Raw genomic sequence first — 55,602 nt, 5'->3', positions numbered from 1 at the left:
GCTCTGCGGAAAAGTCCTTTGGCAGGACGCGCGGGATGTTTTCGGGGAAACCGCCGCCGGTGATGTGGGCCAGCGCCTTGATGCCGTGCGTGCCACGGATCGCTTTGAGGACCGACTTCACATAGATGCGGGTCGGCTCGAGCAGCGCCTCTGCCAGCGTCGCCTCATCGTTGAACGGCGCCGGATCGCCCCAGGCAAGACCGCTGACGCCAACGATGCGGCGCACCAGCGAAAAGCCATTCGAATGCAGGCCCGAGGAAGCCAGGCCAAGCAGCACGTCGCCTTCGACGATATCGTCGGTCGGCAGCAACTGGCCGCGTTCGGCAGCACCGACGGCGAAACCGGCCAGGTCGTAATCCTTGTCGTGATACATGCCGGGCATTTCGGCCGTCTCGCCGCCGATCAGCGCGCAGCCGGCCTGTCGGCAGCCGATTGCTATGCCGCCGACGATTGCCGCCCCCTGGTCGGGGTCGAGCTTGCCGGTGGCGAAATAGTCGAGGAAGAACAGTGGCTCGGCGCCCTGCACGACGATGTCGTTGACGCACATGGCGACGAGGTCGATGCCGATCGTGTCGTGCTTGCCGGCATCGATGGCGATCTTCAGCTTGGTGCCGACGCCGTCATTGGCGGCAACCAGCACCGGATCCGTGAAACCCGCCGCCTTGAGGTCGAACAGGCCGCCAAAACCGCCGATCTCGCCATCGGCGCCCGGCCGGCGCGTCGCGCGCACCAGCGGCTTGATCTTCTCGACCATGAGGTTGCCGGCATCGATGTCGACGCCCGCCTCGGCATAGGTGAGCCCGTTCTTGCGCTTGGCCCGGTCGCCCTTGCTCATCGTCGGCGCATCCCTGTTTCCCTCGGCGGCTCTTCGCATGAATGGTTTCGGGGGGCAAGGATGACGACAGGATACCGGGCTTTTGCCCAAGATAAATACGTGGACAGTCGCCCCTTCACCGCTGGGTCCTTGCAGCCACAATCCATCTCCACCATCGATCTGCAGAACAAGCATGGCGGGACATGCCTTTGACCATTCCCAACCTCATCACCATCCTGCGCTTCGTGCTGGTTCCGGCCGTCGTACTGGCGATGCTGAATATGCGCTGGGACTGGGCCTTTGCCGGCTTTCTCGTCGCCGGCATTTCCGACGGCGTTGACGGCTTCATCGCCCGCCGTTTCAACCAGCATTCGAAACTCGGCGCCTATCTCGATCCAATGGCCGACAAGGTGCTTCTGGTCTCGGTGTTCGTGGTCATGGGCTTCATCGGGCAATTGCCGCTGTGGCTGGTGGTGACCATGGTGTCACGCGATGCGCTGATCATCTGCGCCGTGCTTTTGTCCACGGTCATGGCGCATCCGGTCGAGATGAAGCCGCTCTATGTGTCGAAAGGCCAACACCGCCGCCCAGATCGTGCTGGCGCCGTGGTGCTGGGCGAACTTGCCCTTGGCCTCCACCTCGACCCGCTCAGGCCTACGCTCATATTGCTGTCCGGGGTCTTGACCGTGGCTTCGGCCGCGGCCTATCTCGTGGCTTGGCTGAGGCATATGAGCGGCTATGGCGAAGGCTCCACCCCGGGTAGTTGACAAGAATGCCGCGACTGCAGCGCTGGCAGAGGCGGCTGCGTCCCTGGCGTTTCGCCGCCAGATTTTCTTCTGGCTGGGCACGGCAATCTTCCTGGCGCTGTTCCTCTACATTTTTTCCAGCATCCTGTTGCCGTTCGTTGCCGGCATGGTGCTGGCCTATTTCCTCGACCCGGTCGCCGACCGGCTGCAACGCCTCGGCCTCTCCCGGCTGATGGCGACGGTGGTCATCCTGATCGCCTTCATCGTCCTTTTGGTGCTGGCCTTCGTCATCCTGGTTCCGGTTCTGGCCACGCAGATGGCCGATTTCGCCAGCAAGCTTCCGGAATATCTGACCCGGCTGCAGTCGCTGATCACCAGCTTCGATCCGAAATGGCTGGAGCAGAAATTCGGCGTCAATGCCAATGGCCTGCGCGACGGGCTGAATTCGCTGCTCACGTCCGGTTTCGGCCTGCTGAGCACCGTCTTCACCTCGATCTGGAGTTCCGGCGTTGCTCTGGTGTCGGTGGTCAGCCTGTTCGTGGTCACACCGGTCGTCGCTTTCTACATGCTGCTCGACTGGGATCGCATGGTGGCGGTCGTCGACAGCTGGGTGCCGCGCGATTATGTCGGGACGGTGAGGGCGATCTCCAGGGACATCAACACCGCGACGGCCGGCTTCGTGCGCGGCCAGGGCACGCTGTGCCTGGTGCTCGGCGGCATGTATGCCACTGGCCTGACGCTGACCGGGCTGAATTTCGCCATCCTGATCGGGCTCTTCGCCGGGCTGATCTCCTTCATTCCCTATGTCGGCTCGCTGACCGGGCTGGTGCTGGCCGTCGGCGTCGCCTTCGTCCAGTTCTGGCCGGACTGGACCATGATCGTTGCTGTCGCGGTGGTCTTCTTCATCGGTCAGTTCATCGAAGGCAACATCCTGCAGCCCCGGCTGGTCGGAAAAAGCGTCGGCCTGCACCCGGTCTGGCTGATGTTTGCGCTGTTCGCTTTCGGCGCCTTGTTCGGCTTCGTCGGCCTGCTGATTGCCGTTCCTGCTTCGGCGGCGGTTGCCGTGCTGGTGCGCTTTGCCATTGCCCGCTATCTCGAATCGCCGCTCTACAAGGGACACTCCACCGAGCCCGTCCCGCCGCTGCCCGCCGCTCGCGGCGGCGGCCACCGGTCGCCGCGCGGCTGAACGTGACGGATCATAAGACCGAACCGCCGCGCCAACTGCCGCTCGACCTTGGCCACGGCACCGGCTACTCGCGCGACGAACTGGTGGTGTCGGCCACCAACCGCGAGGCGGCAGCCCTTGTCGATCGCTGGCCGGACTGGCCGTCGCCGGTGATCGTGCTCGCTGGCCCGGCCGGTTCCGGCAAGACACATCTGGGCTCGATCTGGCAGGCGCGGGCCAACGCTGTGGCGGTCGATGCCCAGCGCATCGGCAATGCCATCACCGGGCTTGGCGGCAGGCCCGCGCTGATCGACGATGTCGACAAGACAGCCATCGACGAGGCGGGCCTGTTCCATCTCATCAATGAAGTGCGCGGCGCCGGGGCCACCTTGCTGTTGACGGCGCGGCGCTTCCCCGCCGCCTGGAGGGTGAGGTTGCCCGATCTTGCCTCGCGGCTGAAGGCGGCGGCAACCGTCGAGATCCATGAGCCGGACGATTTGCTTCTGGCCGGTGTCATCACCAAACTCTTCGCCGACCGCCAGGTCGAGGTCGAGCCGCATGTCGTGCAATATCTGGTGCGCCGCATCGAGCGCTCGCTGGCCACCGCCATGCGCGTGGTCGAGCGCCTCGACCGCACCGCGCTCGAGCGCAAGACGCCGATCACCAGGGCGCTCGCCGCCGAAACCGTCAGCGCAATGGACGAAGGGCAGGGCGAGTTCGACGTGTAGGCAGTGGAAGGAGAAGACTCCGCTCCTGTCCCATTTCGAGAAGAAACCTCTGGCATCCATCTTGCAACACTGCGTTTGCCGGCTGACCCCGGTCCTGATCGCGTTCCTGATCGGGTTGTAGGCTCGCCGGGAGTGATGATTGGGGTTCTCGCCCGGCGAGCTTACCTTCAGATAGAATCGCCGCAAGGCCTACGATTGCGCGCCAGCTGTCATTCAGACTTCACCAAGCCGCAAGATCTCATCGTCCTGCATTGAAATGGACCATTAGATGGTCTACTTTTTGAATATGGACCAGAGCATGGTCCATAAAGGAGTGGTCAATGCAGGTATCCGTTACAGACGCCAAGGGGCAGCTCACCGAACTGGTGCGTCGTGCCGAGGCTGGGGATGAAATTATCCTGACCCGCCATGGTCATGCAGCCGTGCGCCTTGTTCCCGTGAAGGCTGCCCCTGACAGGAAAGGCCGCCGGGCATTGCTGGAGGCAATGCGAGCATCCGGCGCTGCCAAGGCGAAGGCCGGGCCGGATGCAGCGCGCAGTCAGGATTTCCTCTATGGCGCTGATGGCCTGCCCGAATGATCGTGGTCGATACCTCGGCCCTGATGGCGATCGTTCTTGCCGAACCTCAATCCAGTGCCTGCATTGCGGCGCTGGAAGCCGAAGACGATATTCTGATCTCGGCTGGCACAGTGGCCGAGGCGCTGATCGTGGCGGATAGGCGCAATGTCGGTGAGGAAATGGCCGGCCTGATCGACGGGCTCGGCTTCGAGGTCCCGGCGGTGACACCAGCCTCTGGCCGGCGCATAGCCGAGGCGTATGGGCGATGGGGCAAGGGTATTCATCCGGCCGGGCTCAATTTCGGCGATTGCTTTGCCTATGAAGTGGCAAAGGATCGAGCCTGCCGCTTGCTCTATGTTGGCGACGATTTTTCGAAGACCGATATCGAGAGCGCTCTATAGAGCTACGTTTATGCCCACAACGCCGCAAAATACCGGACCAGCAGATAGACCACCGTATGCGCTGCCACGTAGCACGCGGCGACGACGAGAAAGAACAGCACGCTGGCGGGCCACGAGCGGGGAGGGCCTTGCCTCTTGCTCGGCCGGTTGTTCCAGATCCACAGGGCTGCACAGATAATGGCCCAGACGACGACGAACGGAACCGTGATGCCGATGTAAGCGAAGTAGGCAGGGCCAATCAGCGAAAGCCATGCCTCGAGACCAAGCATCCAGAATCTCCCCTTTGCCCGGAGTTTAATGCATGTCGCTCAAAAGTGGTCCCGGTTTGAGAGAACGACATGCATCAAAACAAAAATCAAAGCGCGTCGCCTGAATCCGTTTCAGCGCGACGCGCTTTTAGACCGGCGATAGAGGTGGAAGCGGGAGGATTATCCCTGCGTCGGATTTTCAGCCAAACCCGCAGAAGGGATGCTGTCGATGATACCGGCGCCTAATGCATGTCGCAAAAAAAGTGGCCCCGGTTTTGAGAGAACGAAATGCATCAAACAAGCACCTTAAGCGCGTCGCGTGAGTCCGTTCAAAGCGACGCGCTTTAGGTCAGATTGGTGCTCCGGCCGCCAACCCGGCCGGAGCAGGTCCAAAGCGATCGGATCAGCCGCAGACCCTGACCTCTTCGACGACCCTGTGGTGATGGCGCCAGTGCCTGACCAGTTCGATATGGCAGCGGTGATGGCGATGGTGGCGCCGCCATTGGCCATCCTGGTTGTCGCTGTAGTCGTCGCCATAGTCGTCGCTATAGTCTTTGTGGCGCTGGTGATGGCGAAGAATCTGTATATCGCCACCGTCGGACGAATATTGATCGTCGTCATCGGACTGGATAGTCAGACTGGCGGCTTGCGCCGGTGCGATCAAAGCCGCCGTTCCGGCGAACGCGATCATCGAGGCGATGAGAAGGGTTTTCATTGTTGGCTCCTTGGTTGAACATACACAACTCTCGGAGCGAACCGGTGTTCCAATGTAGGGTCCGATCGGCGAGCGGCTGCTGCTTGGGCAATGCGTGCCGCCATGCGCTACCGGCGAGGCAGCCATTGGCGATCTTGGGGGGTGACCTTGGGCAAGGACGGGCTTTGTGGGAAAAAATGGTCGGAGTGGAGAGATTCGAACTCCCGACCCTCTGGTCCCAAACCAGATGCGCTACCAGGCTGCGCTACACTCCGAGGCCCTGCGGCGTATAAGGTTCCGAACCCTGTCGCGCAACCCCTAAAACATCAAACGGGGCTTGGCGGTCTGCGCTCCCGCGCAATCCTGGCTGCGATCGCCTTGGCCTGGATGCGGGCATTGGCGAAGCAGCCACGGACGCTTGGCCGCATGCCGGTGAACCACAGGCCCGGCAGTTTCGGGTCGCTGTCGGCGCCGTTGAACAGCGGCACGCCCTTTTCGTCGAGCACGCCGAGCTTGCCCAGCATGGCCTCGAGCCCGGTGCGGTAGCCGGTCGCGGCGATGACGATATCGGGCTGGATCGTCGCACCATCCTCGAAAACGACCGTGTCGCCGGTAAATTCCCGCACGGTTGGCAGCACGATGATCCTGCCGTCCTTGATGGCATCGACGGCGCCGTCATCGGTGGCGATGGCGGTATAATCCGACGCCAGCCGGCTTGCGCCGCCCGAAGGCGTCGGCGGCAGGCCGTAGGCCGTGAGGTCGCCGAAGGCCCATCGCTGCGTCGCCGCCATCACCGCATCGGCGAGCTTGAACGGCAGCCGCGCCAGGATCGGCGAAAACCGGTGGACGGCGATCTGGCCGAGGCGCTTGGGCAGCAGTGCCGGACCGTTGCGCGCCGACAGCCAGATCTGTCCCGTGCCGGCTGCCGCCAGGTGATTGAGCACGTCGAAGCCGGAATTGCCGGCGCCGACGACCAGCACTTTCTTGCCCGCATAGGCCTTGGCGTCGCCGAATGCGGCCGAATGGATGATGCGTCCGGCAAAGGCCTTCATGCCTTTCCAGGCCGGAATGAAGGACTGCCGGTCGCGCCCGGTGGCGATGACGACATGGCGCGCCTGCCGCGGCCCGGCACTGGTCCGCACAAGCCAGTGGTCGCCCTCGAAGCCAATCTCCTCGACCGCGATGCCGAACTCGACCGGCAGCCGGTGCATGGCGTGGAATTCGTTCAAATGGCCGATGATGGTGTTTCGGTGCGGAAAGGCAGGGGTGCCGGCAGGAAAGGAAACGCCCGGCAGCGCCGAAAGGTCGCGATGCGTGTTGAGATGCAGTCGCTCGTGCCGCCCGTGCCATGGCTCGGCCAGCCGGGCTTCCTTTTCCAACACCATCACAGGCACGCCGGTCTTGAGCAGCGCATGGGCTGCGGTCAAGCCGGCTGCCCCGGCGCCGATCACGATCGCGCCGTCGAAAATCGCTTGGCTGTCGGCCTCGGCGTGCAAAATCCCTGCGTCCATGCCTCTTTGTGTCGCCATCATGACCATGACTTTTGATGCTACGCCAGTGTATCCAGTCGATGCCGCTGCCGAAGCGGCCTGGTTGCAGGCCGCTTCGGCCTTGCCGTCGGCAGTGTTGCACAGTATTGACTGAAATAAGGCGGCGCTACCGCCAACGCAGCTACGAGGTGCCCATGTCCGCGCGTATTTTCAGCCCAGCCAAAACCGCGATGCAGTCCGGCAAGGCCAAAACCGGCCATTGGGTGCTGGAATTCGATCCCGCCCAGCGCAAGAAGATCGACCCGCTGATGGGCTACACCACATCGGGCGACATGCTGAGCCAGATCAGGCTGACCTTCGACACCAGGGAAGAAGCGGTGGCCTATGCCGAAAAGCAGGGGCTGGCCTTCCGTGTCGAGGAGCCGAAAGAGACCAAGCGCCGGCAGATTTCCTATGCGGAAAATTTCCGCTATGACCGCAGGATACCCTGGACGCATTGACCGGCGGTCAGCGCCTGGCACATAGACATCAGCCGGCCAAGATATCAAATGCCGGCCAGCGGTCCCGTAGCTCAGCTGGATAGAGCACCGGCCTTCTAAGCCGATGGTCACAGGTTCGAATCCTGTCGGGATCGCCAACAACTTCAAAGAGATAGTGTGGAGGCCTGAGTGGGAATTGAACCCACTACGTCGGTTTTGCAGACCGATGCGTCACCGTCCCGCCCTCAGACCATGGCTCCTTGTGCATTGACCGCGACAGCTAGTCAACTTGGCCGGCCTCTGCTAGCAGGTTCGGACCGCGATCCGGCTGCCACCAGTCGAGATGTTCGGAACGCGGCTCGCGTTCAGGCGTTTGTCGCAGATGGCACCGAAAACCCCGACCATTGCGCGCATCTGGCGCGGCAGGACCTCGCCCGACAGGGCCGACGCCTATGAGCGCTACAATTACGAGGCTGGTATCAAGCCGCTGATCGAGAAAGCGCTTGGCGTGCAGACTTTTCGCGAGGACACGCCGACGCATTCGGAATTCATCACCATCTCCTATTGGGAGAGCGTCGAAGCAATGGCCGCCTTTACCGGCGGCGATCCGCAAAGCATCCACCATCTCGACCGCGACAAGGAGTTCCTGATCGAATTGCCGAAGGGTGTCCAGGTGTTGCGCATCCTTTCCAGCCACGGAATGGTAGGCGGCAGCTGATGTTTGCGGGCTTTGACGCCAGGACCGTTCAAATGAAGAAGACATCGATCTTCGTCAGGGCCGGTGGCTCAGGGCCGCCGCTGCTGCTCCTGCATGGCTTTCCCGAAACGCATGTTATGTGGCGGGACATCGCCGTGGCATTGGCGCCGCACTTCAGCGTGGTTGCCGCCGATCTGAGAGGCTACGGACAAAGCGGCTGTCCGGCTTCCGGAGCCAATCATGCCGCCTATTCCAAACGAGCGATGGCGCGCGACATGGTGCAGGTTATGGACGTTCTCGGTTTCGACCGTTTCATGGTTGCCGGCCACGACCGTGGCGGCCGCGTCGCCTACCGCATGGCGCTCGACCACCGTGAAATCGTATCGAAGGTCGCCGTTCTCGACATCGTCCCCACGGCCTCCGCCTGGGATCGGGTCGATGCCAGGTTGGCGCTGGCCTTCTGGCCGTGGAGCCTGCTCGCCCAGCCGGAACCGCTGCCTGAGCGCCTGTTGTCCGCAGCACCCGACGCAGTTGTCGACAATGCGATCGCCGGCTGGGGCTCGGCTCCAGATGCTTTTCCCGCTGAGGTCAGGGCCGCCTATATCGAGGCGCTGCGTGATCCCGCCCATGCCCACGCCATCTGCGAGGAATATCGCGCCGCCGCAGGCATCGACCGCGAGCACGACGCGCAGGACCAGGCTGACGGCCGTCGCATCAGATGCCCGCTGCTTGCGCTCTGGAGCGGCGAGGGCGGGTTGGAAAACTGGTATGCGGAGGAAGGTGGCCCGTTGGCGATCTGGCGGCAATGGGCTGATAACGTCGGAGGCGGCTCGGTCAAGGGTGGGCATTTCTTCCCGGAAGAGCACCCCGAAGACACGGCTGCAAGGCTGTCGAGATTCTTCGCAAGCTGACTACGGGCCGATTGCTAAATCCGGCCCTGTGTAGTCCTGTGTCGACTATCTCAGATGCCCGAGGGATTGCAGGATCAAAGTGCTCGAAAGACCAAGCAGGGCGATACCGTACAACCGGTCGATCCACACGGCGTTTGGCCCAGCCAGAAGCCTTGCAGCCCGCGCGCCAAGGGCTGCGTAAAACGTCAGCACAAACACATCGGCAAGCGCGGCGATAATGGCCAGGATGCCATACTGGATCGCGATCGGCTCATCCACGCGGACAAAATGCGGCAGGATCGCGGGGAAAAGCAGCCAGGCCGCCGGATTTGTGACCGCCACCAGGAAGCAGCGCCCAATGAGTGCCTTGGCTGAATGGCGTGTTTCGGGAAGGTTAGGGTTGAACGAAGGTCGGGACGCGGTGCGCAGGGTACCGATGGCGACGAAAAGCAGATAGCCCGCGCCGAACATCCTGAGAGCCGAGAGATAGAATTCCGAAGCCAGCAGAAGAGCGCCGAAGCCCAGCGCGACGATGCTGATAAGAACGAAATCAGACAGTACGACGCCGGCCATGCCGAGAAACGCGCGTCGAAAACCGTAGCGGGAGCCGTTGGTGATGGCGAGCACGACGTCCGGTCCCGGAACCGCCATTCCGAGCACCGACACGAAGGCAAATGTCACCAGCGGCAGGTTTCCCATGACGCCGCGTAATGTACCCGGCGCTCACCGTCCGTAACGCCCTTCACACAGCGGCTTGGCTATCGCCGATTGTTGTTGGCCACCTTGGCTCAGTGCCCGCCGCGCATCTTCACCACCACAGTCCGCACCGCCAGCACCAGCACGGTGATGATGATCAGGATCACCGAGAGCGCGGCGATCGCCGGGTCGATGTTGTCGCGCAGGCCCATCCACATCAGCCGCGGCAGCGTGATGGCGTTGACCGAGGTGATGAACAGGGTGACGCCTATCTCTTCCCAGGACAGCACGAAGGACAGCAGCGCGGCGGTGACGATGCCGAACTTGATGTTGGGCATGATGATGCGCGTGGCGCGTTCCCACACGCCGGCGCCAAGGCCGCGCGCGGCAAGGTCGATGCGGCGGTCGAGCTGGCTGAGCGAGACCAGGATCAGCACCGTGGCGAAAGGCACCGTCATCACCGAATGCGCCATGGCGACGCCGAGCCAGGTGTCGTAGCCGAAGAACGAACTCATGCCCGAGATCGACGTCAGCAGGAAGTAGAGCGTGATCGCCGAGACCACCGGCGGCACCACCATCGGCAACAGCACGAAGCCGACAAGGGCGGCGGTAAATCGCGGCTGGAACATCCAGGCGCCAAGGCTGAAGCACAGCGCCAGCACGGTGGAGATGACGCTGCTGACGATGCCGATGCGGATCGACAGCAGGACGGCGTCGAGCCAGCGCGGATCCTCGATCAGTGCGCGGTAGTGGCGCAGCGACAGTTCGCCCGTCGGCATAGCCAGCATGCGGCTTGGCGTCAGCGACACCGGGATGACCGCCAACAGCGGCAGCAGCAGGAACAGCGCCACTAGCACGGCGAGGATCAGGGAGACGGGACCGGGGCGATAGGTCGGCATCAGATCAGTTGCTTCGGTCTGACATAGCGGAACAGCAGCGCCATGAGCGCGCCGACGAACAGCACCAGCACGACGCTGATCGCCGCACCCAGTCCCCAGTCGGGGCTTTGGAATATCCTGAGGTAGATCAGCTCGGCGATCATCACGCTGCGGCCGCCGCCGAGGATCGCCGGCGTGACGAAGAAGCCGAGCGAGAAGACGAACACGATCATCGCCGAACCGATGATGCCGGAGCGCGTCATCGGCACGAACACGGTCCAGAAGGTGCGCATACGGCTGGAGCCGAGCCCGCGCGCCGCGAGCAGCACGCGCTCGTCGAGGCTGCGCATGGCGGAGGCCAGCGGGAACACCGCGAAGGGAATGAGGAAATGCGTCATGCCGACGATGACGCCGAACTCGTTGCGCACCAGCGCCAGCGGCTCGGAGATGAAGCCGATCGATTGCAGCCAGGTGTTGATCAGGCCGCGGTTGGAGAAAAGCGCCACCCAGCCGAAGGCGCGGGTAAGCACCGAGATCCAGAAGGGGACGAGAATGCAGAATTCAGCGATTATGCGCTGTGCCGGGCTGCCGCGCACCCACACCATGGTGATGGCGTATGCCGCCGCCACGGAAACCACGGTGACGATCAGCGCGATGCGCAGCGTGCGGATGAACACAGACTGCACCAGAGCATCGGTGGCGAGCGCGCCATACTGGCCGAGCCCCGGTGTCGGCAAGGTGACGCTCCACTTGACGACGCCGAGGAACGGCCAGGCGTAGGCCAGCACAAGGAACAGGAGCAGCGGCGCCATCAGCACCGCCGCGCCCATCCTGTCGGAGAGGGTGCCTCTCATCGAAGCTCGTGCCCGGCCTGGTCAGGCCGAGATGATCTTGGTGTATTCGTCGAGTGCTGCCCCGTAATTCTTGGCGTACCAGTCCATGTCGAGCGCGATCTGCTTCTTCATGTTTTCGGGATCGACCGGGTTGATGCGCTTCTTGTCGGCGGGGATCAGCGCATCGGCGGCCGGATTGGCCGGACCCTGTCCGAGCTTGTCGAACATCACCAGTTGCTTTTGCGGATCCTGGGCGCTGGCGATGAACTTCATCGCTGCGTCCTTGCCGCCGGGGTTGCCCTTGAGCACGGCCAGCGCGCCGGGCGAAATCAGGCCCTGATCCCAGATGAACTTGATCTTGCCGCCCGAGTCCTGCTCGACCAGCGAGGCGCGGGTCGACCACACGATCGCCATCGAGGCTTCGCCGTTGAGCAGCACGCTCTGGCTCTCGGCGCCGCCGCCCCAGTAAGCCACGACGTTTTCCTTGAAAGCGGCGATCTTGTCATGCGCTCGCTTCAGGTCGAGCGGGTAGAGCGAGGCCGGCGCGATGCCGTCTGCAAGCAGCGCTGCTTCCCAGCTCGACACGCCCCATTTGTAGAGCGAGCGCTTGCCCGGAAACTTCTTCACGTCGAAGAAGTCGGCCATGCCGGTCGGCGCGTCCTTGCCGTATTTCTCCGAGTCATAGGCGATGACGTAGGAGAAGAAATAGGTCGAGGCCGCGTATTCCCAGCCGAAGCCTTCTCGCATCTTCTTCTTGTCGACGACGGCGTAGTCGATCGGCTCGAGCGCACCCTGGGCGCCGAGCGTGATGGCCGAGAACGGGTCGACATCGACGAGATCCCAGGTCGGCGCGCCGCTCTTGAACTGTGCGGCAATCGCGCCTTCGGTCGGGCCCGAACCGTCCATCTTGACGGCGATGCCGGTCTCCTTGGTGAAGGCCTGGCCATAGGCGGCGTCATAAGCGGTGAGGGCATCGCCACCCCAGTTGACCAGCACCAGTTCCTTGGCCTGCGCAAACGCGCCGGTCGAGCGCAGCAGCATCGGCGTGCCGGCCAGCACGAAGGCTGCAAGCTGGGTGAATTGCCGGCGCGAAATCTCGCCGCGCACAGCCCGGGCGGATAGCGCGTCCATGGCTTGTTTTTTGCTTTGGTCTGTCATTTTAGTTCCCCTTTTTCGTTATTGGTTCCGGTGGTTATGGCGCGCTCCAGATTCTTTGCTGGAAGACTTCGCCGTTCTCGTCGTCATCCTCGTCCGGAAGGAGGAAACCCTTTTCCGCCGGCCAGGTCAGCCAGACGGAATTGCCTTTGCTCAGCGCCGCCGCCGCGACCTCGTTCGGCACCGAGACGGTCACCTTGGCGCCCTGGCGCGTCGTCAGATCGAGTTTGGTCGCCGCACCCAGATAGGTCGAGCCGATGGCGGTGGCGGCGATGCCATTCTCGCCGGCGGCGGCTTCGCGCGCGATCGACATATGCTCGGGCCGGATCGCCAGGATCGCATCGCCACGGACTTTCTCGGCCTTGCAGAGCATGTTGACCGCGCGCTCCTCGCAGAGGCCCGTCGAGCCATTGTCGGCGGGCTTGACCCCCTTCAACGGCAGCATGTTGATCTCGCCCAGGAACTCGGCGACGAAGCGGTTGGCCGGCCGGTCATACACCTCGTCCGGTGCACCGACCTGCAGCAATTTGCCATGGTTGAAGATGGCGACGCGCGACGACAGCGCCAGCGCCTCGCTCTGGTCGTGGGTGACGAAGACGAAGGTGGTGCCGGTCTCCTGATGCAGCCGCTTCATCTCGGCCTGCATCTGGCCGCGCAGGCTCTTGTCGAGCGCCGAGAACGGCTCGTCGAGGAGCAGCACGCCGGGTTCGAACACCAAAGCGCGGGCCAACGCCACGCGCTGCTGCTGGCCGCCGGAAAGCTGCGCCGGCAGTTTCGTCTCATGGCCCTTGAGGCCGACGCGCTCGATCATCTCGGCAACGCGGCGCTTGATCTCGGAAGCCGATTTCTTGCGCACCTTGAGCGGGAAGGCGATGTTGGCCTCGACCGACATATGCGGAAACAGCGCATAGCCTTGGAACACCATGCCGGCGGCGCGCTGCTCTGCCGGCCGATCGGTGATGTCGAAACCGTCGCTGAAAAGCTTGCCGGCGGTCGGTTGCACGAAGCCTGCCAGGATCATCAGGAAGGTGGTCTTGCCCGAGCCGGAGGGGCCGAGCAGCGTCAAAAACTCGCCACGGCCGATATTGAGCGTCAGGTCGTCCAGCGCCCGGAACGAGCCGAAGCTCTTGCCGATCCCGATTGCCTTGATCTCTGCGGCCCGGCCGGGTTGCTGCATCCTGCCTCTTCCTTGGTCGTGGCTTGAGCGTAGGGCAGGGCCCCGGCTCACCGCAACCGAATAGTTTTCGCCTGATCGGCAAATTTGATTCACGGATGGGAGGCTAGTACGGGCTGATCCGGTTCTCCGACAGCTTCGACCTCAACCACCCATTGAACGCTTCCAGCACCGGGTGGCTGGCCTTGGCATGTTCCGACACCAGGAAATACGAGCGCGGCGAGGGGATCGCGATATCGAAGGGGCGCACCAGACGGCCTTCGCTGAGCGCGCGGCGGCTGGTCAGTTCGTCGCCCATTGCGATGCCTTGTCCGGCGATCGCCGCGGAGAAGACGAGGTTCATGTCCGAGAAGAAGATACCGCTTTCGGTGTCGGGGTTTTCCACCTTGGACAGCGCCAGCCAGCGCGCCCAGTCCTCGGTGTCGCCGAGATGCAGGAGATTGGCGCGCAGCACGTCGGCCGGTTTTGAAAAGCCGCCGACCTTGTTGAGCAGTGTCGGGCTGCAAAGTGGCGTGAACGAGATTTCGCACAGCAACTCCACCGAGCGGTTCGGCCAGTTGCCGACGCCAAAGGCAATGAAGGCATCGGCGTCTGGATTGCTGACATCGTCCAGCCGCCGCGGCGTCAGGATCGACAGCGCCACGTCCGGATACATCTGCCGGAACTCGCCGATGTGCGTGCATAAAAACAGAGAGGCGAAGCCCGGCGTGCAGGAAACGGCGAACGAACCGCCGACGCCCGTGCCGGCCTGGCGCGTCACCGCATCGCCGAGCACCGTCAGCGCCTTTCTCACATCGGCGGCATAGCGCTGGCCGCGCGGTGTCAGCGCCACGCCCTTGCCGATGCGCTCCAGCAGGTCGAAGCCGAGGTCGCGTTCGAGCAGCCGCAACTGATGGCTGACGGCGCTGCGGGTCAAATGCAGTTCATCGGCTGCGCGCCAGACACTGCCGTGACGGGCAAAACTGTCGAGGGCGCGCAGCGCCTGTGTGGAAGGTATTCGCAAGAGGCCTCAGGTGAACCGAATTTGCATGAACCGGAAAAACATATCACTTTTTGCAATGCCGCTTCACTGCTTTCTTGGGCCGCATGGAGAAACCGGTGACGACCTCGGCGCAAGCCACCGCGCTTGCCTGTCTCGATAGCATCCAGCCGTCGCTGTCGGCGTGGACGCGCACCATTTTCGATTTCGGCGAAACAGCCTGGCGCGAATACCAGTCGGCGGCCTGGTATGTCGCGCGGCTGAAGCATGAGGGCTTTTCGGTCGAGGAAGGGTCGGCCGGCATGCCGACCGCCTTTTGCGCCCACTGGACGAATGGCCCGGGGCCGACCATCGGCATGTACGGCGAATACGACGCCGTGCCTGGCAACTGCCAGGACGCGGCAACGGTGAAGCGATCGCGGCCGGGCCTCGGCAGCGAGGCCGGCGGCCACACCGATCCGCATTCCGGGCTTGGCATTGCCGGCCTCGGCGGACTTCTCGCCACCAAGGCGGCAATGCAACGCCACGGCATCAAGGGGACGCTGCGCTTCACCGGCGAGCCGGCCGAGAAGGTCAGGGGCTCGAAGCCGATCCATGCGGCCAAGGGCTACTATGACGGCCTTGCCGGCATGATCTCCTTCCACCCCTTCTATATGCTGCCGCTCTGCAACACGGCGCGCTGGGACACGCATTGCGGCGCCGCCTATGCGATGATCTACCGTTTTGTCTGCGACGAACCCGAAAACTGGGTTCGCGCAAGCGATGGCGCGCCGATCCCGCAGGCGCATTCGGCGGTGCGGGCGCCCGGCGCCAATGACGCGCTGATGACGATGTACATGACCTCCAAGGCGCTGCGCGATTCCATGCTGCCTCACCAGGGCGGCTGGTCGATCAGCGAGGCGATCCTCACCGCCGGGCAGGCGACCGCCGACAATCTGCCGGCGGGGCTGGCCGAGATCCAGTACATGATCCGCGTGCCGACCATTGCCATGGCAGAGCAGGTCACCGCGGTGCTCGACCGTAATGCGGCCGCGGCCGCGGCGATCAGCGGTTGTCGCTATGAGCGCCATTGGGTGTCGAAGTCGAGGCCGGGCCTCGCCAATCACGCCATGGCGGGGATTGCCTATGAGGCGCTGTCCACCGTTGGCGCTCCGAGCTGGGACGAGGCGGCGAAAGCGATCGGTCGCGAGGTCCAGGTCAATGCCGGCGGCACCGCGACCGACAACCCTTTCATCGACGAGATGGAGCGGCTGGTTGCGCCGCAAGAGGCCGAGGCAATCCTGCGCCGCGATTTGCCTCCGTCGCAGATCAACTCGACCTCCGACGACTACACCGACATGTCGTGGCACACGCCGACCGCACGCTTCTATGTCGCTCGCCCGGCGCTGCGCTCGGCGAATGGCCATGCCTATCCATCCTGGGCGATGAACGCGCTGGGCGGTATCTCGGCCACCATTGACCCGATGGTCATTTGCGCCGCCAAGACGGTTGCGCTTGCAGCCCTCCGCCTGCTCGAGGACAAGTCCGCGCGTGATGCAGCCATGGACGAATTCGTCACCCGCACCGGCGGCGGCATTGGTGGCTCCAACTGGATCGCGCCGCTTTGCGACTATGACCCGCCGATCAATTTCCGCTGGCCGGAATATGTCACCACCGCGCGGGGGCGCGATTGGTGGATTCCGAGCAGCCAACCCAATCAAGCTGCATAATCGAGGAGAACCTTATGACCGTCCATGACCGCATCGTCGCCGAGCCGTTCTCGCTGCAACGCCGCAACCCCGCCGGCGGCACCAAGCCGCTGACATCATGGGGTTTCGCCAACGAGACCGACGTCTTGACCGACGTTCTGGTCGGCTCGCCGAATTTCCTGCGCCACCTCTCGACCAGTTCGCTGTCGCGCAAGCATCTGCGCGAGGCGCCCTGCAACGTCCAGATCGCGCAGGCGCAGCACAAGGACCTCGTCGCCGCCTATGAACATTTCGGCGTCAACATCCACTGGCACGAGCCGACGCCGGAGCTGCCGATGCAGGTTTATTCCAGAGACTCCAGCGTCATGACGCCCTACGGCGCCTTCATCACCGCCATGGCCAATTGGTGGCGGCGCGGCGAGAACTATGCCGCCATCCGCACCTATGAAAAGCTCGGCATCCCCATCTACGACATGGTCACGGCTGGCACCTTCGAAGGCGGCGACTTCAACGTCATCGAGGAGGGCGTGGTGCTGATCGGCTGCGGCGGCGCCCGCACGCAGGAAGAGGGCGCCCGCCAGGTGCAGGACTGGTTCGAAAAGGAAGGCTGGGAAACGCGCCTCGCCTTCATCGACGAATACTATGTCCATATCGACCTGATGGTGGTGCCGATCGCTGAAAAGCTCACCGCGGTGTGCCTCGCCTGCACCGAGCCCGGCATTGTCGACTGGCTGAAGGGCAAGGGCCACGAGATCATCGACGTGCCCTTCCAGGACACGATGGCGCTCGGCTGCAACTTCATGTCGCTCGGCAAGGACAGGGTGATCGCGCCGACGTCGAGCCAGTCGCTGATCGGCCAACTCAAAGCGCGCGGCTTCGAGGTTGCTGCCGTCGACATGAGCGAGATTTCCAAGACCGGCGGCGGCATTCACTGCATGGCGCAGGCGCTGAAGCGCGAGCCGGCGTAACGGCACGAATTGCCGCCGGGACCTGTGACGGACTGCTGCCAGATTTGACAAAACAGGCCTGGCAGAGGAAATTGATGCCATTAGAGGAGGGATTCTGTGAAGAAAACTTACGAAAAGCCGAGTCTGGCCAAAGCCGGCAAACTCGGATCGCTGGTCGCTTCAAACCCGTCGAAGCCCGCCCCCTGAGCGCAACCAGCCGCTGAAGGCCGAAATTCGGTCGTCCTGGTTACCGACGACCGGATCGCGCTGTATGATTGAAGGCAGCCCGCCGGCGCGCATCGCCTGGCCGGCTGCTCCGGCTCGTGGCGCTCGATCGCCTCGAACACCGCCTGGTGGCCGGCAAAACTCCTGCGGGTTTCGATCTCCGTATGGCCACGTGGATGCGCTGATTGATCAGCCATTCGACCTAGCCGATGGTTTTAAAACCAAGCCAGCTTCCCCAAAAGATAATGCCCAACAAAGCCATAGCGCCGAAGACCGCATCCGCGCCGTTCCCGCCCGCCCGGCGATCAGGGAGTGTGGCGTGAGATGGCCGCGCTGACGACGGAACGAGATCGCCTCGTCTGGCCGGCCGGACTCGCGACGGCGTGGTCCGGCCGGAATTCCATCTGCTATGCGGGTATCAATATGGCGATGCGATGCACGCCGACCTCCTTGCTTGTATTCGTCGCTTCATCGGTCTTGCCCTTGGAGCAGGTGTACATATCACCCGTCTTGAGCTTGAATTCCTTGTCCGCTTTCTTGATCGTGAATGCACCTGAGGTAATGGTGCACACCATGTCGTTGTCCATCACGGTTTGAGGAGCATGTGCTCCGGGCTGAAACACAACGTCGATGATTGCGATGCTCTTGTAGGCGGGAATGTCTGCATTGCCGGTGCCGACCTCCACCACCCTGACACCGGGCGCAATCTCCTTGCCCTCTTTCGGGCCGTATTTCTTGATTTTTGCCGATGCCGCCAAGGTGAACAAAGGCGCTACCGCGGCGGTCGTCAGACCGAGGGCAATTGCAGACCTGCGATTCATGGTTTTCATTGCATCCTCCCGATGCTCGTCATGCATGGATATGCACGACCGGCGATATATTAGCACAAACGAATTTACTTGTATGCAAAGTGACTGTGGCGCAGGCCAGCAAGAAATGCTCCGCCGGATAATGTCGCTTCACTGTACCTTTTGCCGGAATTTCGAATGACAGGTCGAGCAATCCTGCAGGATGAGATGCAGGATATGCTCCGCCGGCAGTTTGGTAGGATCGACTTCAACGGCGCTCGGCCGCTTGCCGAGCAGGCTGCCGCCGCCCATCGCCAGGCCGGTGCCCATGCGCATGTCATCGGTGATGACGGCCGGCGCGCTTTCGGCCTTGGCGGCCAGAGCGTCGGCCAGCGTTCCGATATGATTTGCCAGGGCCTCGAATTCGGCCCGTGACTGATCGATCTCCAGCCTGGCCTGCGAAGGCGGTCCAAGCGAGCCGCTCGGAAATTCGGCAATCAGGGCAGGGCCGGTGCGCGCGCGCAGCGTGTCCGCTGCCGCCTTGAAGGCTGCCGCGTCATAGGCTTGCCTGCGGTCGAACATGCCGGCAATGGTTTTCGCAGCCGCCGCCATCTCCTTCATCGACGCCTGGCGGGCCGTGACGATCGGTCCGCTGCCGACGGAGGCGCCCATCGTAAGGGCACAGACCAGCCACAGCAGCGCCGCTTTCACAGTCCATCTCACGGCGCGATGTCCTTGCCCCATCCATCCGTGCTCAGCCAGCCGCAGCAGGGGTTCGACCTGCAGTCGGATTCTTCGGTCGTGATGCCGGTTCTCATCGGTAAATTTCCGTCGCCGGAGGTCTCCGTCTCTGAGCAGATAGACCTTCCAGCCACCGGAAGGTCAACTGATTGAGAAGGCCGATCAGCGGGCAATCAGCACAGGCTTGCAGCAAGCTGACGCAGCGTTCCTTGACTTGGATCGCAAAAACGGGCAGCAAGGCGGGGGTGAGGGAGAGCATTCTACCGTGGCGCAGACCATGGAGTGCTCTTTTTTTCGTATCAGGCGCCGCATAATCGGTGGCTGATGGAGGGATTGGTTAACCAACTTTGTCCATCTTTTGATTCAATCGGCAACAGACGCGAAAGGTGCAGGGGGCACCAGCGAACTGTGGATGTCACGGATGCGAGGGTCGCAAGCCTGCATGCCGATTGAGAGTGGTTGTATGGCGTTTTTGCGTTTGAAAGACCGGGGCGATACTCCTGAACGGGGTTTGACTTCGAAGAGATCCGGCCAGCGCTGGGTGGTGGTGCCGGTTGTCGGCGCGGCCTTGGCGCTGTGGTCGGTGGCAACCATGGCCGGCCTCTATTCGCTCGGTACCTCCCTCACCGCAGCCTCCAACAGCCTTCCGCACAGTCTGCTTCTGCCGAACGCAGCACTTGCCGATTCGCGCCGCAGCCTCGCCAATTCGTGGGCGCCGCGGCTTTCGGCGCAAAAATCACAGGCCTCGCTGCTCAGCCAATGCGACGCCGGCTGCGCGCATGCCGCCGCGAACTTCGCGAATGACGGCAAGATGGCGCGGCTGAAGCCGGCCACGCACGCTGTGGCCCCGAGCAGTGTCGCCTCAAACATTGCGCCAAACACCAGCGTCGCTCTCGCCACTTCGCGCGGCATGCGCTTCGACGGCGTGGTGGCCAAGGCAGAGCTGTCGCCGCAAAAGCTGGCTGCCGCCTTCGCCAAGGCCTCGAATGCGCCCTTCATGCTTGCCAGCCTTCCGGTCGCTGCCCGTTTCGCCGAAGTCCGGCTGCCCGATCAGCATGGCCCGGCCTCGGAACGCTTTGGGCCGGAAGTGGCTGAGATCGAACGCTCATCGCGCCTGGCGCTGGCGCTGGCCAACAGCTTGCCGGAAGACGCTGACATGCTGGCCCCGCCGCCGGCCGTTGAATCAATCGCCGGAGGGCAGGATCCTGAGCAGGCCGAGGTTCAGGTCGCTTCGCTGCCGCCGCAGGACGATCTGCCCGACAACATTGCGTTGCCCGGTTGGCGTCCACGCGCCGAAACCGCTCAGCCTGCCGAGGCTCGGCAAGCCAGCAAGCCCAGGGCAGCCAAGCCACAGACCGACAGGACGCCCGAGAGCCCCGCACCCCAGTCGCCGGGCAATTCGTCGCCGCGCTCGCCACGCAGTACTTCGGAGGTCGCCGCACTGCCTGGCGTGCCAGACAGCCAGAGCATCCAATCAAGCCGGATCAAGCCTGGCAAACGGTCGAAGACACAGGCCGGCGAGATGCTGGCCTATGCCAAGCCGGACGTCCCGGCGGGCGGTGTCGGTCGCGCCTTCAAGGATCTGTTCGCCACGCCCGGAATGGGCGGCGGCGTCGCCGTCTACGATATCTCGGCCAAGACCGTCTATATGCCGGACGGCTCGCGGCTGGAGGCCCATTCGGGGCTGGGTTCAATGGTCGACCAGCCGCGCTTCGTGCACAAGAAGAATGTCGGCCCGACGCCGCCCAACACCTATGATCTGCGACTGCGCGAATCCCGCTTCCATGGCGTCGAGGCGCTCCGTCTCACTCCCGTCAGCGGCGGCAATAAATACGGCCGCGACGGCCTGCTCGCCCACACCTACATGCTGCGCGGCGGCCGTGCGGAATCCAATGGCTGCGTCGTCTTCAAGGACTACGCCCGCTTCCTTGCCGCCTACAAGAAGGGCAAGATCAAGCGCCTCGTCGTCGTGCCGCGCCTGACCAAGCCGCTGACGCGGGTCGCTCAGGAAGGCCGGGGAGCGTAAGGCAGTAGGCAGTAGGCATAGGGCCCAGGAGCGTCCATCGCCTGTTCCTTGTTTTTCTGCCCCTATTGCCTATTCCCCACTGCCTATTCCCCTTTGACCCCAAGGCAGACTATGAGTGACCGCTGCGGGTCGGCTTCACCACGAGGACATCATGACAATACGCGCTGTCGTTTGGGGCGAGAACATCCATGAGCGGACCAATGAGGTGGTCGCAGCCCTCTATCCCGAGGGCATGCACACGACCATCGCCAAGGCGCTGAATGCCGACGAGGCGATCTCCGCCTCGACCGCCACGCTCGAACAGCCCGAGCATGGCCTGCCCGAGGCGCGCTTGGCCGAGACCGACGTGCTGGTCTGGTGGGGCCACAAGGACCATGGCGCCGTTGCCGACGAGATCGTCGAGCGCGTCGCCCGCCGGGTCTTTGAAGGCATGGGGCTGATCGTTCTCCATTCCGGCCATTTCTCGAAAATCTTCAAGCGGCTGATGGGCACGCCCTGCACGCTGAAATGGCGCGAGGCGGGTGAGCGCGAGCGGCTCTGGGCGACCAGTCCCAGCCATCCGATCGCCGAAGGCGTCGGCGAATATTTCGAGCTCGAGAATGAAGAAATGTATGGCGAGCAGTTCGCCGTGCCCGAACCGCTGGAGACCGTCTTCATCTCCTGGTTCCAGGGCGGCGAGGTGTTCCGTTCTGGGCTGACCTATCGCCGCGGCGCCGGCAATGTCTTCTACTTCCGCCCGGGCCACGAGACCTATCCGACCTATCACGACGCCAATGTGCACAAGGTGCTGCGCAATGCGGTTAAGTGGGCGCACAATCCGCAGGGCACCAAGTCGGCGATCCTTGAGGCGCCGAACGTGCCGGTCGAAAAGGCGCTGGAGCCGATCGTCGAGCGCGGCGGCAAGCTGCACGCTTCGGGCGAGGCCGGCTTCCGCTAAAGCAAAATCCAGGAAAAAAGGCGTAGCGGCTTTCCGCATGGGTTTCCTAGACCGTATCTGCGCCATATGATTGAATCGAACCAATTCGCTCGGAGTGCAGAGAATGCGGCTTTTGATACTGGGTACCGGCTGGATGGCGCAGGAGCATGCCCGCCGTTTCGGCGGCATCGACGGCGTCGAGATCGTCGGTGCTGTCGACGTCGATGAAAAGCGCGTGGGCGAATTCGCCGACGGGTTCAAGATACCGAAGCGATTCACATCGCTGGAAGACGCGCTGGCGTGGGGCGAGTTCGATGCGGTCGCCAACGTCACGCCCGACCGCATTCACCACCCGACCACCATGGCGCTGATCGCGGCCGGCAAGCCGGTACTGTGCGAAAAGCCGCTGGCCGAAGACTTCGGCAAGGCAAGCGAGATGGCCAAAGCGGCTGAGGCCGCCGGCATCGTCAACATGGTCAACCTCACCTATCGCAATGTCGCTGCCTTGCAGAAGGCGCGACAGATGGTGCTGGCCGGCGAGATCGGCACCGTCCGCCACGTCGAGTCCTCCTATCTGCAGAGCTGGCTGGTGTCGAAATTCTGGGGCGACTGGCGCACCGACCCGAAATGGCTGTGGCGGCTGTCGCGTGACCACGGCTCCAACGGCGTGCTCGGCGATGTCGGCATCCACATCCTCGATTTCGCCAGCTATGGGGCCGCACTCGACATCGACCACGTGTTTTGCCGGCTGCGCACCTTCGACAAGGCGCCAGGCAACCGCATCGGCGAATACGACCTCGACGCCAATGACAGCTTCGCCATGACGCTGGATTTCTCCAACAGCGCCTTTGGCGTCGTTCACGCCAGCCGCTGGGCGACCGGCCACATCAACGAATTGCGCCTGCGCATCTATGGCGACAAGGGCGGCATCGAAGTCGTGCACAATCTCGAGGGTTCGGAACTGAAGGCGTGTGTCGGCGAGGATATCGAGAACGCCAAATGGCAGGTGCTCGACGCCGGCACGGTGCCGACCAATTACCAGCGCTTCGTCGATGCGGTTCGCAGCGGCGTGCAGGCCGAGCCTTCATTCCACCATGCCGCCGAACTGCAGAAGGTGCTGGATCTAGCCATGGTTTCGGAACAGAAGCGGACGGAACTGAGGGCCAGCGCCGATACGCAGTGATGTGAAGGGAGGAAGAAACAATGGTCACGCGCCGCGCGCAATGTCTCTGCGGCCAGCTTTCAGCCGTCTGTTCGGGCGAGCCGGTGCGCATCTCGGTCTGTCATTGCCTCGACTGCAAGCGCCGCACCGGCAGCGCCTTCAGCTACAATGTCCGGTTTGCGCAAGCTGATGTATCGATCGAGGGGCGGGCGAAGCAGTTCACGCGCACCGGCGACGAGGGCGGCCGCGTCATCTACAATTTCTGCCCGGAGTGCGGCGCCGCCGTCCACTATCGCATCGACACGCAGCCCGGTGTGATCGCCATTCCCGTCGGCGCCTTCGCCGACCCGTCGTTCCCGCCGCCCTTCCAGTCTTTTTACCACGAAAGCCGTCGCTGTGAGTGGGTCGAGATCAACGCCGAGCCGCTGGCGACGTTCGACTGAAGGCCGCTTTTTGGATACCCGGAACCGTCCGCACGCTCCGCGCCTTCAAGAGGGCATCGCCCCTGATTGCCATTGCCGGGCCGTTAGCCATCGCGCTCGGCTGCCCCATGAATAGGCATAAGTCAAGACGAATCCGGCTTGCGGCCCGATTGCTGACATGCTTACCTGACGGCATGTGTTCAATGGGGGTATATGGATGGCTAAGGAATCTTCGAATTCCGCTTCTTCAGAAAAGAAGGCGGACGTAAATCTGATAGGTAACACAGAAGGAAACGGGCTGAACTTCATGGGAGTTCAGGCCCGCGAAAACGGAACCGCCGGCGACGCCGTCGGTGTCGACAAGATCCGTGACCTGCTGTTCGGCAACCAGATGCAGGACTATGACCGCCGTTTTTCCAAGCTTGAAGAACGGGTGTTGCAGCGCTTCAAGGATGTCGAGTCCGAGGCCAAGCGCAATCTCGAAATGTACGAGTCGAATGCAAAGAAGCAGATCGATTCGCTTGCAGGGCAATTGCGGAGCGAAAAAGATTCACGAGCCGATGCCGACAAGGAGATCGACCGGAATCTTCGCGAGCAAAACCAGGCTCTTGAAAAGCAGGTGCGCACGTTGTCGGATCAGTTGAGCGCGCTCGAGCGCGACGTTTCGGACCGGATAAATCGAAACGATCATTTGCTGCGTGAGGAAATCAAGCAGAAGAATGAAGGCGTTCAGATGCTGATCGAGAAGATGTTTGCCGACCTCAGCAACGTCAAGACCGACCGAAATCTTTTGGCTGGCCTGTTTGTCGAGGTTGCAAAATGTCTCAATCAGGATCCCGTCGGGAGCAAGAGCAACTCGGACCGCAGCTGGAAAGTGAGTTGATGGGACCTTGACGTCCACCGTCGACCCATTCAACCTTCCGCAAAGAACAGCCTCGAACGATACAGAGATTGATCGCGAGGCTCTGGCTCGTCTTTTGATCGAAATTGCCCGGAACGTTGATCCGGACTACCGTGCGCAGTTCGAGGCGGTTCCCACCGCCGATCCGCGCATGGAAACGCTGCGGCAGTTGCTGGTCAGCCGCGAAATCTCGGAGCTTTCACGCGTTACGCATCTGCTCGACGAACCCGAGCAGCTTGCGGCGGCCGTGGGCGACGTTCTTCCCAGTGCTGCCGGACGAGCGCCTTACGCGCAACTCGGCGAGGCGCTTGCGCCAGCTGTCGAACGGGCTGTGCAACGGTCGATCCAGAAGAGCCCGCGCACGCTGACGGACATATTGTACCCGGTGTTTCTGCCGGCAATTCGCAAGTCGATCGGCGAAAAGATCGACCAGACCTTTCAGTCGCTGAATGAAACTCTAAGGCACATATTCACCTGGCACGGGCTCAAGTGGAGACTTGAAGCCTGGAGAACAGGGGCAAGCTTCTCGGCAGTTGTTCTGAAGCATTCCCTTGTATACCGTGTGGAACATGCGTTTCTCATTCATCGGAATTCCGGCCTTTTGATAGCGCATGTAACGGCCGACAATGCAACGAGCGAAGATCCTCAGCTCATTTCTTCGATGCTCAGTGCGATTCAGGATTTTGTAAAAGACTCATTTAACGAGAAAGAGCAGAGCGGCCTGGACACAATCCGTTTCGGCGAGCTTCGTCTCTGGTCGGAAGTTGGACCGTTTGCGACCCTGGTTTCGGTGATCCGGGGAAATCCGCCGGAGGAATTGCATGAAATCGTTCGCGATGTGTTGCTTCGCATCCATGAGGAAAGCTCCCAGGCCTTAGAGCAGTTTGACGGCGACGGTTCGCAGCTGGCCAGCGTAGAGGCGCAGTTGCAGACCTGCGTCGAGCTGAAGCAGGAGGAATCAAACGACGGATTTCCGTGGCTGGTGGCAGCCGTTGCCCTGTTGCTCTTGAGTCTGGCAGGCGGTTGGTACTTTCTTTCCTGGCAATCAGCGCAGCGCTGGCAGGCTTACGTGTCGCGCTGGCAGGCTTACGTGTCGCGAGTGGAGGCCCAGCCGGGCATCATCGTTGCCGAACAGCAGGTACGCGATGGCCAGTTCTATATTGCCGGCCTGAGGGACCCGCTTGCCGTCGACCCGCAGTCGCTGTTGTCAGGCACGGGAGTCGATCCGGCCGGGGTTCATTCGCAATGGCAATTTTATCAGAGCCTTGAGCCGGAGTTCGTGCTGAAGCGGCTGACGGCGTCGCTGGCTCCGCCGGATTCAGTGCGACTTTCGATTGTCGATGGCCGCATCGTCGCCGAGGGTGAGGCTCCCGACACCTGGATCAGCCGGGCGCGCGCGGCGGCCCAGCAGCTTTCGGCAGGCGGGCCGGTCTTCGATATCTCGGGGGTTCGTGACGTAAGTCCCCAAGTGCGCGAGGCGGAGCGCTGGCACGCCTATGTGTCGCGACTGGAGACCCAGCCGGGCATCATCGTTGCAGACCAAAAGATACGCGACGGCCAATTCTATATCGCCGGCCTGCGAGACCCGCTTGGCGCCGATCCGCAATCGCTGTTGTCGGGAACAGAGGTCGATCCCGCCCGGGTTCATGCGCAGTGGCAATTCTATCAGAGTCTTGAGCCGGAGTTCGTGTTGAAGCGGCTGACGGCGTCGCTGTATCCGCCGGATACAGTACGACTTTCGATTGTCGATGATCGCATCGTTGCCGAGGGCGAGGCTCCCGACACCTGGATCGATCGCGCGCGCGCGGCGGCCCGGCAGCTTTCGGCAGGCGGACCCGAATTCGACATCTCCAAGGTTCGTGACGTGAGCCCCGAAGCGCGCGCGGCGGAGCACTGGCAGTATTATGTGTCGCGACTTGAGGCCCAACCGGGAATCATCGTCGCCCAACAAAGCGCGAGGGGCGGACATTTCTACATTTCCGGCTTGAGAGACCCGCTTGCCGCCGACCCGCAAGCCCTGCTGTCCGGAACGGACGTTGATCCTGCCCGCGTTCATGCACAGTGGCAATTCTATCAGAGCCTTGATCCGAAGTTTGTGGTGAAGCGGCTGACCGCGGCGCTGTCCCCGCCGAAAACCGTTCAGCTCTCGATCATCCAGGGTCGCATCGTGGCCGTGGGTGAGGCTCCTGCCGGCTGGATCAACCGGGCACGGGCCGCCGCTGAACAACTTTCGGCGGACGGCGTGGTTCTGGATGTCTCGCAGCTGCGTGAACTGAACCTTGCAGAACTTAATCATTTGAGGCAGGCCATCCAGACGACCGATATTTTCTTCTCTTCCGGCAAGGTTGTGCCGGGACCGGAGCAGACGCCGGTTCTCGACAGGTTGGCGGATCAAATAAAGGAATTCGCCCAGAGTGCCCGCAATTCCGGCGTAACGGCGCGGTTCATGTTGACCGGGCATTCGGACACCACAGGCCGTGAGACGGCCAACGCGTCGATCAGCGCCGCCCGCGCCGAGACAGTTCGTGCGCTTCTCAACAAGCGGGGCGTCGCTCCCGAATTGCTGCTGGTTCGGGGCGCGGGCACTTTTGAGCCGGCTGTACCTGAAAACAGTCTAACCGGTAGCTCCACCAATCGCCGGGTTTCGATTACCGTAAACCTGGACTAGCGGAGCCCAACATGTTGCAAAAAAAGATCTGCATGCTGGGCGGTTTCGCTGTCGGAAAGACGAGTCTGGTCCGCAGGTTTGTGCAGAGCATCTTCTCAGAAACCTACTTGACCACCGTTGGAGTGAAAATCGACAAGAAGAGCGTCGCGCTCCCGGACAAAACCGTGGATCTGATTTTGTGGGATTTGGCCGGCGAAGACGATATCGGCTCATTCCGCGTCAGCTATGTTCGCGGTGCAACCGGGCTCGTGCTTGTCGTCGATGGAACCCGCGCCGCTACTCTTGCCGTGGCACTCACGCTGCGCGAACGGGTCGAGGCCGAATTCGGCGCCATGCCGTTCGTATTGCTGTTCAACAAGTCCGATCTGGCCGATCGGTGGGCGATATCGGATGGTGAGATCAACGAGTTGAGGCAACGTGGATGGCAAATCTATCTAACAAGTGCGCTTTCGGGCGAGCAGGTAGATGACGCCTTTCGTCAACTTGCCTTGATGGTCACCAAATAGACCATGCATGAATTGCCAAAAGAAGTCAGAAATTGGTTTTTCAATTTCTTCTTCGACGGGCACGCTGTCGCTTATCTGAAAATCGACCCTGAGCTTTGCATAGCTGCCAAGGGCGGTAATGTTGAACATTACGGGCTGTCATCACTTCGCATCGGCAAGCCTGTTGCCGAGCAGCTTGAATTCATGGAGGGTTTGCTGCCTTGCCCGGAGCTTCCGTTTCGCATGGACATGGTTGAACTGCCCGGCGGGCGTGTCGCCGACCTCCATTTTTTTGCTGACAATGCGTTCGTGTGGCTGCTTTTTCTGGACGCCACTGCCGAACGAGACAACAGGCAGCGGCTTCAACAGAAGGCCTATGAAATGACGCTCCTGCAAGAGAGGGAGCGTCAACTCAACGAAAAATTGCAATCGACGAACGAGGCGTTGAGGAAGAGCCAGGAGGGATTGGCGCGTGAATATCAGCGCGCCGAAAACCTGCTCCTCAACATTCTCCCGGCCTCGATCGCGGAGCGATTGAAAGCGCAAAAGAAAATTGCCGACAACCACGCAGAGGTGAGTGTGCTTTTTGCCGACATCGTCGGTTTTACGGAACGAGCGCGCAGCGTCGGAGCGGTGACGACGCTCGCTATATTAAACTACTTCTTCAAGGCGGCGGATCGGCTCTCTGAGCGATACGGCTGCGAAAAGATCAAAACAATTGGCGATTGTGTGATGGTGGTCGCCGGCCTGCCCACGGCGCGATCCGATCATGCAAAGGCCCTCACGCGCTATGCGATTGAGCTGCGCAAGGCGGTCAAGCGGGAACGCTTCGCAGGAGAGCCGATAAGGCTGAGAATTGGAATTCACTCAGGACCGATCGTCGCCGGCGTCATAGGCAAGAGGCGGTTCGCCTATGACCTGTGGGGTGAGACCGTTAATCTCGCCTCACGTATTCAAACGTCCGCGGAGCCCGATGAAATCCGTATTTCCGATGCAACTTGCCAACTGCTTGGACCGAAATTTGCTTGCGACCCACTCGAGGAAACGGAATTGCGCGGTGCGGGTCGCGTGCGAATGTGGCGGCTCCCGAGCTGATCCGTCGCCTGCGGTGCGACCGTGGAGCGCCGATAGCGGCGCCCGAAAGCCATTGGCGTGACCTGATCTTGCGATCGCAAACACCCTTTGCGCTTGCCCGGAAGGCCTCTATTCTGGAGCACAGTGGCCGCTGGTGGGATAGAATGTCGGTACTGCCTTTTCTGAGAATCTACGCACCGCTAAATGCGGTGCTCGCTGCGCCTGGGCTTCTGGCGGTGGCTGCGCTCACGATGCCGAACATGTCCGGACGAAGCAGACTGGCTCTGGCTGCCGTGCTTGCTGTCATTTGGGCCGCCTATCTTCTGCAGATGGCCGAGACCCTGCTCAAGCGCTGGGCGGGAGACCTCAGGGACAGGACGCCGGCAATCGCGATCGATGTGCTCGCGGTTTTGGTTCCAGTCGCCGCATTTCTGCTCGACGGCACGCCCGACCGGAGCCTCTACTGTGCTGTCTGGCTGCTGAAGCCGCTGCGCGACTCGACCTTCTTCCCGCTGCTTGGCAGGGTTCTGGCCAACGAAGCGCGCAACCTGGTCGGCGTCACCACGGTCTTCGGCCTGGTTCTGTTCGGTGTCGCACTCGCGGCCTATGTCATCGAGCGCGACGTCCAACCGGAAAAGTTCGGCAGCATCCCCGAGACAATGTGGTGGGCGGTGGTCACGCTGTCCACTACCGGCTATGGCGACGACATTCCGCAAAGCTTCGCCGGCCGCGTCCTTGCCGGGGCTGTCATGATGTGTGGCATCGGCATCTTCGGGCTCTGGGCCGGCATTCTTGCCTCCGGCTTTTATCAAGAAGTCCGTCGCGAGGATTTCGTCCGCAATTGGCAATTGATTGCCGGCGTTCCGTTGTTTCAGAAGCTTGGCCCGGCCACGCTGGTCGAGATCGTGCGCGCGTTAAGGCCTCGCACGGTGCCGGCGGGCGCCGTGATCTGCCGCAGTGGCGAGACCGGTGATCGGATGTTCTTCGTCGTGGAGGGCCGCGTCAGCGTCGCGACGCCCAACCCGGTGGAGCTTGGCCCTGGCGCCTTCTTCGGCGAGATGGCGCTGATCAGCGGCGAACCGCGTATGGCGACCGTCACTGCCGCGACTTCTGTCTCATTCCTGTCGCTGCACGCGGCGGATTTCCAGATGCTGTGCAGCAGCAGCCCGGAAATCGCGGAAATCATCCGCAGGACCGCGCTCGAGCGGCGCGGCGCGGCGCCGGTGGCTTGACCGTACAGCCGATGGTGGCCCGGCTGGAACTGGATGGTACGGCTCTATCGACCACGCGCGGAGGTTATGGACGGCACGTGGAAGTTCCCAGAGGCGTAGCGGAGACCTAAACGTAGCCGATCCACTCTACCGGCGGCTCGTTGTTTGGCGCTGTGCGTCGACAGTTCCTGCCCCGCGGCCTTTCGGACGACCGGCTTTGGCTAAACTCTAATGCCTTAGAATCTTGCTTAGAAAAGCCCGGCTGCGGTCGGTCTTCGGGTCGGAGAAAAACGCCTCCGGCGTGCCGCTTTCGACGATGGCGCCGGCGTCCATGAACACCACGCGCTGCGCCACCTTGCGGGCAAAGCCCATTTCGTGCGTTACCACCATCATGGTCATGCCTTCCTCGGCCACCGCGACCATGACGTCGAGCACTTCGGAAATCATCTCGGGATCGAGCGCCGAGGTCGGTTCGTCAAACAGCATGATCTTGGGGCGCATGCCGAGGCAGCGCGCGATGGCCACACGCTGCTGCTGGCCGCCGGACAGCTGTGACGGGTAGGCGTTGACCTTGTCGGCGAGGCCGACCTTGGCCAGCAAGTCGCGCCCGGCCTGCTCGGCCTCGGCGCGGGGGATCTTGCGCACATGGATCGGCGCCAGCGTGACGTTTTCCAGCGCCGTCTTGTGCGGGTAGAGGTTGAACGACTGGAAGACGAAGCCGATCTCGGTGCGCAGCTTCGTCATGTTGGTGGCGGGGTCGCCGAGGCGCTGGCCGTCGACGACGAGGTCGCCATCCTTGATCGCTTCCAGGCCGTTGATGCAGCGGATCAGCGTCGACTTGCCCGAACCACTTGGGCCGCAGACGACGACCACTTCGCGCGGCTCGACGCTGAGCGTGATGTCCTTCAGCACATTGAGCGAGCCGAACCATTTGTTGACGCCGCGAAAGTCGATCATGCCCGTTTCGGTCAGGTTTGTCTTGGTCGGGCTTGGATTGGTCATGGCGGTCAGCCCTTTGGGTTCGATGTCACAGCTGCACCTCGCCATGCGCCGCGCCCATGCGTCGCTCCAACCGGCGGGCGAGCATGATCAGCGGATAGCAGACGACGAAATAGCCGACGCCGACCAGGAAGAAGACCAGCAGGCCGTTGGGCACACGCTGCACCACAAGCCAGCCGACGCGGGTGAGGTCGGTCAGCCCGATCGCCGAGACGACGGAGGAATCCTTGATCAAGAGTACATATTGCCCGACCAGCGGCGGCAGCACGATGCGCATCGCCTGCGGCAGCACCACCTGGCGCATGCGTTGCCAGCGCGACAGGCCAGACGCCAGAGCTGCCTCAACCTGGCCGGTCGGCACCGAGCGGATGCCGGCGGCGACGATCTCGCAGATGAAGCACGCGGCGAGGTTGGTGAGCGCGATGATGCCGGCGGTGAAGGCATCGAGCTCGATGCCGAATTCCGGCAGGATGAAGAAGATCAGAAAGATCTGCACCAGGAACGGCGTGCCGCGGATCAGGTCGACCCAGGCCCCGATCACGCTCGAGATCAGCCGGTTGCCGCCGGTGCGCAATATGCCGAGGCCGAAGCCAAGCAGCGTGCCCAGCACCAGGCTGATCGCCGACAGCATCACGGTCATGCCAAGGCCGCGCAAGGCGAGGGGGTAGCTGCCGGCCAGGCTTTGCAGCTGTTGCCAGATCATGTGCTGCTCCTTGCCGGTTGCAGACCGAGCCAGCGACTGGACAGCCCCGCCAGTCCTTTGAGGCAGTAATAGAGCAGCAGATAGAAAGCGGCGATGGTGAGAAAGCCTTCCGCCGGCATGAAGCGGTCGGACGCCAGCAACTGGCCGGCGCGCGTCAGTTCGGAAACCGAGATCAGCGACAAAAGCGCGGAATCCTTGACCAGCACGATCGCCTGGCCGAGCAGCGGCGGGATCGTCACCTTGAAGGCTTGCGGCAGGATGACCAGGCGCATGCGCTGGACATAGGTCATTCCCGAGGCAACCCCGGCCTCGACCTGGCCGCGCGGGATCGACAGGATGCCGGCGCGGATGATTTCCGCGACATAGGCGCCGCTGTTCAGCGACAAAGCGATGATGCCGACGACGAGCTCGGGCAGGACGAAGCCGAGACGCGGCAGGCCGAAATAGAGGAAGTAGAGCTGCGCCAGCAACGGCGTGGCGCGCACGGCATCGATATAGCCCTTGGCCAGCACGCGAAACAGCTGGCCGCGCTGCAGGTTCATGGCGGCGAGCACGATGCCGACGGCCAGCGCGCCCGCAAAAGACAGCGCCGACAGCCACACGGTCGTGATCAGACCCTGCCCGAACAGCGGCAGATATTCGACGATGGTGCGGAAGCTGAAATTTTCGAGCATGGCGGTGAATTGTGAATGGTGAATGGGCAGTAGTGAGTAGTGAGTGGTGAGCAGTGAAGGGCGTCCGGAATGGCCATTCACCATTCACCATTCACCATTCACCATTCACTACTTCCTACTCACTACTCCCTGCTTACCTCTGCTTAGTGATCCTTCTTCCAGGCGTCGGAATTGACCCAGTAGTCGAGGTTCTTCTGCAGGCGGCCGTCGATGCTGACCTGGTTGAGGAACAGGTTCATCCAGATCAACAGGTCCGGCTCGTCGTAGCGGGTGGCGAAGGCAAGCGGCTCCTTCGACAACAGGTCCGGCATGATGGTGAAGGTGCCGGCGGGATAGGCTGTCGACTGACCCTTGACCGCCGAGACGTCGTTGACGCCGCAATCGGCCTGGCCGTTGTTGACTGCGTCGAGCAGCAGCGGGCCGCCGCCCTTGTAGCTCTTGATGTCGGCATCCGGGAAGGCGTTCTTGGCTTCCTTTTCGCCGGTGGCGCCTAACAGCACGGCGATCTTGGTGCCCTTGGCCTTGCAGTCCTCGGTTGTCTTGAACTTGCTGTCGGCCTTGGTGAAGACGGTGCTGCCCGTATACATGTAAGGTGTGGTGAAGGCGACCTTCATGCCGCGCGCCAGCGTCGGCGTCATGTCGGCGACGAGCAGGTCGGCCTTGCCCGAAAGCAGCGCCGGGATCAGCCCGTCCCAATCATAGTCGAGGAAGGTGATCTTGACGCCCATTTCCTTGGCCATCAGTTCGGCGAGTTCGACCGAACTGCCGGTGCGCTCGCCGGCCGCGCCGACCAGCGAGAAGGGAGGTCCTTGCGTCTGTACCGCGACGCGCAGTTCGCCGCGCTTGGTGATCTCGTCGAGCGTTCCGGCACTGGCAGCAGCGGTCAGGCCCGCAAGCGCAAGTCCGGCGATGAAAAGTCTGGCAATCTTCATTTGGCATTCCTCCTGTTATCGTTGTTGTTCCACTTTGTTATTCCACCCTTTTGGGTGTTTTTTGAGCGGCGGCACCGTTTTCCGGCGGCAGCCACCGTTCGAAAATCCTCAGTCCCAGGCCACCGTCTCGGCAACCTTGATGCCACGCCTGGCCAGCTCGTCGAAGAACGGCCCGTCCGGCACATGCAGCAGCGGGTTCAAAAGCCCTGGTGTGGCGATCTCGCGCCGCGCCAGCATCTGCGCCACGATGCTGGCGGGATAGCCGACGCCAAGGCTCATGCCGAACAGGCCTGATGCCAGGTCGCGTTCGATGATCAGGTCCGACGTCACCGTTTTGGCGCGGCCGCCTTCGAGACCGGAAAAGACATTGCGCATCACGCAAAGGTCCTTCTCGTCGGCGCCATATTGCAGTTGCGGGCCGAGCAGACGGCCGAGAAATTCGCGTGGGCTGGCGCCGGTGCCGGGCACCTTGTCTTCGGAGAGGAAGCCGAGTTCCTTCAGCGGCGCCCAGAACGCCGACCATCCCGGCCAGCGCAGCGTATAGCGGCCCGAGCGTTGCAATCCCTTGGCGGCTGCCAGCATCTCGACATAGTGCAGAGCGTCGCCATTGGGGAAAGCTTCCAGCCGGCCGAGGCCCGCGACCTCGATCTCGTGGATGAAGGCATTGTCGTGCTGTCGGCCGGCCGGCACTTCGACGCGCTTGCCATACTCGATCATCACGCTGTCGCGGTTCTGGCTGACCAGAACCATGTCGAAATTCCAGCTTACCTTGTAGCAGAGCGGCTTGGCCATCGCCTTCGGTTCGGGGATGCCGCCGCAATAGGAATCGATCGAAGAAATCGTAGAGAACTGCTTTGCGGCGCGCGCATAGAGCACGAGGTCGATGCCGGGGTCGAGCCCGCATTCGGTCATGATCGAAACGCCGGCCTGTGCAGCCTCCGGCGCCAGATCGGCAATCGCCTTGCCGTAGTTGGTGGTGACCAGCGGCGTGCGCGTTGCGATCGCGGCCTGCACCGCCTCGCGCATCAATGGCTGCGGCAGCAGATCGATGGCGGCGTCGACATCCGCCAGCACGGTGGCAAGCGCCGGACCGATCGCGCCCTCGGGCATGACGAAACGCACGCGGGAAAGGTCGGTCAGCCCGGCAAGCCGGGCAGGGCCGTCAGCCGACGTATCGACGCAGACGACTTCCTCGACACCGGCGCTGGCGACGAGATCGGCGATGGCCGCCCGTCCCTGCAGGCCGAGGCCGCCGAGAACAGCTATTCTCATGCCGGCTCCTTGCGTGACGGTGTTTCTTCCGACCAGCAGCCTTCGGGAAGGCTGACCCATTTGTTGCATGAAGCCATGACGACGAAGGTTTCGCTGCGCACGACTTCCCCGGGAATGCCGGCGCCCGGAATCAGCTCGCTGGTGATGCGGTAGAGGTCGGCGACATCGCCGGCGACGGTCACGTCGACGATGATGTCGAAGCGCCCGGTAACCACCGAGGCCGAGTTGACGAAAGGCAGTTCGGCAATGCGCTGCGCCAGTTCCCGGGCGCGGCCACGTCCCTGAGCGTTGATGCCGACAATGGCCGAGATCAACTCGGGGCGTTCGGTCAGATTGAGCAGCCCGACGATCTTCAAGAGGTTGCGGTCGAGCAGATTGCGCAACCTTGAGCGCACCGTCGGCACCGAGATCGCCATCGTCTCGGCGAGCCGGTTGATGCCGGGCTGGGCATCCTGCGACAACAGCTTTACCAGCCGTCGATCGGTTTGATCGAGATGCTCACGCAAAAGGCAAGGCTTTCATAAAGGAGAAAAATGTGGTGGAATTTCTTCCTGATATGAAAATAGCCTACGAGATATTTATAATAACAGCAAGAGGTCAGTTTGTTGCTACGCTGATCGAATGGACTGGAACATCGCCACGGCTGCCGCCGTCAGCGCGGCATTGCCGGCCGCAACCGTGCCATCCGGCAGATGCTTCCCATCCTCCAGCCCGACGCGCGTCGACCAGTCGCGATCCGCGGCACGGCGCACGAACGGCCACACCGTCGCGTTCTCGCCATGCAGCAGGATGGCACGGCGAATGCCGGCGCGCTCCAGGACCTGTTCGATGCCGCCGGCGACCGCAAAAGCCTCGTCTAGCGTCTGCTCGGAAATCTCGATCAGCACGCGCAGCACGCGCCCGCCATGGTCGAGGCCGACCAGCCGCTCGGCGTCGGCGACCGACGCCAGACCCGCCTCGATGCCGATGCCGCGCTGCCGCAGGCTCTCCATGACGATAGGCGCGGCCGCCTCGCTGAGATTGACCGAGGCATAGTCCGGCAATTCGCGCCAGCCGGCGATGGCGACCAGCGTGCTTGTATCGTCATTCTCGATCCAGGCGCCGGTGGAGACGCCGATCAGCGTACCGGGGCAGGCACGGCGCAGCCCTGCGATGGTCGGATCCATCGCTGCCGGCGCAAGGCTCTCGCGGCGGTCCGCGCTGCGGGCATGGACATGCAGCTCAGCTGCGCCCGCGGCAATCGAAGCCGCCCCGTCGCGCGCCATAGCGTCGGAGTCGAGCGGCAGTGTGGGGTGAAAATCGGCGGCGCGCGCGCCATTGATGCAGGCCTGGACGATCATGGCTCTCGCGATCCTGTTGCGGATCGCGCGAGCCTACCGCAGGGCAGGGCGGAGAGGGAACGGGCGTGGTGAAGATTGCTGACAGGGTGCCGCTTCTGCGGAGGTTGCGGTATCGGCCCAGGACATACCATATAGCGGGACAGGACACGCCACGGGCGATCCTTACCCCTTTGCCGGACTGCCGGCCAGAAGGATTTGCGATGGCTGAGTTGAAGGTCAGGACCCGCGTCACCGGCGCGACGGCGACGCTGCAGCCCGGCGGCTTGCCTTCCATCACCACTCCGACCGGCGGTGCAGTCGATGTCGTCACCGGCGTCAGCGCGCCGGGCTTCAATCCGCTCGACCTGCTCTACGCCTCGCTCGCCGCCTGCATGGTGCTGAGCGCGCGCATCGCCGCCTCCCGCCTCGGGGTTGCCGCCGCGCTTGGCGAGGTGCGCGCCGAGGTCAGCGGCGAGAAGGCCAAGGACGAGCCGTCGCGCGTCGAAAGGCTCAATATCAGGCTCGACATCTCAGGCGATCTCGACGCTGCGACCAAGCAGCGGATCGTCGAGGACGCCGAAGCGACCTGCACGGTGTCCAACACGCTGCGCGCCGTGCCGCAATTGCATACGACGCTTGGGTGAGGGTGTCGCAGAATGCCTCGCTGCCACCAACCAAGGACCGTTCCATGGCCATGATCCCGCCGATCGACTACGCCTCGACATCGCAAGACATCCGCGCCGAGCACGACAGGGAACTTGGCCTGCGCGGGCGCATGACCAACATGAAGCGCATCCTGCTGCATTCACCGGCAGCCCACCGCATCTATGCCGAATGGTTCACCCTGCGCGATCTCTTGAAGCCCACGCTCGACGACCGCGCCATCTGGCTGTTGTCGCTGGCGGTCTCCGAGAGATGCCGCGCCGAGATTCCGCTTACCTTCTTCCGCCGCGCGCTGATCGACAGCGGTCTTGATCCCGAGGCGATCGAGCCCAGCGCCGACGAGACACTGCTGATCGAATTCGGCAAGGCAGTCGCTGCCGATACCAACGCCGTTCCCGACGATGTCTGGGCGGCAATCAAGGCTCGCTACGACGACACACTGCTGGTCAACCTCGTCGCCTTCGCCGGCGTCATGGTGGCGACCTGCTTGTTCACGAATGCGGTGCGCGTTGATCTCGACCCGGAGCTGGAGGTGTATCGCAAGCGGTGAAGCGCGTTTTCCCTTCTACCACAGGGGGCGAAGGGGAAGATCGCGCTTCACCTCCGCAGGAATCGGGTGGTTCACGCCCGCCGTTCGCCCCACTTTGATCACATCAAAGGAGGCATCGATGACCATCCATTCGATAAGCACCAAACGCGCAGCCCATTCGGCCGAAGCGCGCGTCGCAGCGCAGGACTGGAGTGCTCTGATCGGCGAACTGAACAGCCACGGCAGCGCCGTCATGCCGGCGCTGCTTGCACCCGAGGAGTGCGCCGAGATCGCCGGTCTCTATCCGCATGAGGACCATTTCCGCAGCCATGTGGTGATGGCCCGCCATGGCTTCGGCAAGGGCGAGTACCGCTATTTCCGCTATCCGCTGCCGGATCTGGTCGGTGGCCTGCGCACCGCGCTCTATCCCAGGCTGGCCGGCGTCGCGAACGACTGGAACGATCGCATGGGCGCGGCACGGCGCTATCCCGATGACCACGCCGCCTTCCTCCAGCTTTGCCACGAAGGCGGCCAAACGCGGCCGACGCCGCTTCTCCTCCAATATGGCCCCGGCGACTTCAACTGCCTCCACCAGGATCTCTATGGCGACCTCGCTTTTCCCCTGCAGGTCGCGATCCTGTTGTCGCAGCCGGGCGAGGATTTCACCGGCGGCGAATTCGTGCTGACCGAGCAGCGCCCGCGCATGCAAAGCCGTGCCGAAGTGGTGCCGCTGACCCGGGGCGATGCAGTGATCTTTGCTGTCCACAATCGCCCGGTGCAAGGTACGAAAGGGCACTACCGCGTCAATCTCCGGCACGGCGTCAGCCGCCTGCGCTCGGGACGGCGGCATACGGTGGGAATCATCTTCCACGACGCGAAGTAACGTCGTCCGCTTCGGCGCGGCTCCTTCGTTCCACTCCGAGATCGGCTAAGATTCACACTTGGTCGACGTCGAACAGGAGCATCGTCAAGTCATCGTCTCCTGGGGCGAGTATACGCCGGTCAGCGGCGCAGGCAATGCCGATTTCGGTGGCAAATGCGCTCTGCATATCGGCGAGGCTGTCGAAATAGAGTGTCCCGACCAGATACGGAATCTCGCCCGCCGAGCGCTTGATGATGGGCCGCCTGCTGATGTCGTAGCGCCGCAGTCCGGGAAGCTTCTTGGCCAGCGGCACATGAACCTCGAAATAGTGCCGGTCGAACGCCTCCGGATCAGCCGGGGTTTTGTAGATCACGAGCATCTTGGCCATCGTCATATTCCTGCCTGTTGGTGTCGCTGTTTGGGGGCCATGCAGGCCGCCGTGCCAATGTCGTTCCGCGAGGGCGGTTTTCGACAATCGCTGGATTTTTGTTTCGGGCGCGATGACGGGTCCTCGCCACCATCTGTGGCGCTTCTGCCTCTTTCCTCCTTGCGCTCATTCGCGTATGGCCCCGGGCAAATCCCTCAACTTTGCACCAACTCCCCCGGACCGCCTCATGATCCGTCTTGAAAGCATCAGCAAGCAGAACGGCCGCCAGCTTGTCTTCATCGAGGCCTCGGCCTCGCTACAGAAGGGCGAGAAGGTCGGCCTTGTCGGGCCGAACGGCGCCGGCAAGACGACGCTGTTTCGCATGATCACCGGCCAGGAGCAGCCCGACGAGGGCCAGGTGCAGGTCGATCGCGGCGTCACCATCGGCTATTTCAGCCAGGATGTCGGCGACATGGCGGGCCATAGTGCTGTGGCCGAAGTGATGAACGGCGCCGGGCCGGTCAGCGACGTGGCGGCCGAAATGGCCGAACTCGAGGCGGCCATGGCCGACCCCGAACAGGCCGACCGGATGGAGGAGGTCATCGAGAAGTACGGTGAGGCGCAGCATCGTTTCGAAGAGCTCGACGGCTATGCGCTCGATGGCCGCGCCCGCGAAGTGCTGGACGGCCTGGGCTTCAGCCAGGAAATGATGGATGGCGATGTCGGCAAGCTGTCCGGCGGCTGGAAGATGCGCGTGGCGCTGGCCCGCATCCTGTTGATGCGGCCCGACGTCATGCTGCTCGACGAACCGTCCAACCATCTCGATCTCGAAAGCCTGATCTGGCTGGAGCAGTTCCTGAAAGGTTATGAGGGCGCGCTGCTGATGACCTCGCACGACCGCGAGTTCATGAACCGCATCGTCAACAAGGTGGTCGAGATCGACGCCGGTTCGCTCACCGCCTATTCCGGCAATTACGAATTCTACCAGCAGCAGCGGGCGATCGCCGACAAGCAGCAGCAGGCGCAGTTCGAGCGCCAGCAGGCCATGCTGGCCAAGGAGATCGCTTTCATCGAGCGCTTCAAGGCGCGGGCGTCACACGCCGCCCAGGTGCAGAGCCGGGTGAAGAAGCTCGACAAGATCGATCGTGTCGAGCCGCCCAAGCGCCGTCAGATCGTGAATTTCGATTTTCAGCCGGCGCCGCGCTGCGGCGAGGATGTCGTGACGCTGAAGAACGTCCACAAGGGCTATGGCAGCCGCTCGATCTATGAGGGGCTGGACTTCCAGGTCCGCCGCCGCGAGCGCTGGTGCATCATGGGCGTCAACGGCGCCGGCAAGTCGACACTGCTGAAGCTGGTGGCCGGCGCGTCTGACCCGGATGCCGGCACAGTTGCTCGGGGGCCGAGTGTGAAAATGGGCTATTTCGCCCAGCACGCCATGGAGGTGTTGGAGGGCGAACGCACCGTGTTCCAGACGCTGGAGGACGCGTTTCCGCAAGCCGGCCAGGCGCCGCTCAGGGCACTCGCCGGCTGCTTCGGCTTTTCCGGCGACGAGATCGAGAAGAAATGCCGGGTTCTGTCAGGCGGCGAAAAGGCGCGCCTGGTGATGGCGCTGATGCTGTTCGATCCGCCCAATCTTCTGGTGCTCGACGAGCCGACCAACCACCTCGACATCGCGACCAAGGAGATGCTGATCACGGCGCTGTCGCAATACGAAGGCACCATGCTGTTCGTCTCGCACGACCGCCATTTCCTGGCCGCACTCTCCAACCGCGTGCTGGAACTGACGCCAGAAGGCATCCACACCTATGGCGGCGGCTATACCGAATATGTGGAGAGGACCGGGCACGAGGCGCCGGGGCTGCGGACCTGACGCAGGTCCTGCGTCCGCATTTGCGTCCAGCAAAGCCAGGATTTGTCAGCTCGCCGCCAGCCATTTGCGCGACTGCGCGAAGGCCTTGAAGGCTTTGGCATCCATCGGGTAGCCGAACAGGAAGCCTTGCAGGATGTCGCAGCCAAGCTCTTTCAGGATGCGCGCGTGCTCCATCGTCTCGACGCCCTCGGCGATCACTTCGATCCCGAGCGACTTGCCGATGTCGATGATGGACGACACAAGCTGCCGCTGTGCGGTTGAGCTGGTGATGGGGGTGACCAGCTGGCGGTCGATCTTGAGGCGACGGGGCCGCAACTTCAACAGCGAGACGATCGAGGCATGCCCGGTGCCGAAATCGTCGATCTCGACGTCGATGCCGAGCCCCTTGATGTGTTCGATGTTCCAGCTGACCAGCTCGTCGTTTTCGTCGAGGAAAATCGACTCCACCAGTTCGAACGACACGGTCCCTTCCTTGATCGGAAGCTTGCGCAAACCCTTGATCAGGTCCCTGTCTTCCAGGCGCCGTGCGGAAACGTTGACCGAGACGCGCGGGATGTTGAGGTGGCTGCGCGACCAACGCTCAAAATTATCGAGCGCCTGCTCCAGGACGGTGCGGTCGATAAGCGCCACGACATTAAGTTCTTCAGCCACCTTGATGTAGGCGTCGGGGGTCAGCATGCCGCGTTGCGGATGATCCCAACGCGACAGCGCCTCGACGCCGACGATCTCCAGCGTCTTGGCGTCGAACTGCGGCTGATAGTAGACGATGAATTCGTTCCGCTCGAGCCCGCCCAGAATCTCGTCGGCGGTCTGCTTGGTCCGCACGATCTCGCTCTGCAGCTCTTCGTTGAAAAACTCGTAGCGGTTGCGGCCGCGGCCTTTCGCCCGGTACAGCGCCAGATCGGCATTGACAAGCAACTGCCTTGCATCGACGCCGCTATTGGCCGCAATGCCGATGCTGACGCCGAACCGGCACTGGTGACCCAGATAGTCGACCGGCTGGCGCATCGCATCGATAATGTGGTCGGCCAGCGCGGCGAGTTCCTTGTCGTCGCGTCCATGGCTCAGCACGACAAACTCGTCGCCGCCGATGCGCGCAACGAAATCGGCACTGCCGACGCTGGCCTTGATGACTTTCGAAGCATGCACCAGCAATGCATCGCCCGCTGCATGGCCGAGCGTGTCGTTGATCTGCTTGAACCGGTCAAGGTCGAGATGCAGCAACGCCGCACGGCCGTCGGCTTCGCGGTTTTCGGCAAGCATCTCGTCCAGATACCGACGGTTGGGCAGACCGGTCAGCGAATCATGCATCGCGACATGCTCGATGCGGGCTTTGGCCAGGTTCAGTTCGGCATTTTTCGATTCTGAAAGGCGACGTTCACGCACGAGATTCTCGTTGAGCAGCACGTCGCCTGTCACATCCCATTCGGCGCCGATCATTTTTGGCGTGCCGTCGATGTCCCGGAAGAAACTGGCGCGGGTGCGCACATGGCGAATGGTGCCGTCCGGCCGCAGGAGCCGATACTGCGAAGAGTAGGGGCCTTGTGTTGCAACAGCCGAATCGAAATCTGCTTTAGCCCGTTCGAAGTCTTGGGGATGGATCGCCAGCGCCCAGTCGTCATAGCTACGGGTCTTGCCGCCGCCGGGTTTGCCATAGATTTCGTTGATGCGGTCGTCCCATACGAGTTCGTTGCTGACGGTATCGTGCTCCCACACGCCTATAGCAGAGGCTTCCAACGCCAGCTCCAGCCGCCGGGACAGGCGCCTCAACTCGGCGTCACTTTTCTGCCGCTCACCGAAAAGACGTCCTGCCACGAGGATCGGCAGCACCACCAGCGCGCCGGCAAGCGCCATGAGCAGACGCAACAGCCACTCATTTTTCGGAGCGGTCGGCCAGCCGCCCTTCGGTATGGCTGAAATTTGCCAGGAGCCTGAAGGCAATTGCACCTCTGCCATCACCGGATTGCCGGACACGACATTATCGCCGCCGAAGAACAGTTCCCCGCCGCCGCCGAGCGCATCCTTGCCGATAAGCGCCACATCGATATCCAGATCAGGGTCGGTCAGTCCGCTGGCAGCGTAGAGCCGATCGACATCGATCACGGCCGAGACGATACCCCAGAAACGGTCGCTGCCACCCGCCGTCGGCACGAAGACCGGGATACGGCCGATGAAGCCACGTCCGCCTTGCGCCAGTTTGACCGGCCCGGCGAGCACCAGCGCGCGCTGGTCACGGGCGCGAAGCGCGGCCATGCGTTGCGTATCGCTCTTGCGGTAGTCCAGCCCGATGGCTTTTTCATTGCCTTCCAGCGGATACATCAGCGCGATGACGAGGTCGGGGGCGCCGGCAATATCGCGCAACTGCGATTTTTGCTCGAACAGATTACGGGCGAGTGCCGCAAATCTTTGCTGGCCCATATAGGGCTCGGTAACGATTGTCGAAACGAGACCCTGAACCAGCTGGAGATTGCCGCCTATGTTGCCTTCGAGCTTGGCGCGTATGATGTTGACCTTGGCCAGGACGTCGGCGCGCGCCAGCTGATCGGAGACCTCTCTGTTCCTCTGGTCGGCAACCAGGGCGCAGACGAGAAGCACGACAAAGGCAATCGCCGCCGGCAAGTTGGCGGAAGAAAAAACGGCCCGTTTCAACCGGCCGGAATTGAGCATTGCACCTGCCAACTCGATCCGAAGACCTTTCCAGGACAGTAGTCCTTCGGTCGACCATAGTAGCTAAAGCTTAAGTTTGAGCTTCGAGACGAATCCGAGAACAAACGGTAAGCTTTTGGCTGCCAGGGTCCAGCCGAAATCTGAATGAGTGTCCGAAAGTAGGACGCCAGGTTGCAGCGTTCTGCAACCCAGCGGCGAAGTCATATTCGCCTCAGATTGCAACAAGCCGCCTGATCTTGCCGCGCGGGCCCTTGCGGGAGGCTTACTTCCCAGCCATTTGATCGGCCAGCGCCTGCGCCTGGGCGAGCAGCGCCGGGAAAGCCGGGTCAGCCGGCAGGCGCTGCGCCATGCAGGCCCGGTAGTCGCTGTCGCCCTTGTCCCAGGCGGCGTTGGAGGACTCGAACGCTTTTTCGTCCTTCAGGTCCGATGCCTGGTAGGCCTCCTGGAATTTCTGCGCGGCGGCGTCCGCAGCAGCCCACACGGCGTCGCAGGCGGCGATCTTCGGAACGGCAGGGGCTGCCGGCGCTGCGATAATTCTCACGCTGTTGCCTTTGACGAGCGTAACGATGACTTCCTGCTCATAGATCGGCCCGACGTCCTGCGTCCAGCCGCCGAGCCGTGCGAAGGCGATGTCGGCGCCTTCGGGTTTCTTCAATGGAAAGTCGAGCGTTCCCTCGAAGGCGGCGTCGCTGTTGATCGCCTGGGTATAGAAGGCATCCAGCTTAAGCGCCTCATCGATGCCGGCGGGCAGTTTGAAACTTTCGTCGGTCTCGGCGGTTCTGGACTGGAGCCAGCGCTCCAGCAGCCCTCGCGTCGTTGCCACCAGGCTGGGGCCGTCGTCGCCCTTGGTGTATCGCAGCCCATCGAGCATGCCATAGCCGATATCGGAGTCGCTGAGGCTTTCGATATTGATTGTGCCGGTTGGCGGAAAGTCCTTGACCGCCAGCGGCCCGATAATGCCGGCAAGACGCTGCTGGAGGTCGCCCAGCGCCTTCTCGTTCTCAGCGTCGATGGTCTCGATTGCCGCGTTCGCACTGTTCAGCGCCGCGATATCAGCAATCGCCTTGTCACGCGCGGCCACATAGTCGTCCTCCGGCGAGGCCGTGAAAGCCACGCTGCTCACCAGCGCAAACAGAAACGTCCAGACCCACCGCATGATATAAACCCTGCTCTACGTTCGATTCCAAGGATACATGACAACATTGGGCTGAAAAAAGACGGCGTTGGAGCTGCCCCCTTGAGGAAGGAGATGGCCGGCAGGCCAGAGGCGTCGTTGCGCTTGAAGCGCTGACTCCTTTTGCAGCGCGAGACGACGTTAGCGCTTCACGCGCAACGACCCCCTCTGTCGCCTTCGGCGACATCTCCCCCTCGAGGGGGGAGATTGGCGCCTAATCACGCCTTGCGCTTCTCCACCTCCGCCTTCCTCAGCAGGAAGCGCTGGATCTTGCCGCTCGGGGTCTTCGGCAGTTCCGTGATGAACTCGACCTCGCGCGGGTAGGCGTGCGCCGACAGCCGTTTCTTGACGTGCTGGGCCAGCTCTTCGGCGAGCTCCGAATTGCCCTTGTAAGCCGGCGCCAGGACGACGAAGGCCTTGACGATCTCGGTGCGCTGCGGATCGGGCACGCCGACGACAGCCGCCTCGTTGACCGCCGGATGCTCGATCAGCGCGCTTTCGACGTCGAACGGGCCGATGCGATAGCCGGCCGAAGTGATGACATCGTCGGCGCGGCCGATGAAGGAGACCGAACCGTCCGGCTCGTACTCCACCGTGTCGCCGGTGCGGTAGTAGCCGCCCGTGATCGCCGGCGTTTGCGCCTGGTGATAGCCGTCAAACCAGCGCAGCGGCGACTTCGCGATATCTACGGCGAGGATGCCGGGCTGGTTGGGGCCGAGCTCGTTGCCGGCCTCGTCCAGTACCACCATGCGATATCCGGGCATGGCGAAGCCGGCCGAGCCCGCGCGAACGACATGCGAGAGCCCATGATGGTTGTTGACCATCATGCCGTTCTCGGTCTGGCCGTAATGGTCGTGAATGGGCGCGGCGAGATTTGCGTCGAACCAGCGGATGACTTCCGGGTTGAGCGGCTCGCCGGCGCTGCTCACCACGCGCAGTCTGCCTTTGACGCGGGCCGCAGCTTCCGCGCCTTCCGCCATCAGCAGGCGATAGGCGGTCGGCGAGCCGGCAAGGCTGGTGACGCCGAGCCGCTCGATGATGTCGTAAGTGCTCTTGGCGTTGAAGGCGCCTTCATGGAAGGTCGTGGCGATGCCGAGCTGCAACGGGCCGGTGATGGCGTAATAGAGGCCGTAGGCCCAGCCGGGATCGGCGATATTCCAGAAGATGTCGTCGGGCAGCAAGCCGATCGCGTCGCGCATATAGGCGCCGAAGGCGAGCAGGGCGCGGAGCGGCACCGGGACGCCCTTGGGCAGGCCGGTCGTTCCCGACGTCGACATCATCATGAACAAGTCGTCGCCCTTGCGCATCACCGGCTGGCACTCGGGCGAGGCGGCGGCAAGCGCGGCGCGGAAATCGATGTCGCCTGCAGGCAGCACACCGCCATTGCCAAGAATGGTGGCGATTTGCGCTGATGTCTCGACCTCGTCGAGCTTGCCGCGATTGGCCGGGTTGGTCACCACGATCCTGGCGCCGCTATAGCCGAGGCGGTGCTCGATGGCTTTCGGACCGAAGGCGGTGAACAGCGGCTGGTAGACCGCGCCGATCCGCCACGTCCCGAGGATCAGCGCCACCAGTTCGGGGACGCGCGGCAGCATGCCGGCGACGACATCGCCGGCACCGACGCCGGCGGCCTTGAGCACATTGGCGGCGCGCCCCGACATGTCGGCGAGATCGTCGAAGCTGAATTCGCGAAGCTCGCCGCCGGCCGAGATCGCGCGCAGCGCCAGCCGGTCTTCTCCGGTGTAGCGGCCGCAGCATTCGACATAGGCATTGATGCCGGTTCCAGGGTTGCCATACAACCGCGCGATCTCATCTTCGATGCGAAAGCGCTGAACGGCATCCTCATAGCGCGGCATTTTGCTCATGGCAGTCCTCCTTAGGCGGCGCCCATCTCCCCTTGGAGCGCCTTATCGGTCAGATTGCCTGAAATTGCTGCGCTGGTCGATTACGGCGATAGTCGGGGTATGCGAAGGATCGCAGCACAGCGACAATCCGCGCCGAGCCACTGCTGTTGACCGAACCGTCCATCCGGCCGATAGCACCGCCAGAATTGCCCCGAGGCCCCAATGATCCCAGACTCAATTTTCGATGACTCGGCCACAGCCGACGAAGGACGCGACGCCGACACCGCCTGGCAAAACGACATCCGCGCGGGCGTGCGCCACGTCCGCGATCTCGCCTCGCTGCCGCTGTCACCCGCCGAGCGCGCGGCGGCGCAGGAGGCGGCCGTACACCACAAGGTGCGTGCCCCCAAAACCTATCTCGACCTGATCGACTGGAACGATCCCGCCGATCCGATCCGCGCCCAGGTCATTCCATCGCCGGATGAGCTGACGGAAATGGAAGGCGAGCTCGACGATCCGATCGCCGACCATGCCTTCAGTCCGGTGCCGCGACTGACGCACCGCCACGCCGACCGCGTGCTGTTGTTTGCGACCTACCAATGCGCGGTCTATTGCCGCTTCTGCTTCCGCAAGGAGTCTCTGACCTCGATCGGCCGCGGCTACACGCGCGAGGCGCTCGAAGACGCCTTTGCCTATATCGAAGCCCATACCGAAATCCGCGAAGTGATCCTGACCGGCGGCGATCCGCTGTCGCTGCCGGACAAGGCGCTGGCCGAAATCCGCGCCCGTATCGAGACGATCGCGCATGTCAGGCTGCTGCGTATCCACACACGCGTGCCTGTCGTGCTGCCCGCGCGCATCACGCCGGGGCTGGTTGGCGCGTTGCAGGGCCGGCTGATGGTCACAATCGTCACCCATTTCAACCATGCGCGGGAGATCACGCCGGCCACCGAATTGGCCTGCCGCGTCATGCGCCAGGCAGGCTTCGTGCTGCTCAACCAGAGTGTCCTGCTCAAGGGCGTCAACGACACGGTCGAGGTGCTGGAGGAACTCTGCCGCGAACTGATGTACCGGCTCGGCGTCAAACCCTATTACCTGCACCATGGCGACCTCGCGCGCGGCATGGCGCACAGGCGCACCACGATTGCGCAGGGACAGGCGCTGGCCGGCGCGCTGCGCGCCCGCCTGTCGGGCATCTGCAATCCGATCTATGTGCTGGACCTGCCGGAAGGCGGCGGCAAGGTGCCGCTCGGGCCATGCCATGTCGAGGGACGGGACGGGCAGGATTGGCGCATCCGCGGCCAGGATGGCGAGGTGAGGGTATATCGGGACGTGGTGGTGTAGGCACGGCGCAGCGGCGACGATGAGCGCCGCCGTCACATTGTCGATCGGGATGACCATCGCACCAAACTCTCGCCACTACGCGTTCGCCTGCATTCCGTATGTTGACATAAAGATATCCTTATGTGATGGTTGTCGCCTCAAGGATAAAAAATGTCGCAGAATTCTGCATCGCTGGACGCATTGTTCGGCCCCGTCGCGGCAAAGCCCGATGGGTCCGAAGTGCTTGCGGCGCTGACGGCAGCGGCACGCGAGCGCATCCTCATCCTCGACGGCGCCATGGGCACGCAGATCCAGGGTCTCGGCTTCGACGAAGAGCATTTCCGCGGCGAGGCTTTCGCGGGCTGCGCCTGCCATCAGCAGGGCAACAACGACCTCTTGATCCTGACGCAGCCGAAGGCGATCGAGGAAATACATTATCAATACGCCATCTCTGGCGCCGATATCCTCGAGACCAACACCTTCTCCTCGACCTCGATCGCCCAGGCCGATTACGGCATGGAGGATGCCGTCTACGCGCTGAACCGCGACGGTGCGCGGCTGGTGCGTCGGGCAGCGGTGAGAGCACAGCAGGAGGACGGCAAACGCCGTTTCGTCGCCGGCACGGTCGGGCCGACCAACCGCACCGCCTCGATGTCGCCCGACGTCAACAATCCAGGCTACCGCGCCGTCACCTTCGACGATCTGCGCCTGGCCTATGGCGAGCAGCTGCGCGGCCTGATCGACGGCGGCGCCGACATCATTCTCATTGAAACCATCTTCGACACGCTGAACGCCAAGGCGGCGATCTTCGCCTGCAACGAGATTTTTCTCGAAAAGGGCGTGCGCCTGCCGGTGATGATTTCCGGCACCATCACCGATCTCTCCGGCCGCACGCTGTCGGGCCAGACGCCGACCGCCTTCTGGCATTCGGTGCGCCATGCCAACCCGTTCACCATCGGCCTCAACTGCGCGCTCGGCGCCAATGCGATGCGCGCGCATCTGGCCGAAATTTCAGGCGCCGCCGACACCTTCGTCTGCGCCTATCCGAATGCCGGCCTGCCCAATGAATTCGGCCGCTATGACGAGAGCCCGGACTTCATGGCCGCGCAGATCGAGGATTTTGCGCGGGAAGGGCTCGTCAACGTCGTCGGCGGCTGCTGTGGCTCGACGCCGGACCACATCCGCGCCATCGCCGAGGCTGTCAAGAAATATCCGCCACGCGCCATCCCCGAGATCGAGCGCAAGATGCGCCTGTCCGGGCTGGAGCCGTTCACGCTGACCGATGAGATTCCCTTCGTCAATGTCGGCGAACGCACCAACGTCACCGGCTCGGCCAAGTTCCGAAAGCTGATCACGGCGGGCGACTATGTCCCGGCGCTCGACGTGGCGCGCGACCAGGTCGCCAATGGCGCACAGATCATCGACATCAACATGGATGAAGGCCTGATCGATTCGAAAAAGGCGATGGTCGAGTACCTCAATTTGATCGCCGCCGAACCCGACATCGCCCGTGTTCCGGTGATGGTCGACTCCTCGAAATGGGAGATCATCGAGGCCGGGCTGAAATGCGTGCAGGGCAAGCCGCTGGTCAACTCCATCTCGATGAAGGAAGGCGAGGAAGCCTTTCTGCATAATGCGAAGCTGGTGCGCGCCTACGGCGCGGCGGTGGTCGTCATGGCCTTCGACGAGACCGGCCAGGCCGACACCAGGGCGCGCAAAGTCGAGATCTGCACCCGCGCCTACAAGCTGCTCACCGAACAGGCCGGTTTCCCGCCCGAAGACATCGTCTTCGACCCCAACGTCTTCGCGGTCGCCACCGGCATCGAGGAGCACGACAATTACGGCGTCGACTTCATCGAGGCCACCGGCGAGATCACCGCCACGCTGCCGCATGTGCATATCTCGGGCGGCGTCTCGAACCTGTCCTTCTCGTTTCGCGGCAACGAGCCGGTGCGCGAGGCGATGCACGCCGTGTTCCTCTACCATGCCATCCAGCGCGGCATGGATATGGGCATCGTCAATGCCGGCCAGCTTGCCGTCTACGACACGATCGAACCGGGACTGCGCGAGGCTTGCGAGGACGTCGTGCTCAACCGCGCGCCCAGGGCCGGCGGCACCGCCACCGAACGCATGCTGGAGATCGCCGAGCGCTTCAAGGGCACCGCCGGCAAGGAAGCCAGGGAGCGCGATCTCGCCTGGCGCGACTGGACGGTCGAGCGGCGGATTTCGCATGCGCTGGTCAACGGCATCACCGAATTCATCGACGCCGACACCGAGGAAGCGCGCCTCGCATCCGAGCGGCCGCTGCATGTCATCGAAGGCCCGCTGATGGCCGGCATGAATGTCGTCGGCGATCTGTTCGGCGCGGGAAAGATGTTTCTGCCGCAAGTGGTGAAGTCGGCGCGCGTGATGAAGCAGGCCGTGGCCGGATTGCTGCCGCACATGGAGGCCGAAAAACTGGCCAACGCCGCCAATGGGATCGACAATGGCGAGCGCCAGACGGCCGGCAAAATCCTGATGGCGACTGTAAAGGGCGATGTCCACGACATCGGCAAGAACATCGTCGGCGTCGTTCTGGCCTGCAACAATTACGAGATCATCGATCTCGGCGTCATGGTGCCGGCGGCGAAGATCCTGCAGACGGCTCGAGAGCAAAATGTCGACATCATCGGCCTGTCCGGCCTGATCACCCCGTCGCTGGACGAGATGGTGCACATGGCCGCCGAGATGGAGCGCGAAGGGTTTGACATTCCGCTGCTGATCGGCGGCGCGACCACCAGCCGCGTGCACACGGCGGTGAAGATCCACCCGCGCTATTCCAAGGGACAGACGGTCTATGTCAATGACGCCAGCCGGGCGGTCGGCGTGGTCTCGGCGCTGCTGTCCAACGACAGCAAGGCCGACTATGTCGACACCGTGCGGGCCGAGTACAAAAAGGTCGCCGACGCGCATGCCCGCTCCGAGGCCGACAAGCAGCGGCTGCCGCTGGCCAAGGCCAGGGCCAATGCGCACAAGGTCGACTGGTCGACCTATGAGCCGCCGAAGCCGTCCTTCACCGGCGTCAAGGTTTTCGGCAACTGGGACCTGACGGAGCTCGCGCGCTACATCGACTGGACCCCGTTCTTCCAGACCTGGGAGCTGAAGGGGCGTTACCCCAAGATCCTCGACGACGAGAAGCAGGGACCGGCGGCACGCCAGCTTTTCGAGGATGCGCAGGCGATGCTGACAAAAATCATCGCGGAAAAATGGTTCGCGCCGCGCGGCGTCATCGGCTTCTGGCCGTCCAACGCCGTCGGCGACGACATCAGGCTGTTCAGGGATGAGGCGCGCTCGCAGGAGCTTGCCACTTTCTTCACGCTGCGCCAGCAGCTGATCAAGCGCGACAGCAAGGCCAATGTCGCGCTGTCGGATTTCGTCGCACCGACCGACAGCGGCAAGCCGGACTATATCGGCGGCTTCATCGTCACCGCGGGGATCGAGGAGGTGGCGATCGCCGAACGCTTCGAACGCGCCAATGACGATTATTCCTCGATCATGGTCAAGGCGCTGGCCGATCGTTTCGCCGAAGCGTTCGCCGAGCGCATGCACGAGAAGGTGCGCAAGGAATTCTGGGGCTATGCATCAGACGAGACGCTGGCGCCCGACGAACTGGTCGGCGAGCCTTATCGCGGCATCCGCCCGGCGCCCGGCTATCCCGCGCAGCCCGATCATACCGAGAAGGCGACCTTGTTCCGGCTGCTCGACGGCGAGCGCAATGCCGGCGTCAGCCTGACCGAGAGCTATGCGATGTGGCCGGGCTCCTCGGTGTCCGGCATCTATCTCGCCCATCCCGAAAGCTATTATTTCGGCGTCGCCAAAGTCGAGCGCGACCAGGTCGAGGACTATGCCCGCCGCAAAGCCATGCCGCTGGCCGATGCCGAGCGCTGGCTTGGGCCGATCCTCAACTATGTGCCCGTGGATTATGCCGAGGCGGCGGAGTAGGCGGCGGCGCTCTGGCCGGCTCGACGAATCCGGGCGCGCAAGGTCGGTCAGACCTTAGTCCGTCGCGCTCACATCTCTGGAACAAGCGCTGATGTCCCGCATTCTATCAGCAGGGACAGAAGGAGTGTCGAATGAAAGCCGTTCTCGGATTGGTCGGCGGCTTCGTGCTGACCCTGGCGGTGTTCAGCAGCGGGCTGGCCTTTGCCACTTGGCTGCTTGCCGCCAAGCCCCCGCGCGAGGCAAGACCCACCGTCAGCGTGGCGGAGCTGTGGACCCGGAAAGCGCTTCCGGTCAACAAGGGGGCGCAGGACTTTGAACGTCTGCCGGCCGAGCAGCCCGCGCCTGCGGACATCGCCGTCATGGAACCGGAGCAGGACAAGCAGCAGTCCGATCCCGCCGTCACCGGCGCTATCGCGCCGGTCGAGCTGCCGCCGCCGCATCTCGCCTGGTGCGTCAGCCGCTACCGCTCCTACAACCCTGATGACAACAGCTACACGTCCTATAGCGGACAGCAGCGCACCTGCGTCTCGCCCTATCTCGGCGCCGAGCGCGCCGCGCCGCGAGCCCCTGAGGCGCGTGCCACGGAGGCAAGCTATGTCGTGGGCGCGGGCGCCTACGCGGCTGCCGGCGGCGAACCGGACCATGTCGCCTCCTGCTTCAGCCGCTATCGCTCCTACCGTCCGGAAGACAACAGCTACCAGCCATATTCCGGCGGGCCGAGACGGCAATGCGAATAGCCAGCGCGAAGGGCGCCGCGAACGATTGCGACCGCGCGATTTCTGGGGTCGTTCGGATCGTCCTCAAAGCCCAGGGGAGGAACCACCATGGAAGACGACCGCCATCATAAGATACAGCAGCGCGCCTACCAGATCTGGGAGCGCGAAGGCACTGGCGACCCCGAGCACCACTGGCACCGGGCCGAGGCCGAAATCGACCGCGAAGCCGCTCTGCCGCTGACCGCCGACGACGCCCTGCCGCGCGAGATCGCCAGCACCGACGTGCTGACCGTCGAGGAACTCGCCGTGCGCACCGGCATATCGGGCGACGAGGCACAGGAGCTGATCGACAGGCTGGGCGCGGACAGGGCGGCGGTTGAGCAGGCGGCGCGGGGGATTGAGGGAAAGAGGCGGGCGACGTCCTGATCAGAGGCCTAGGACGATCTTTCAGAGTGTCTTGTTGACACTTATCACTTTGGCAGTCGCGACAGAGGCCGTCATTCTCTGACAGCTTTGCGCCTAAATTGATCCGTGCTGGCCATAGCAACATCCGTAAGCGGACGGTGCCGATGCCGGCGAAGCAGCCCAGATGCCGCGATACGAAGTGCCAACCACTTCGCGGCACCAGCGTGCCTGTAGACACTCTCGCCACTTTCTCTATACGACGTCGAGACGGGGTGGCGAGCAACGATGATCACAGTGTTGGTGCACGAGTTGAATCAGACGCCGATGCGGCGGCTGATTTCGTCGGCAGGGCACTTGTTGCCGCTTTTGCGCATGGAAACCTATCAGTCAGTCTTCCGCCGACTAAACTTTCCCGCGGGTACCTTGGTTTTTACTGATTTTGAGTATCTGAATGGCATGGAAATGATGGCGGCGGCGGATATTGCCGAAGCCGCAAAGCGCGCCGACCCTGATGCTCGAATTCTAAACCATCCCGCGACTGTCCTGGAGCGGTTCGCCCTGCTCCGCCGGCTTCGTATTAGAGGAATCAACCCGGTCGAAGTATCGCGTCTGGAGCAGGATGAGCGACCAACCCGTTACCCTGTTTTTATCCGGATGGAAGATGGCTTTTGGGGGCCGGAAACCAAGCTTCTGGAAAACCCACGCCAACTTGAAGAGGCGATCGCCGTGCTCCAGGGCAACGCCAAGCCGATGAAGCGGCGCATCGCCGTCTCCTTTGAAGCCGATCGCGATTCGAACGGCTACTATCGAAAGTATGGCGCATTCCGCATTGGGGACGCGATTGTGTCCCAGCACATACTTAGGTCCGTCGACTGGAACGTTAAGTCATCGGCAAGCAGCACCGACCCGGATTTCATGCGCGAGGAACTCGCCTTCGTAAAGGACAATCCGCACGCTGAGGACCTGCTTCGCGCCTGCAATACGGGCCATATCCAGTTCGGCCGCGTGGACTACACGTTGCGAGACGGCGCATTGGTGATATTCGAGGTCAACCCCAATCCGACTTTTCCGAAGTTCAAAGGTGGCGCAGCCGCCCGTGAGGAACGACGTGGCCACATTATCGCGGCGTTGAAAGTTGCATTCGAGGCAATCGACAGTTCCGGCACCGGGAGAATCGACTTCCTGCCTTCAGCCGGATCTTACCAATTCATTCAGTCGGGCCGCTGGATATGGCCGGTGAGATGGCTTTGGAGAACAAGAATGGCCCGGCGAAGGAAGATGCAATCGCAATGAACGGCCCGCGAGAAAGCCCACCGGCAGGACAACGGCTCTCGATTTACACCGACGAACCACTCACGCAACTTGCCCGTTTTTCGTTTGATTGGGCTGAGGTGCTGTGTGACCCGAGCCATGGGTGTATGCCCTACCATCGCACGTGGAGCATGATCCGCCTGCTGGAATCGAAAGGTGCCAAGCCGGCCGGCGGGGGGTTCTTTGGACGTGAATTGGCTGCCGTGGCCCAGGAGGGACGCTGTCGGATTCTCCTGTCGGGCGCGGCCGACACCGGCCTGGCGGCAATGGTTCTGGGCCAAACGAGGCCGGTCGGCATCGAGCCCGAATTTGTGCTGATCGATCGCTGTGAAACGACGGTCGAACAGAACAGGCTGTTTGCCCGCTCCGCCGGTTTTGCGCTCGAGACCCACCGCGCCGACATTCGCGGTTGCGACTGTGCGCCGGTGCAGGCAGTTGTCGCCCATAGCGTTCTTAATTTCTTCGACCGCAGCGCACGCCAGCAGGTGGTCGACAGTTGGGCGCGTAGTCTCAAGCCTGGCGGACGCCTGCTTCTCTCCCAGAGGTTGCTATCGGAAAAAGACCAGCCGAGGGGGCCTCGCGGCAGCGCTGAAATCGGCCGCAGGCTTTCGACCATCGAGAAGGCCGCCGTCGCGGCGCATTTTCCTGCCGCTGCCGTGGCGGAGCTGAAGACGGCCGTCGAAGCGCTCTGGGGTGAACCGCTGCATGAAGATCGCACTACATATTCAGACCTTGCGGATATGCTGAAGCAATCCAACCTGACGATTGTCGGCTCGGAGCAGCATCATACCGGGAAAAGCGTTTCCCCGCTTGCCGCTGCCGACAGCGTCCAGACAATTCCAAGATACGAAATCGTCGCCGTCAGGATGTAGCCCGACCACTAGAATAAGTGCGACATCGCAGAAGCGGGAAGGTCGATAGCGGCTATCCGATCGAGATAAAACCAGGTCGCCACTGCGACCGCAACCGAGGTGCAAGATGCCAGTGTCGCCGACTTCAAGGTCAGCTTCTGACCGGCTGCAATCCATACCAGGGTAAACAGGGACAGCGCCGCCGGGACGCCCGCCAGCCAGACAGCGACCGGCAACAGGAGCATCATCATCAACGGCACACGATGGCTTTCCGGGATCGTATAGGTCCGTTCGCCTCCCTGTTTCTCGTGGCCAACAAGCGAGATCGTTTGCACAAGGGCGACCGCGAGCATCGCAAACAGACAACACCAGGCCACGGCCTGCGCGAAGATCGAATAGCCTGGCTGCCCTTGGAGCGATATCGCTGCCAGCACAGCGCATCCACCGGTCAACAGCCATGCGACTGCGGCATCGGCACGCTTTGGCTTGACACGTCGCGGCGGCAAAACACCACCGCGCACGATCCATGCGAGGGAAAGCGCGATTATGACCATGATCGTCAACGACGCCGGCCGTTGTAGAGGGTTCAGCCTGCCGACACGGGCCAACTCCACACTGAGCGCCAGGTTTCGCTCGATGAAGCCGCCCAGGACGAATGATATGACAAAAGGAATTTGCGGCCAGTCGAGGCGCTTCAGCATGTAGCCGGCCAGCCCGAAAGCGACGGCTACGTACAGATCGATCAGCAGCCCGTTTAGCTGCACGATCGTCACGAAGCTGACGACAATGATCGGGAGCGCGATGCGGTCGATCCTGAGAGCAGTCAGGCGCGCAAAATATGGTGTCAACGCCAATCCCACTGCGGACGTCAGCAGGTTCGACACCAGCAGCGCGGTAATCAACGTGAACGTCAGGGGCAAGCCGGTCGTCAGCATCGGTATGCCCGGAACGATGCCGTGTACCGTCAGGACTGTCAGCAGGATCAAGCCGCCCTCGCTGCCGGGAAGGCCGAAGGCAACGGTCGGCAGAAGCGAGCCTCCGTCCTTCGAATCGACGGCCGCTTCCGGCGCAATGATGCCCCTGATGTCACCAGATCCGAACCTTGAGCGCTGGTCCTTGGGGGTTGTCTGGATCGCCTGCCCGTAGGCAACGAAGCTGGCGACCGTTCCTCCAACACCTGGAATGATGCCGACCAACACGCCGATGGCCGACGATCGCATTGTTAGTCCCCAATGACGAAAGACAGCAAGCATACCGGTCCA

52 protein-coding genes, 3 tRNA genes and 1 pseudogene (2 of these 56 running past the window's edge) are annotated in these 55,602 nt (G+C 62.7%); 30 read left to right on the top strand and 26 right to left on the bottom strand.

The window, feature by feature from the left end:
* Positions 1-835, bottom strand: partial view of a phosphoribosylformylglycinamidine cyclo-ligase gene (gene purM, locus NKI15_RS09510; protein ID WP_023689059.1) — the 5' portion only. Its footprint begins 245 nt before the window's first position; 835 of the gene's 1,080 nt are visible here — the first part of the coding sequence; its start codon is at positions 833-835; its stop codon lies beyond the left edge, outside the window.
* A gap of 188 nt (positions 836-1,023) precedes the next feature.
* On the opposite strand from purM, the pseudogene NKI15_RS09505 reads away from it, so the two are divergent.
* The 5 genes and pseudogenes from NKI15_RS09505 to NKI15_RS09485 all read left to right on the top strand — a co-directional run bounded on the left by NKI15_RS09505 (position 1,024) and on the right by NKI15_RS09485 (position 4,411).
* A pseudogene (locus tag NKI15_RS09505) lies at positions 1,024-1,581 on the top strand (CDP-alcohol phosphatidyltransferase family protein).
* Entirely contained in the window at positions 1,553-2,746 is a 1,194-nt protein-coding gene (locus NKI15_RS09500; RefSeq protein ID WP_023705318.1) for an AI-2E family transporter, read from the top strand. The pseudogene NKI15_RS09505 and the gene NKI15_RS09500 overlap by 29 nt, the downstream one beginning before the upstream one ends.
* Positions 2,747-2,748: 2 nt before the next feature.
* The gene (gene hdaA, locus NKI15_RS09495) at positions 2,749-3,453 is read left to right on the top strand and encodes a DnaA regulatory inactivator HdaA (protein WP_023705317.1); all 705 of its coding nucleotides are present in this window, start codon (positions 2,749-2,751) and stop codon (positions 3,451-3,453) included.
* A gap of 320 nt (positions 3,454-3,773) precedes the next feature.
* Positions 3,774-4,031 carry a type II toxin-antitoxin system Phd/YefM family antitoxin gene (locus NKI15_RS09490; RefSeq protein WP_023705316.1) on the top strand — a complete coding sequence of 86 codons (258 nt, stop codon included), beginning with the start codon at positions 3,774-3,776 and terminating at the stop codon, positions 4,029-4,031.
* Entirely contained in the window at positions 4,028-4,411 is a 384-nt protein-coding gene (locus NKI15_RS09485) for a type II toxin-antitoxin system VapC family toxin (RefSeq protein WP_023705315.1), read from the top strand. Before NKI15_RS09490 ends, NKI15_RS09485 begins: the two co-directional genes overlap by 4 nt.
* Before the next feature lie 8 nt (positions 4,412-4,419).
* Here NKI15_RS09485 and NKI15_RS09480 read toward each other — a convergent pair whose 3' ends face one another.
* The 4 genes from NKI15_RS09480 to NKI15_RS09465 form a co-directional block, all read right to left on the bottom strand.
* Positions 4,420-4,680, bottom strand: coding sequence for a hypothetical protein (locus NKI15_RS09480; protein WP_023705314.1), 261 nt, complete (start codon positions 4,678-4,680; stop codon positions 4,420-4,422).
* Positions 4,681-5,062: 382 nt separating this feature from the next.
* Complete coding sequence (locus NKI15_RS09475; protein ID WP_023705313.1) at positions 5,063-5,374, bottom strand: hypothetical protein; 312 nt, start codon at positions 5,372-5,374, stop codon at positions 5,063-5,065.
* Between the two features lie 177 nt (positions 5,375-5,551).
* Positions 5,552-5,628: transfer RNA gene (locus tag NKI15_RS09470), tRNA-Pro, on the bottom strand.
* A gap of 51 nt (positions 5,629-5,679) precedes the next feature.
* Positions 5,680-6,864, bottom strand: coding sequence for a flavin-containing monooxygenase (locus NKI15_RS09465; protein WP_023705312.1), 1,185 nt, complete (start codon positions 6,862-6,864; stop codon positions 5,680-5,682).
* 173 nt (positions 6,865-7,037) lie between these two features.
* Here NKI15_RS09465 and NKI15_RS09460 point away from each other — a divergent pair, with 173 nt between their 5' ends.
* Both NKI15_RS09460 and NKI15_RS09455 read left to right on the top strand, forming a co-directional pair.
* Positions 7,038-7,343: an ETC complex I subunit gene (locus NKI15_RS09460; protein WP_023670294.1), complete on the top strand. Its 306-nt coding sequence runs from the start codon at positions 7,038-7,040 to the stop codon at positions 7,341-7,343.
* A gap of 60 nt (positions 7,344-7,403) precedes the next feature.
* A tRNA-Arg gene (locus tag NKI15_RS09455) sits at positions 7,404-7,480 on the top strand.
* 20 nt (positions 7,481-7,500) lie between these two features.
* On the opposite strand, the gene NKI15_RS09450 is transcribed toward NKI15_RS09455, so the two are convergent.
* A tRNA-Cys gene (locus tag NKI15_RS09450) sits at positions 7,501-7,574 on the bottom strand.
* A 130-nt stretch (positions 7,575-7,704) separates the two neighbouring features.
* Here NKI15_RS09450 and NKI15_RS09445 point away from each other — a divergent pair.
* Positions 7,705-8,040 carry an antibiotic biosynthesis monooxygenase family protein gene (locus NKI15_RS09445; RefSeq protein WP_023670297.1) on the top strand — a complete coding sequence of 112 codons (336 nt, stop codon included), beginning with the start codon at positions 7,705-7,707 and terminating at the stop codon, positions 8,038-8,040.
* Positions 8,040-8,930, top strand: coding sequence for an alpha/beta fold hydrolase (locus NKI15_RS09440; RefSeq protein ID WP_023705219.1), 891 nt, complete (start codon positions 8,040-8,042; stop codon positions 8,928-8,930). The genes NKI15_RS09445 and NKI15_RS09440 overlap by 1 nt, the downstream gene beginning before the upstream one ends.
* Positions 8,931-8,975: 45 nt before the next feature.
* Here NKI15_RS09440 and NKI15_RS09435 read toward each other — a convergent pair whose 3' ends face one another.
* From NKI15_RS09435 to NKI15_RS09410, 6 genes are all read right to left on the bottom strand, one after another.
* Positions 8,976-9,560: a LysE family translocator gene (locus NKI15_RS09435; protein WP_280790699.1), complete on the bottom strand. Its 585-nt coding sequence runs from the start codon at positions 9,558-9,560 to the stop codon at positions 8,976-8,978.
* A 137-nt stretch (positions 9,561-9,697) separates the two neighbouring features.
* Entirely contained in the window at positions 9,698-10,504 is an 807-nt protein-coding gene (locus NKI15_RS09430) for an ABC transporter permease (protein WP_023705217.1), read from the bottom strand.
* Positions 10,504-11,337 carry an ABC transporter permease gene (locus NKI15_RS09425; RefSeq protein ID WP_352886047.1) on the bottom strand — a complete coding sequence of 278 codons (834 nt, stop codon included), beginning with the start codon at positions 11,335-11,337 and terminating at the stop codon, positions 10,504-10,506. Before NKI15_RS09425 ends, NKI15_RS09430 begins: the two co-directional genes overlap by 1 nt.
* A gap of 21 nt (positions 11,338-11,358) precedes the next feature.
* On the bottom strand, positions 11,359-12,474 hold the full coding sequence (locus NKI15_RS09420; protein WP_352886045.1) for an ABC transporter substrate-binding protein: 1,116 nt from the start codon (positions 12,472-12,474) through the stop codon (positions 11,359-11,361).
* Between the two features lie 34 nt (positions 12,475-12,508).
* Positions 12,509-13,648 carry an ABC transporter ATP-binding protein gene (locus NKI15_RS09415; RefSeq protein ID WP_352886043.1) on the bottom strand — a complete coding sequence of 380 codons (1,140 nt, stop codon included), beginning with the start codon at positions 13,646-13,648 and terminating at the stop codon, positions 12,509-12,511.
* Positions 13,649-13,751: 103 nt separating this feature from the next.
* Entirely contained in the window at positions 13,752-14,648 is an 897-nt protein-coding gene (locus tag NKI15_RS09410; RefSeq protein WP_023705214.1) for a LysR substrate-binding domain-containing protein, read from the bottom strand.
* An 83-nt stretch (positions 14,649-14,731) separates the two neighbouring features.
* On the opposite strand from NKI15_RS09410, the gene NKI15_RS09405 reads away from it, so the two are divergent.
* Positions 14,732-16,333: a zinc-binding metallopeptidase family protein gene (locus NKI15_RS09405; protein WP_031196557.1), complete on the top strand. Its 1,602-nt coding sequence runs from the start codon at positions 14,732-14,734 to the stop codon at positions 16,331-16,333.
* A gap of 14 nt (positions 16,334-16,347) precedes the next feature.
* Positions 16,348-17,280: a dimethylarginine dimethylaminohydrolase family protein gene (locus tag NKI15_RS09400; RefSeq protein ID WP_352514245.1), complete on the top strand. Its 933-nt coding sequence runs from the start codon at positions 16,348-16,350 to the stop codon at positions 17,278-17,280.
* 611 nt (positions 17,281-17,891) lie between these two features.
* Here the strand turns inward: NKI15_RS09400 and NKI15_RS09395 are convergent.
* The gene (locus NKI15_RS09395) at positions 17,892-18,314 is read right to left on the bottom strand and encodes a hypothetical protein (RefSeq protein ID WP_023705211.1); all 423 of its coding nucleotides are present in this window, start codon (positions 18,312-18,314) and stop codon (positions 17,892-17,894) included.
* Between the two features lie 129 nt (positions 18,315-18,443).
* Positions 18,444-18,995 carry a cytochrome c gene (locus NKI15_RS09390; protein WP_031196556.1) on the bottom strand — a complete coding sequence of 184 codons (552 nt, stop codon included), beginning with the start codon at positions 18,993-18,995 and terminating at the stop codon, positions 18,444-18,446.
* A 481-nt stretch (positions 18,996-19,476) separates the two neighbouring features.
* Between NKI15_RS09390 and NKI15_RS09385 the strand changes: the two genes are divergently transcribed.
* From NKI15_RS09385 to NKI15_RS09345, 9 genes are all read left to right on the top strand, one after another.
* On the top strand, positions 19,477-21,039 hold the full coding sequence (locus NKI15_RS09385; RefSeq protein WP_502898681.1) for a DUF2778 domain-containing protein: 1,563 nt from the start codon (positions 19,477-19,479) through the stop codon (positions 21,037-21,039).
* A 151-nt stretch (positions 21,040-21,190) separates the two neighbouring features.
* Positions 21,191-21,976 (top strand): ThuA domain-containing protein, encoded by a 786-nt coding sequence (locus NKI15_RS09380; protein ID WP_023689044.1) that lies wholly within the window; start codon positions 21,191-21,193, stop codon positions 21,974-21,976.
* 103 nt (positions 21,977-22,079) lie between these two features.
* Positions 22,080-23,138 carry a Gfo/Idh/MocA family protein gene (locus NKI15_RS09375; protein WP_352514247.1) on the top strand — a complete coding sequence of 353 codons (1,059 nt, stop codon included), beginning with the start codon at positions 22,080-22,082 and terminating at the stop codon, positions 23,136-23,138.
* Positions 23,139-23,158: 20 nt separating this feature from the next.
* Positions 23,159-23,560, top strand: a complete 402-nt coding sequence (locus NKI15_RS09370; RefSeq protein ID WP_023670313.1) for a GFA family protein — start codon at positions 23,159-23,161, stop codon at positions 23,558-23,560.
* Positions 23,561-23,756: 196 nt separating this feature from the next.
* The gene (locus NKI15_RS09365; RefSeq protein ID WP_023670314.1) at positions 23,757-24,422 is read left to right on the top strand and encodes a hypothetical protein; all 666 of its coding nucleotides are present in this window, start codon (positions 23,757-23,759) and stop codon (positions 24,420-24,422) included.
* 7 nt (positions 24,423-24,429) lie between these two features.
* Positions 24,430-27,108 carry an OmpA family protein gene (locus tag NKI15_RS09360; protein ID WP_031196554.1) on the top strand — a complete coding sequence of 893 codons (2,679 nt, stop codon included), beginning with the start codon at positions 24,430-24,432 and terminating at the stop codon, positions 27,106-27,108.
* Positions 27,109-27,119: 11 nt separating this feature from the next.
* Complete coding sequence (locus NKI15_RS09355) at positions 27,120-27,614, top strand: Rab family GTPase (RefSeq protein WP_023670316.1); 495 nt, start codon at positions 27,120-27,122, stop codon at positions 27,612-27,614.
* 3 nt (positions 27,615-27,617) lie between these two features.
* Positions 27,618-28,688 (top strand): adenylate/guanylate cyclase domain-containing protein, encoded by a 1,071-nt coding sequence (locus NKI15_RS09350; protein ID WP_023693905.1) that lies wholly within the window; start codon positions 27,618-27,620, stop codon positions 28,686-28,688.
* Positions 28,689-28,831: 143 nt separating this feature from the next.
* Positions 28,832-29,899 carry a cyclic nucleotide-gated potassium channel gene (locus NKI15_RS09345; RefSeq protein ID WP_352886042.1) on the top strand — a complete coding sequence of 356 codons (1,068 nt, stop codon included), beginning with the start codon at positions 28,832-28,834 and terminating at the stop codon, positions 29,897-29,899.
* A 207-nt stretch (positions 29,900-30,106) separates the two neighbouring features.
* Here NKI15_RS09345 and NKI15_RS09340 read toward each other — a convergent pair whose 3' ends face one another.
* The 7 genes from NKI15_RS09340 to NKI15_RS09310 all read right to left on the bottom strand — a co-directional run bounded on the left by NKI15_RS09340 (position 30,107) and on the right by NKI15_RS09310 (position 35,798).
* Complete coding sequence (locus NKI15_RS09340; RefSeq protein ID WP_023705204.1) at positions 30,107-30,835, bottom strand: amino acid ABC transporter ATP-binding protein; 729 nt, start codon at positions 30,833-30,835, stop codon at positions 30,107-30,109.
* Between the two features lie 70 nt (positions 30,836-30,905).
* Positions 30,906-31,580, bottom strand: coding sequence for an amino acid ABC transporter permease (locus NKI15_RS09335; RefSeq protein ID WP_023684787.1), 675 nt, complete (start codon positions 31,578-31,580; stop codon positions 30,906-30,908).
* Entirely contained in the window at positions 31,577-32,254 is a 678-nt protein-coding gene (locus NKI15_RS09330) for an amino acid ABC transporter permease (protein WP_023695534.1), read from the bottom strand. Before NKI15_RS09330 ends, NKI15_RS09335 begins: the two co-directional genes overlap by 4 nt.
* Positions 32,255-32,397: 143 nt before the next feature.
* Complete coding sequence (locus tag NKI15_RS09325) at positions 32,398-33,186, bottom strand: ABC transporter substrate-binding protein (RefSeq protein WP_023705203.1); 789 nt, start codon at positions 33,184-33,186, stop codon at positions 32,398-32,400.
* A gap of 108 nt (positions 33,187-33,294) precedes the next feature.
* On the bottom strand, positions 33,295-34,458 hold the full coding sequence (locus tag NKI15_RS09320) for a saccharopine dehydrogenase family protein (RefSeq protein ID WP_023705202.1): 1,164 nt from the start codon (positions 34,456-34,458) through the stop codon (positions 33,295-33,297).
* Positions 34,455-34,964, bottom strand: coding sequence for an Lrp/AsnC family transcriptional regulator (locus NKI15_RS09315; RefSeq protein ID WP_023670324.1), 510 nt, complete (start codon positions 34,962-34,964; stop codon positions 34,455-34,457). Before NKI15_RS09315 ends, NKI15_RS09320 begins: the two co-directional genes overlap by 4 nt.
* 102 nt (positions 34,965-35,066) lie before the next feature.
* Positions 35,067-35,798: a 3-keto-5-aminohexanoate cleavage protein gene (locus NKI15_RS09310; protein WP_023705201.1), complete on the bottom strand. Its 732-nt coding sequence runs from the start codon at positions 35,796-35,798 to the stop codon at positions 35,067-35,069.
* A gap of 200 nt (positions 35,799-35,998) precedes the next feature.
* Between NKI15_RS09310 and NKI15_RS09305 the strand changes: the two genes are divergently transcribed.
* The 3 genes from NKI15_RS09305 (at position 35,999) to NKI15_RS09295 (ending at position 37,852) form a co-directional block, all read left to right on the top strand.
* Positions 35,999-36,421: an OsmC family protein gene (locus NKI15_RS09305; protein ID WP_023705200.1), complete on the top strand. Its 423-nt coding sequence runs from the start codon at positions 35,999-36,001 to the stop codon at positions 36,419-36,421.
* A gap of 44 nt (positions 36,422-36,465) precedes the next feature.
* Positions 36,466-36,990, top strand: coding sequence for a carboxymuconolactone decarboxylase family protein (locus NKI15_RS09300; protein WP_023708602.1), 525 nt, complete (start codon positions 36,466-36,468; stop codon positions 36,988-36,990).
* Positions 36,991-37,108: 118 nt separating this feature from the next.
* Positions 37,109-37,852, top strand: coding sequence for a 2OG-Fe(II) oxygenase (locus NKI15_RS09295; RefSeq protein WP_023705198.1), 744 nt, complete (start codon positions 37,109-37,111; stop codon positions 37,850-37,852).
* 52 nt (positions 37,853-37,904) lie between these two features.
* Here the strand turns inward: NKI15_RS09295 and NKI15_RS09290 are convergent, their stop codons facing one another.
* Positions 37,905-38,219 carry an EthD family reductase gene (locus tag NKI15_RS09290; RefSeq protein WP_023705197.1) on the bottom strand — a complete coding sequence of 105 codons (315 nt, stop codon included), beginning with the start codon at positions 38,217-38,219 and terminating at the stop codon, positions 37,905-37,907.
* A gap of 226 nt (positions 38,220-38,445) precedes the next feature.
* Here NKI15_RS09290 and NKI15_RS09285 point away from each other — a divergent pair, with 226 nt between their 5' ends.
* Positions 38,446-40,068, top strand: coding sequence for an ABC-F family ATP-binding cassette domain-containing protein (locus NKI15_RS09285; RefSeq protein ID WP_023705196.1), 1,623 nt, complete (start codon positions 38,446-38,448; stop codon positions 40,066-40,068).
* A gap of 45 nt (positions 40,069-40,113) precedes the next feature.
* Here NKI15_RS09285 and NKI15_RS09280 read toward each other — a convergent pair whose 3' ends face one another.
* The 3 genes from NKI15_RS09280 to NKI15_RS09270 all read right to left on the bottom strand — a co-directional run bounded on the left by NKI15_RS09280 (position 40,114) and on the right by NKI15_RS09270 (position 45,774).
* On the bottom strand, positions 40,114-42,735 hold the full coding sequence (locus NKI15_RS09280; RefSeq protein ID WP_031196553.1) for a bifunctional diguanylate cyclase/phosphodiesterase: 2,622 nt from the start codon (positions 42,733-42,735) through the stop codon (positions 40,114-40,116).
* Positions 42,736-42,997: 262 nt separating this feature from the next.
* Positions 42,998-43,891 carry a hypothetical protein gene (locus NKI15_RS09275; RefSeq protein ID WP_023705194.1) on the bottom strand — a complete coding sequence of 298 codons (894 nt, stop codon included), beginning with the start codon at positions 43,889-43,891 and terminating at the stop codon, positions 42,998-43,000.
* A gap of 236 nt (positions 43,892-44,127) precedes the next feature.
* Complete coding sequence (locus NKI15_RS09270; protein ID WP_023705193.1) at positions 44,128-45,774, bottom strand: acyl-CoA synthetase; 1,647 nt, start codon at positions 45,772-45,774, stop codon at positions 44,128-44,130.
* 201 nt (positions 45,775-45,975) lie between these two features.
* On the opposite strand from NKI15_RS09270, the gene NKI15_RS09265 reads away from it, so the two are divergent.
* The 6 genes from NKI15_RS09265 to NKI15_RS09240 all read left to right on the top strand — a co-directional run bounded on the left by NKI15_RS09265 (position 45,976) and on the right by NKI15_RS09240 (position 54,361).
* Positions 45,976-47,097, top strand: coding sequence for a KamA family radical SAM protein (locus NKI15_RS09265; protein ID WP_031196552.1), 1,122 nt, complete (start codon positions 45,976-45,978; stop codon positions 47,095-47,097).
* A gap of 150 nt (positions 47,098-47,247) precedes the next feature.
* Entirely contained in the window at positions 47,248-51,057 is a 3,810-nt protein-coding gene (metH, locus tag NKI15_RS09260; RefSeq protein ID WP_352514253.1) for a methionine synthase, read from the top strand.
* Between the two features lie 131 nt (positions 51,058-51,188).
* The gene (locus NKI15_RS09255) at positions 51,189-51,794 is read left to right on the top strand and encodes a BA14K family protein (protein WP_352514254.1); all 606 of its coding nucleotides are present in this window, start codon (positions 51,189-51,191) and stop codon (positions 51,792-51,794) included.
* Between the two features lie 87 nt (positions 51,795-51,881).
* Positions 51,882-52,199 (top strand): DUF2934 domain-containing protein, encoded by a 318-nt coding sequence (locus NKI15_RS09250; protein ID WP_023747869.1) that lies wholly within the window; start codon positions 51,882-51,884, stop codon positions 52,197-52,199.
* Positions 52,200-52,463: 264 nt separating this feature from the next.
* Entirely contained in the window at positions 52,464-53,471 is a 1,008-nt protein-coding gene (locus tag NKI15_RS09245; protein ID WP_352514255.1) for a hypothetical protein, read from the top strand.
* The gene (locus NKI15_RS09240) at positions 53,420-54,361 is read left to right on the top strand and encodes a class I SAM-dependent methyltransferase (RefSeq protein ID WP_196814116.1); all 942 of its coding nucleotides are present in this window, start codon (positions 53,420-53,422) and stop codon (positions 54,359-54,361) included. The genes NKI15_RS09245 and NKI15_RS09240 overlap by 52 nt, the downstream gene beginning before the upstream one ends.
* Positions 54,362-54,369: 8 nt before the next feature.
* On the opposite strand, the gene NKI15_RS09235 is transcribed toward NKI15_RS09240, so the two are convergent.
* Positions 54,370-55,602: the 3' portion of a tripartite tricarboxylate transporter permease gene (locus NKI15_RS09235; protein ID WP_352886041.1), read on the bottom strand. It continues 726 nt past the right edge of the window; 1,233 of the gene's 1,959 nt are visible here — the last part of the coding sequence; the start codon falls outside the window, past its right edge; the stop codon is at positions 54,370-54,372.

The sequence above is a fragment of the Mesorhizobium sp. M0862 genome (genome assembly GCF_040319795.1).
Classification (GTDB): domain Bacteria; phylum Pseudomonadota; class Alphaproteobacteria; order Rhizobiales; family Rhizobiaceae; genus Mesorhizobium.
This window is presented reverse-complemented; position numbering and strand designations above follow the sequence as displayed.

What these genes read in the sequence shown, in the direction of transcription:
- NKI15_RS09500 (WP_023705318.1), top strand. Translation starts at nt 1,553, where the DNA reads ATGGCGAAGGCTCCACCCCGGGTAGTTGACAAGAATGCCGCGACTGCA.
- NKI15_RS09490 (WP_023705316.1), top strand. Translation starts at nt 3,774, where the DNA reads ATGCAGGTATCCGTTACAGACGCCAAGGGGCAGCTCACCGAACTGGTG.
- NKI15_RS09485 (WP_023705315.1), top strand. Translation starts at nt 4,028, where the DNA reads ATGATCGTGGTCGATACCTCGGCCCTGATGGCGATCGTTCTTGCCGAA.
- NKI15_RS09480 (WP_023705314.1), bottom strand. Translation starts at nt 4,680, where the DNA reads ATGCTTGGTCTCGAGGCATGGCTTTCGCTGATTGGCCCTGCCTACTTC.
- NKI15_RS09475 (WP_023705313.1), bottom strand. Translation starts at nt 5,374, where the DNA reads ATGAAAACCCTTCTCATCGCCTCGATGATCGCGTTCGCCGGAACGGCG.
- NKI15_RS09465 (WP_023705312.1), bottom strand. Translation starts at nt 6,864, where the DNA reads ATGGACGCAGGGATTTTGCACGCCGAGGCCGACAGCCAAGCGATTTTC.
- NKI15_RS09460 (WP_023670294.1), top strand. Translation starts at nt 7,038, where the DNA reads ATGTCCGCGCGTATTTTCAGCCCAGCCAAAACCGCGATGCAGTCCGGC.
- NKI15_RS09445 (WP_023670297.1), top strand. Translation starts at nt 7,705, where the DNA reads ATGGCACCGAAAACCCCGACCATTGCGCGCATCTGGCGCGGCAGGACC.
- NKI15_RS09440 (WP_023705219.1), top strand. Translation starts at nt 8,040, where the DNA reads ATGTTTGCGGGCTTTGACGCCAGGACCGTTCAAATGAAGAAGACATCG.
- NKI15_RS09435 (WP_280790699.1), bottom strand. Translation starts at nt 9,560, where the DNA reads ATGGCGGTTCCGGGACCGGACGTCGTGCTCGCCATCACCAACGGCTCC.
- NKI15_RS09430 (WP_023705217.1), bottom strand. Translation starts at nt 10,504, where the DNA reads ATGCCGACCTATCGCCCCGGTCCCGTCTCCCTGATCCTCGCCGTGCTA.
- NKI15_RS09425 (WP_352886047.1), bottom strand. Translation starts at nt 11,337, where the DNA reads ATGAGAGGCACCCTCTCCGACAGGATGGGCGCGGCGGTGCTGATGGCG.
- NKI15_RS09420 (WP_352886045.1), bottom strand. Translation starts at nt 12,474, where the DNA reads ATGACAGACCAAAGCAAAAAACAAGCCATGGACGCGCTATCCGCCCGG.
- NKI15_RS09415 (WP_352886043.1), bottom strand. Translation starts at nt 13,648, where the DNA reads ATGCAGCAACCCGGCCGGGCCGCAGAGATCAAGGCAATCGGGATCGGC.
- NKI15_RS09405 (WP_031196557.1), top strand. Translation starts at nt 14,732, where the DNA reads ATGGAGAAACCGGTGACGACCTCGGCGCAAGCCACCGCGCTTGCCTGT.
- NKI15_RS09400 (WP_352514245.1), top strand. Translation starts at nt 16,348, where the DNA reads ATGACCGTCCATGACCGCATCGTCGCCGAGCCGTTCTCGCTGCAACGC.
- NKI15_RS09395 (WP_023705211.1), bottom strand. Translation starts at nt 18,314, where the DNA reads ATGAAAACCATGAATCGCAGGTCTGCAATTGCCCTCGGTCTGACGACC.
- NKI15_RS09385 (WP_502898681.1), top strand. Translation starts at nt 19,477, where the DNA reads ATGGCGTTTTTGCGTTTGAAAGACCGGGGCGATACTCCTGAACGGGGT.
- NKI15_RS09380 (WP_023689044.1), top strand. Translation starts at nt 21,191, where the DNA reads ATGACAATACGCGCTGTCGTTTGGGGCGAGAACATCCATGAGCGGACC.
- NKI15_RS09375 (WP_352514247.1), top strand. Translation starts at nt 22,080, where the DNA reads ATGCGGCTTTTGATACTGGGTACCGGCTGGATGGCGCAGGAGCATGCC.
- NKI15_RS09370 (WP_023670313.1), top strand. Translation starts at nt 23,159, where the DNA reads ATGGTCACGCGCCGCGCGCAATGTCTCTGCGGCCAGCTTTCAGCCGTC.
- NKI15_RS09365 (WP_023670314.1), top strand. Translation starts at nt 23,757, where the DNA reads ATGGCTAAGGAATCTTCGAATTCCGCTTCTTCAGAAAAGAAGGCGGAC.
- NKI15_RS09355 (WP_023670316.1), top strand. Translation starts at nt 27,120, where the DNA reads ATGTTGCAAAAAAAGATCTGCATGCTGGGCGGTTTCGCTGTCGGAAAG.
- NKI15_RS09350 (WP_023693905.1), top strand. Translation starts at nt 27,618, where the DNA reads ATGCATGAATTGCCAAAAGAAGTCAGAAATTGGTTTTTCAATTTCTTC.
- NKI15_RS09345 (WP_352886042.1), top strand. Translation starts at nt 28,832, where the DNA reads ATGTCGGTACTGCCTTTTCTGAGAATCTACGCACCGCTAAATGCGGTG.
- NKI15_RS09340 (WP_023705204.1), bottom strand. Translation starts at nt 30,835, where the DNA reads ATGATCGACTTTCGCGGCGTCAACAAATGGTTCGGCTCGCTCAATGTG.
- NKI15_RS09335 (WP_023684787.1), bottom strand. Translation starts at nt 31,580, where the DNA reads ATGATCTGGCAACAGCTGCAAAGCCTGGCCGGCAGCTACCCCCTCGCC.
- NKI15_RS09330 (WP_023695534.1), bottom strand. Translation starts at nt 32,254, where the DNA reads ATGCTCGAAAATTTCAGCTTCCGCACCATCGTCGAATATCTGCCGCTG.
- NKI15_RS09325 (WP_023705203.1), bottom strand. Translation starts at nt 33,186, where the DNA reads ATGAAGATTGCCAGACTTTTCATCGCCGGACTTGCGCTTGCGGGCCTG.
- NKI15_RS09320 (WP_023705202.1), bottom strand. Translation starts at nt 34,458, where the DNA reads ATGAGAATAGCTGTTCTCGGCGGCCTCGGCCTGCAGGGACGGGCGGCC.
- NKI15_RS09310 (WP_023705201.1), bottom strand. Translation starts at nt 35,798, where the DNA reads ATGATCGTCCAGGCCTGCATCAATGGCGCGCGCGCCGCCGATTTTCAC.
- NKI15_RS09305 (WP_023705200.1), top strand. Translation starts at nt 35,999, where the DNA reads ATGGCTGAGTTGAAGGTCAGGACCCGCGTCACCGGCGCGACGGCGACG.
- NKI15_RS09300 (WP_023708602.1), top strand. Translation starts at nt 36,466, where the DNA reads ATGGCCATGATCCCGCCGATCGACTACGCCTCGACATCGCAAGACATC.
- NKI15_RS09295 (WP_023705198.1), top strand. Translation starts at nt 37,109, where the DNA reads ATGACCATCCATTCGATAAGCACCAAACGCGCAGCCCATTCGGCCGAA.
- NKI15_RS09290 (WP_023705197.1), bottom strand. Translation starts at nt 38,219, where the DNA reads ATGGCCAAGATGCTCGTGATCTACAAAACCCCGGCTGATCCGGAGGCG.
- NKI15_RS09285 (WP_023705196.1), top strand. Translation starts at nt 38,446, where the DNA reads ATGATCCGTCTTGAAAGCATCAGCAAGCAGAACGGCCGCCAGCTTGTC.
- NKI15_RS09280 (WP_031196553.1), bottom strand. Translation starts at nt 42,735, where the DNA reads ATGCTCAATTCCGGCCGGTTGAAACGGGCCGTTTTTTCTTCCGCCAAC.
- NKI15_RS09275 (WP_023705194.1), bottom strand. Translation starts at nt 43,891, where the DNA reads ATGCGGTGGGTCTGGACGTTTCTGTTTGCGCTGGTGAGCAGCGTGGCT.
- NKI15_RS09270 (WP_023705193.1), bottom strand. Translation starts at nt 45,774, where the DNA reads ATGAGCAAAATGCCGCGCTATGAGGATGCCGTTCAGCGCTTTCGCATC.
- NKI15_RS09265 (WP_031196552.1), top strand. Translation starts at nt 45,976, where the DNA reads ATGATCCCAGACTCAATTTTCGATGACTCGGCCACAGCCGACGAAGGA.
- metH (WP_352514253.1), top strand. Translation starts at nt 47,248, where the DNA reads ATGTCGCAGAATTCTGCATCGCTGGACGCATTGTTCGGCCCCGTCGCG.
- NKI15_RS09255 (WP_352514254.1), top strand. Translation starts at nt 51,189, where the DNA reads ATGAAAGCCGTTCTCGGATTGGTCGGCGGCTTCGTGCTGACCCTGGCG.
- NKI15_RS09250 (WP_023747869.1), top strand. Translation starts at nt 51,882, where the DNA reads ATGGAAGACGACCGCCATCATAAGATACAGCAGCGCGCCTACCAGATC.
- NKI15_RS09245 (WP_352514255.1), top strand. Translation starts at nt 52,464, where the DNA reads ATGATCACAGTGTTGGTGCACGAGTTGAATCAGACGCCGATGCGGCGG.
- NKI15_RS09240 (WP_196814116.1), top strand. Translation starts at nt 53,420, where the DNA reads ATGGCTTTGGAGAACAAGAATGGCCCGGCGAAGGAAGATGCAATCGCA.